The sequence below is a fragment of the Paenibacillus sp. MY03 genome (assembly GCF_002165585.1).
Taxonomy (GTDB): domain Bacteria; phylum Bacillota; class Bacilli; order Paenibacillales; family Paenibacillaceae; genus Pristimantibacillus; species Pristimantibacillus agaridevorans.
In genome coordinates this window covers 519,044-576,714 of record NZ_MXQD01000004.1, presented here as the reverse complement: position 1 = coordinate 576,714, position 57,671 = coordinate 519,044, and the positions used below count along the sequence as shown (strand labels likewise).

40 protein-coding genes and 3 pseudogenes (2 of these 43 running past the window's edge) are annotated in these 57,671 nt (G+C 46.4%); 36 read left to right on the top strand and 7 right to left on the bottom strand.

All coding sequences use genetic code 11. From position 1 onward, the window contains the following. The 18 genes from B1748_RS04965 to B1748_RS36305 form a co-directional block, all read left to right on the top strand. Nucleotides 1–541: the end of an extracellular solute-binding protein gene (locus tag B1748_RS04965; RefSeq protein ID WP_087566739.1), read on the top strand. The gene continues 2,342 nt to the left of window position 1, outside the view; the window shows 541 of its 2,883 coding nt (coding positions 2,343–2,883); its start codon lies off the left edge, out of view; its stop codon occupies nt 539–541. A 132-nt stretch (nt 542–673) separates the two neighbouring features. Then, on the top strand, nt 674–1,555 hold the full coding sequence (locus tag B1748_RS04960) for a carbohydrate ABC transporter permease (RefSeq protein ID WP_256975544.1): 882 nt from the start codon (nt 674–676) through the stop codon (nt 1,553–1,555). A 2-nt stretch (nt 1,556–1,557) separates the two neighbouring features. Continuing rightward, nucleotides 1,558–2,427 (top strand): carbohydrate ABC transporter permease, encoded by an 870-nt coding sequence (locus B1748_RS04955; protein ID WP_256975529.1) that lies wholly within the window; start codon nt 1,558–1,560, stop codon nt 2,425–2,427. Between the two features lie 13 nt (nt 2,428–2,440). Further along, the gene (locus B1748_RS04950) at nt 2,441–3,913 is read left to right on the top strand and encodes an NHL repeat-containing protein (RefSeq protein ID WP_087566737.1); all 1,473 of its coding nucleotides are present in this window, start codon (nt 2,441–2,443) and stop codon (nt 3,911–3,913) included. After that, a complete protein-coding gene (locus B1748_RS04945; protein WP_087566736.1) occupies nt 3,894–4,514 on the top strand; it encodes a Yip1 family protein in 621 nt (206 codons plus the stop codon). Before B1748_RS04950 ends, B1748_RS04945 begins: the two co-directional genes overlap by 20 nt. Before the next feature lie 23 nt (nt 4,515–4,537). Then, the gene (locus B1748_RS04940) at nt 4,538–7,114 is read left to right on the top strand and encodes a DUF5696 domain-containing protein (protein ID WP_087566735.1); all 2,577 of its coding nucleotides are present in this window, start codon (nt 4,538–4,540) and stop codon (nt 7,112–7,114) included. Nucleotides 7,115–7,116: 2 nt separating this feature from the next. Continuing rightward, the gene (locus B1748_RS04935) at nt 7,117–8,022 is read left to right on the top strand and encodes a carbohydrate ABC transporter permease (protein ID WP_087566734.1); all 906 of its coding nucleotides are present in this window, start codon (nt 7,117–7,119) and stop codon (nt 8,020–8,022) included. A gap of 12 nt (nt 8,023–8,034) precedes the next feature. After that, nucleotides 8,035–9,042: a carbohydrate ABC transporter permease gene (locus B1748_RS04930; RefSeq protein ID WP_087566733.1), complete on the top strand. Its 1,008-nt coding sequence runs from the start codon at nt 8,035–8,037 to the stop codon at nt 9,040–9,042. Between the two features lie 65 nt (nt 9,043–9,107). Next, nucleotides 9,108–10,019, top strand: coding sequence for a phytanoyl-CoA dioxygenase family protein (locus B1748_RS04925; RefSeq protein WP_087566732.1), 912 nt, complete (start codon nt 9,108–9,110; stop codon nt 10,017–10,019). Between the two features lie 428 nt (nt 10,020–10,447). Continuing rightward, entirely contained in the window at nt 10,448–10,642 is a 195-nt protein-coding gene (locus tag B1748_RS04920) for a hypothetical protein (protein WP_087566731.1), read from the top strand. Between the two features lie 379 nt (nt 10,643–11,021). Then, nucleotides 11,022–12,821, top strand: a complete 1,800-nt coding sequence (locus tag B1748_RS04915; protein ID WP_087566730.1) for a sensor histidine kinase — start codon at nt 11,022–11,024, stop codon at nt 12,819–12,821. Continuing rightward, on the top strand, nt 12,796–13,008 hold the full coding sequence (locus B1748_RS37350) for a hypothetical protein (protein ID WP_256975527.1): 213 nt from the start codon (nt 12,796–12,798) through the stop codon (nt 13,006–13,008). Before B1748_RS04915 ends, B1748_RS37350 begins: the two co-directional genes overlap by 26 nt. After that, nucleotides 12,974–14,371, top strand: coding sequence for a helix-turn-helix domain-containing protein (locus tag B1748_RS04910; RefSeq protein WP_306299315.1), 1,398 nt, complete (start codon nt 12,974–12,976; stop codon nt 14,369–14,371). The genes B1748_RS37350 and B1748_RS04910 overlap by 35 nt, the downstream gene beginning before the upstream one ends. Before the next feature lie 246 nt (nt 14,372–14,617). Next, nucleotides 14,618–15,544 carry an ABC transporter permease gene (locus B1748_RS04905; protein ID WP_087566729.1) on the top strand — a complete coding sequence of 309 codons (927 nt, stop codon included), beginning with the start codon at nt 14,618–14,620 and terminating at the stop codon, nt 15,542–15,544. A 14-nt stretch (nt 15,545–15,558) separates the two neighbouring features. Further along, on the top strand, nt 15,559–16,464 hold the full coding sequence (locus B1748_RS04900) for a carbohydrate ABC transporter permease (protein ID WP_256975526.1): 906 nt from the start codon (nt 15,559–15,561) through the stop codon (nt 16,462–16,464). A gap of 55 nt (nt 16,465–16,519) precedes the next feature. Next, nucleotides 16,520–18,082 carry an ABC transporter substrate-binding protein gene (locus B1748_RS04895; RefSeq protein WP_087566727.1) on the top strand — a complete coding sequence of 521 codons (1,563 nt, stop codon included), beginning with the start codon at nt 16,520–16,522 and terminating at the stop codon, nt 18,080–18,082. 128 nt (nt 18,083–18,210) lie between these two features. Continuing rightward, the gene (locus tag B1748_RS04890; protein WP_087566726.1) at nt 18,211–22,806 is read left to right on the top strand and encodes an S-layer homology domain-containing protein; all 4,596 of its coding nucleotides are present in this window, start codon (nt 18,211–18,213) and stop codon (nt 22,804–22,806) included. 608 nt (nt 22,807–23,414) lie between these two features. Then, entirely contained in the window at nt 23,415–23,678 is a 264-nt protein-coding gene (locus B1748_RS36305) for a hypothetical protein (protein WP_143810242.1), read from the top strand. 404 nt (nt 23,679–24,082) lie between these two features. Here the strand turns inward: B1748_RS36305 and B1748_RS04880 are convergent, their stop codons facing one another. Further along, nucleotides 24,083–25,861 carry a glycoside hydrolase family 36 protein gene (locus B1748_RS04880; protein ID WP_179215391.1) on the bottom strand — a complete coding sequence of 593 codons (1,779 nt, stop codon included), beginning with the start codon at nt 25,859–25,861 and terminating at the stop codon, nt 24,083–24,085. A 153-nt stretch (nt 25,862–26,014) separates the two neighbouring features. Here B1748_RS04880 and B1748_RS04875 point away from each other — a divergent pair, with 153 nt between their 5' ends. The 12 genes from B1748_RS04875 to B1748_RS04820 all read left to right on the top strand — a co-directional run bounded on the left by B1748_RS04875 (nt 26,015) and on the right by B1748_RS04820 (nt 44,131). Continuing rightward, nucleotides 26,015–26,875 (top strand): AraC family transcriptional regulator, encoded by an 861-nt coding sequence (locus tag B1748_RS04875; RefSeq protein ID WP_179215390.1) that lies wholly within the window; start codon nt 26,015–26,017, stop codon nt 26,873–26,875. 47 nt (nt 26,876–26,922) lie between these two features. Then, nucleotides 26,923–28,695, top strand: coding sequence for a cache domain-containing sensor histidine kinase (locus B1748_RS04870; RefSeq protein WP_087566722.1), 1,773 nt, complete (start codon nt 26,923–26,925; stop codon nt 28,693–28,695). Further along, the gene (locus B1748_RS04865; protein ID WP_087566721.1) at nt 28,670–29,731 is read left to right on the top strand and encodes a response regulator; all 1,062 of its coding nucleotides are present in this window, start codon (nt 28,670–28,672) and stop codon (nt 29,729–29,731) included. The genes B1748_RS04870 and B1748_RS04865 overlap by 26 nt, the downstream gene beginning before the upstream one ends. A 194-nt stretch (nt 29,732–29,925) precedes the next feature. Then, on the top strand, nt 29,926–31,599 hold the full coding sequence (locus tag B1748_RS04860) for a type 2 periplasmic-binding domain-containing protein (protein WP_087566720.1): 1,674 nt from the start codon (nt 29,926–29,928) through the stop codon (nt 31,597–31,599). Nucleotides 31,600–31,603: 4 nt separating this feature from the next. Then, entirely contained in the window at nt 31,604–32,491 is an 888-nt protein-coding gene (locus B1748_RS04855; RefSeq protein WP_087566719.1) for an ABC transporter permease, read from the top strand. A gap of 23 nt (nt 32,492–32,514) precedes the next feature. Next, entirely contained in the window at nt 32,515–33,405 is an 891-nt protein-coding gene (locus B1748_RS04850) for a carbohydrate ABC transporter permease (RefSeq protein ID WP_087566718.1), read from the top strand. A gap of 78 nt (nt 33,406–33,483) precedes the next feature. Next, nucleotides 33,484–35,364 carry an S-layer homology domain-containing protein gene (locus tag B1748_RS04845; protein ID WP_256975542.1) on the top strand — a complete coding sequence of 627 codons (1,881 nt, stop codon included), beginning with the start codon at nt 33,484–33,486 and terminating at the stop codon, nt 35,362–35,364. Next, nucleotides 35,354–38,776, top strand: a complete 3,423-nt coding sequence (locus B1748_RS04840) for a VPS10 domain-containing protein (protein ID WP_087566716.1) — start codon at nt 35,354–35,356, stop codon at nt 38,774–38,776. The genes B1748_RS04845 and B1748_RS04840 overlap by 11 nt, the downstream gene beginning before the upstream one ends. 104 nt (nt 38,777–38,880) lie before the next feature. Next, entirely contained in the window at nt 38,881–40,257 is a 1,377-nt protein-coding gene (locus B1748_RS04835) for a DUF4832 domain-containing protein (protein WP_087566715.1), read from the top strand. Nucleotides 40,258–40,532: 275 nt separating this feature from the next. Next, complete coding sequence (locus tag B1748_RS04830) at nt 40,533–42,602, top strand: WD40/YVTN/BNR-like repeat-containing protein (RefSeq protein WP_087566714.1); 2,070 nt, start codon at nt 40,533–40,535, stop codon at nt 42,600–42,602. A gap of 129 nt (nt 42,603–42,731) precedes the next feature. After that, entirely contained in the window at nt 42,732–42,971 is a 240-nt protein-coding gene (locus tag B1748_RS37905) for a DUF6444 domain-containing protein (RefSeq protein ID WP_087566713.1), read from the top strand. Nucleotides 42,972–43,270: 299 nt separating this feature from the next. After that, nucleotides 43,271–44,131, top strand: coding sequence for a 5'-3' exonuclease (locus tag B1748_RS04820; protein WP_087566925.1), 861 nt, complete (start codon nt 43,271–43,273; stop codon nt 44,129–44,131). A gap of 299 nt (nt 44,132–44,430) precedes the next feature. Here the strand turns inward: B1748_RS04820 and B1748_RS04815 are convergent, their stop codons facing one another. The 4 genes from B1748_RS04815 to B1748_RS04800 are packed head-to-tail and all read right to left on the bottom strand — an operon-like array spanning nt 44,431 to nt 50,916. Next, a complete protein-coding gene (locus B1748_RS04815; protein WP_087566712.1) occupies nt 44,431–45,231 on the bottom strand; it encodes a hypothetical protein in 801 nt (266 codons plus the stop codon). Next, nucleotides 45,232–47,019 carry a hypothetical protein gene (locus B1748_RS04810; protein ID WP_087566711.1) on the bottom strand — a complete coding sequence of 596 codons (1,788 nt, stop codon included), beginning with the start codon at nt 47,017–47,019 and terminating at the stop codon, nt 45,232–45,234. Continuing rightward, nucleotides 47,016–49,754, bottom strand: a complete 2,739-nt coding sequence (locus B1748_RS04805) for a hypothetical protein (RefSeq protein WP_087566710.1) — start codon at nt 49,752–49,754, stop codon at nt 47,016–47,018. Before B1748_RS04805 ends, B1748_RS04810 begins: the two co-directional genes overlap by 4 nt. Before the next feature lie 19 nt (nt 49,755–49,773). Continuing rightward, nucleotides 49,774–50,916 (bottom strand): site-specific integrase, encoded by a 1,143-nt coding sequence (locus tag B1748_RS04800; protein WP_143810239.1) that lies wholly within the window; start codon nt 50,914–50,916, stop codon nt 49,774–49,776. A 517-nt stretch (nt 50,917–51,433) separates the two neighbouring features. On the opposite strand from B1748_RS04800, the pseudogene B1748_RS04795 reads away from it, so the two are divergent. Then, nucleotides 51,434–52,090 (top strand): annotated as a pseudogene (locus B1748_RS04795) (5'-3' exonuclease); the annotation flags it as partial. Nucleotides 52,091–52,160: 70 nt separating this feature from the next. Here B1748_RS04795 and B1748_RS04790 read toward each other — a convergent pair. Both B1748_RS04790 and B1748_RS04785 read right to left on the bottom strand, forming a co-directional pair. Further along, nucleotides 52,161–52,397, bottom strand: a pseudogene (locus B1748_RS04790) (iron chelate uptake ABC transporter family permease subunit); the annotation flags it as partial. Between the two features lie 7 nt (nt 52,398–52,404). Next, nucleotides 52,405–53,037 (bottom strand): annotated as a pseudogene (locus B1748_RS04785) (ABC transporter substrate-binding protein); the annotation flags it as partial. A 119-nt stretch (nt 53,038–53,156) separates the two neighbouring features. On the opposite strand from B1748_RS04785, the gene B1748_RS04780 reads away from it, so the two are divergent. The 5 genes from B1748_RS04780 to B1748_RS04755 form a co-directional block, all read left to right on the top strand. Beyond that, entirely contained in the window at nt 53,157–53,807 is a 651-nt protein-coding gene (locus B1748_RS04780; RefSeq protein ID WP_087566705.1) for a YfbR-like 5'-deoxynucleotidase, read from the top strand. Between the two features lie 547 nt (nt 53,808–54,354). Then, entirely contained in the window at nt 54,355–54,750 is a 396-nt protein-coding gene (locus B1748_RS04770) for a helix-turn-helix domain-containing protein (RefSeq protein WP_087566703.1), read from the top strand. Between the two features lie 103 nt (nt 54,751–54,853). Then, complete coding sequence (locus tag B1748_RS04765; protein ID WP_087566702.1) at nt 54,854–55,549, top strand: YveK family protein; 696 nt, start codon at nt 54,854–54,856, stop codon at nt 55,547–55,549. Beyond that, nucleotides 55,539–56,207 carry a CpsD/CapB family tyrosine-protein kinase gene (locus tag B1748_RS04760; RefSeq protein WP_087566701.1) on the top strand — a complete coding sequence of 223 codons (669 nt, stop codon included), beginning with the start codon at nt 55,539–55,541 and terminating at the stop codon, nt 56,205–56,207. Before B1748_RS04765 ends, B1748_RS04760 begins: the two co-directional genes overlap by 11 nt. 116 nt (nt 56,208–56,323) lie before the next feature. Further along, on the top strand, nt 56,324–57,671 hold the 5' portion of the coding sequence (locus tag B1748_RS04755; protein ID WP_087566700.1) for a polysaccharide biosynthesis protein. 485 nt of this gene lie beyond the right edge of the window; only the first 1,348 of its 1,833 coding nucleotides appear in the window; it begins with the start codon at nt 56,324–56,326; its stop codon lies beyond the right edge, outside the window.

Sequence of the window (57,671 nt, the reverse complement as noted above, 5' to 3'; positions counted from 1 at the left end):
AGGCGAGATGCCGATCGGAATCGCAGACTACACGTTCTATAACCACTTAACGGTGTCGGCTCCGGAAATCCGCGGCCTATGGGACTTCGTACCAGTGCCAGGAACGCTGGAGGAGGACGGGACAATTCGCCGGGATGTAGCGAGCGGCGGTTCAGCGGTCATCATGCTGAAGGCTGCCAAGAACAAGGATGCCTCCTGGGAATTCATGAAGTGGTGGACCGATGATGAGACGCAGGCGAGGTTTGGTCGGGAAATGGAAGGTTTAATGGGTGCTGCCGCCCGTTATCCAACCGCCAATATAGAAGCAATGAAAAAGCTGCCGTGGCCGGTCAAGGATTACAATCAATTAGAAAGGCAATGGCAATGGGTGCGCGGAATTCCGGAAGTACCCGGAGGTTATTTTACCGGACGCCACCTGGACAATGCTTTCCGTAAGGTTGTGAACGATAACGCCAACGCCAGAGAGACTCTGTATGATTATGTTCGGTTAATAAATGACGAAATTACATTGAAGAGGAAAGAGTTCAAGCTTTCCGAATGATAGGGGGATAAGGTCATAGTGCCGCCTGCTGAGAGTGCAATCAAACCAACGGATCGCTCCGATCTTCCAGGCTCAGAGCTCGAGAACAGTCTAACCCCTTTAAAGGGAAGTCAGTCGCGGCTTAGAAATAAGTTGGAGCTTCTCAAGCGATACAAGCATTCGTATATCATGCTTGCACCTTACTTATTGTTGTTTGTTTTTTTTACGGTACTGCCTGTTGTTCTGTCCTTCATGTTATCGTTTACGCATTTTAATTTGCTGGAGTTTCCTACCTGGATCGGGTGGCAGAACTATGCCAGGCTGCTGCTGAGCGACGATGTATTTCTCATTGCCATCAAAAATACGTTTCTGTTTGCGGCCATTACCGGTCCGATCAGCTATATCGCCTGTTTTGTGTTCGCCTGGCTAATCAACGAGTTGTCTCCGAAGACGCGGGCCGTAATGACTTTGGTCTTTTACGCCCCGTCGATCTCTGGCAACATCTACTTCATCTGGCAGATCATCTTCTCCGGGGACAGCTATGGATATGCCAACGGTTTTTTGATGAAAACCGGCATCATTCTGGAGCCGATCCAGTGGCTGCAAGATCCGGAGTATACACTGACGATCATCATGATCGTGCAACTGTGGCTTAGTCTGGGCACGAGCTTCCTGGCGTTTATCGCTGGGCTGCAGAGCATCGACCGGACATTGTTCGAAGCGGGAGCCGTCGATGGAGTGCGCAACCGCTGGCAAGAGCTGTGGTATATTACGCTTCCTTCGATGAGGCCGCAACTGCTGTTTGGCGCTGTTATTCAGATTACAGCTTCGTTTGCTGTGGCCGATGTTGCCGTGAGCCTCGCCGGTTTCCCTAGCGTCGACTATTCCGCACATACTATCGTGACCCACTTGATGGATTACGGCTCCATCCGCTTCGAGATGGGCTACGCTTCGTCGATTGCGACAGTTTTGTTCTTCATTATGCTCGGCTCCAATCTTATTACGCAAAAGCTGTTGAGGAAAGTCGGTGAATAAAATTGAGAACGGCTATATCCTTGAGGCGGGAGAAACGGCTAAACCGTTCCTGGTATGGTGATCTCTCGCTTTTTATACTGTTGGCCTTCTTTGGGGCTTTTATGGTCGTCCCGCTCATTTATACAATCAACAATGCCTTTAAGCCGCTGGACGAGCTGTTCCTCTTTCCGCCAAGATATTTCGTAAGAAATCCGACTATGGACAATTTTTCGGATTTATTTAATCTGATGGCCAATTCGTGGGTGCCGTTTTCCAGATATATATTTAACACAGTGTTCATTACACTTGCAGGGACGATCGGACACGTTATTCTGGCGTCTGCCGCAGCTTATCCGCTGGCGAAGCATAGGTTTCCAGGCTCCGTAGTCATCTTCACGATGATTGTGTTGTCCTTAATGTTCTCTTCGCAGGTAACAGCAGTGCCGAACTATATGACGATGTCTTGGCTCGGTTGGATCGATACATATTGGGCTGTGATCATTCCGGCCTTTGCGTATCCGTTAGGGCTTTATCTGATGAAACAATTTATCGAACAAATTCCGGACGCTCTTCTGGAAGCAGCCAAGATCGACGGAGCCAGCGAATATCGCATCTACTGGCAGATTATCATGCCTCTGGTTAAGCCTGCCTGGCTAACGCTGACCATTCTGCTGTTCCAGACCCTATGGGGGACGGACGGAGGCAATTTCATCTATAGCGAGCAGTTAAAGACGATGCACTACGCTCTTGGGCAGATCATCATGGGCGGTATTGCCAGGGCAGGCGTAGGAGCGGCTGTAGGCTTGATGTTGATGATTGTGCCGATAGGGTTGTTCGTCGTTTCCCAGACAAAAATTATTCAGACGATGGCCAGTTCAGGCATGAAAGATTGAGGAGGGGGGACAGATGAAGCTCAAAAAGATATTTCTGCTGCTGCTTGTCGTCACGTTCCTCGGTCAGTTTCAGGTTTCTCTCGCTCAAGCCGAGGCACCCTATCCCGAATACAACTATTCGTATTGGGGGAAGACAGTCCCTTCGCCGGTTGCCTACTTGCCTTCCCGCATCATAGACGGCAAGAGCCTGGGGATCGGGGATTTCAAAAATCCGGAAGACATCTACACAGCGTCCGATGGCCGTATCTATTTGCTGGATTCGGGCAATGGAAGAATTGTCATTTTGGATCAGAATTGGCGCTTAATCAAGGAAATCGTCGATTTTAAGAAAGAGGGGCAAGTGGAGCGTCTTAACAATCCGCAAGGAATTACCGTGGCGGACAATGGCGACATTTACGTAGCCGATACTGACAATCGACGAGTCATCGAATTGACGAACGATGGACAGTATGTCAGAGAGATTACGACGCCCGAGAACGATGTCATCCGTGAAGGTTTTCCTTTCTTCCCGCGCAAGGTGGCTCTTGACAAAGCGAATAGAATTTATGTAATCGGCAAAGACGTCTTCGACGGACTTATTGCGTTTTCCCCGGAAGGCAAGTTCGAAAACTTCATGGGAACAAACCGTGTGCGGTTTAATCCTGCCGATTACTTCTGGAAGTCGGTCTCTACGAAAGCGCAAAGAGAGAAGATGGCCTTGTTCGTTCCGACGGAATTCACCAATATGGATATGGATCAGGACGGCTTTATCTATGCGACTAATGCTGATGCCAATTCCAGAACCCCGATCAAGAGATTGAACCCTACCGGTGTTGACGTGCTCAGACGAGAAGGCTATGACAACCCGCGGGGTGATCTCGAATTCGCATTTACGGGAAACAAGAAGGGGCCCTCCATCATGACAGACATCAAAGTTGGGTTTCATGGCATGTATCATGCGCTGGATTCGAATCGGGGACGTATCTTCACTTATGATGAAGACGGCAAGTTGTTGTATATTACCGGCCAGATAGGAGTGCAGCGAGGGACATTCAAAATTCCGACGGCGATCGAGATATCGGGCGACCGACTGATGGTGCTCGACAAGGGTGCGAATCAGTTGACCGTGTTCGAGCCGACGCAGTTCGGTCGTACAGTTAACGAGGCGGTGAAACTTCATAGTGAGGGAGACGAGATAGCTTCCGCCGAGCAATGGAGGCAAGTGCTCCGACTCAACGCCAATTATGAGATCGCCTACATTGGTATTGGCAAAGCACTTCTTCGCCAAGAGAAAAACAAAGAAGCGATGGAGTACTTCAAGCTAGGAATGAGTCGGAAATATTATTCCAAAGCGTTCCAGCGATATCGCAAGGAAGTCATGAAAGAGCAGTTCGGTACAGGGATGACGGTGCTCGTGCTGATAACGGCTGGCTTCTTTGTCTACAAATTCATAATACGTAGTGCTCGCAGAAGGAGGGAAGGGATGCATGCTGAAAGAGGTCATTAAGCATCCATTGTATACGCTGGTCCATCCCTTCGCAGGATTCTCGGATTTGAAATTCGAGAATAAGGGACGAATGAAAACAGCAGTCGTCATTCTGATTCTTCTTATGTTAGCGGCTATCCTTCAGCGACAGTACGCGGGATTTGTCGTTAATTTCAACAATCCGCGTGAATTAAATTCGATGGATGAGCTGCAGTTTATCGTACTCCCGTTTGTTCTGTGGTGCGTCTCCAATTGGTCGGTCACAACGCTGATGGACGGGGAAGGGAAGTTCACGGAAATTGTAATGGCAACGGCGTACTCGCTTCTTCCTATGGTCATCATCTATTTCCCGATGACCTGGCTCAGCAATTATATGACGCTCGAGGAAAGTGCGTTCTACCACTTCTTTAACATGTTGGCGAAGATCTGGTTTCTATGGCTGCTATTCATTGGGACGATGACGATCCATCAATATTCGGTCAGAAAAACGTTGGTCACTATGGGCTTGACCCTTGTTGCCATGGGCATCATCATCTTCCTGGGGCTTCTCTTCTTCAGTCTTGCCCAGCAAGTCATTGCGTTCGTCTATACCATCACTAGAGAACTTCAATTCAGAGTGTAAAGAGGAAGGAGGTGCGACTTGTAATGCTCAGAAGGAGACCTGTAATCTTCGGGATGGCTCTGATTGTGTGCACGGCGCTTATTCTCGCTTTCATTCGGGGAGGAGAAGGAGAGCGTTCCGCTGCGGCGGATATAGAGACAACAAGTCAGAAGGTGTACAAGAGCGTGCTGGAAGCGTCAACGGTTTCCGAGGTCCAATCCATGCCCCCGGACTGGAATCTTCCCGGCATGGAAGCTCTGGTGGAGAATGAATATTTAATGCTGTACTTCCATCCGGACACGACCGAAATCGCGATAAGAGATAAACGTGATGGCAGTGTCTGGTACTCCAACCCCGCCAATCGGAGCGAAGATAAGTTGGCATCCGCTTTTAACAAAGCCAAGCTAGGAGCGCAGATCACTTTAACCTACTACAACAGCGCGGGACAAGTCTTCAATTTCAACAATTATTCGGACAGCATCCAGAACAAGCAATTTGAAGTGGAACGGTTGAAGGATGGCGTGAAAATTGTCTATACGTTCGGCGACTCTTCTAAGGGACTGGAATCGATTCCTAGCCGTATCAGCAAGGAGCGATTCGAAACGAAAATCTTAAGCAAGCTCGACTCGAGCGACCAGCGTCAGATCACGAAAAGGTTTAAATATGTAGAAGATCAAGACGTGTATGAACGCTGGGATGCTGCTATGACGGGTTTTGCATTGTTGAAAGTGATTGAGTTGTTGGACAAAGCCGGTTATACGACGGAAGATCTGGCATTTGACAACCAGGAAAACGGTGTGTCTTCCGATGAAGCAAGCGAGAAGGTCGCATTCACCGTGCCGTTAGAATACCGACTTGACGGAGACAATCTCCTCGTCACAGTTGCCACCGAGGAGATTCGACAACCCGAAACCTTTCAACTTCATAAATTATCGGTGCTTGAATATTTTGGCGCTGCAGATCAGAGCGATCAGGGATATCTGTTCGTTCCTGACGGCTCAGGCAGCTTGATCTATCTGAATAATGGCAAGCTTGCCCAAGAGACTTATTCAGCTCCGGTATATGGCAGGAACCTTTCTACTAATTTGAAGGAAAGCGTGCAACTGGCGGAAGCGATCCGACTGCCTGTCTTCGGAATGAAGCGGAACGATCGTTCGTTTATAGCCATTATCGAACAGGGTGATGCTGTAGCAAGTATAGAGGCTGATATTGCTGGACGTCTCCATTCTTATAATACAGTTAATGGAGTGTTCACCACGATCTCCAAGGATGAAGTTACTCTGAGCGGTGGGTGGAAGGAACAGGATATTCCTGTTTTCCAATCCAGAATGAATCAGGGGAATCTGTCGATTCGGTATGGGTTTCTGAAGGGCAGCGAAGCCAATTATGCCGGCATGGCCAGGTACTACCAGACATACCTGATTCGAAATAAAGGGCTCAAACAGATTGACGGACAAGGGGATGTCCCTTTCTTTCTGGAGCTTATCGGCTCTATCCCGAAGCAAAAATCGTTACTGGGAATCCCATATCAGGCTCTGGAACCGCTAACGACATTCAGCGAAGCGCAAACGATACTGCAAGAGCTGCAAATGAAAGGTATTGACAACATCAAGCTCCGATATACCGGCTGGTTTAACGGGGGCATCCTTCATAAGGTCCCGACGAGCATCGAGCCTGATAAAAAGCTAGGCGGAGAGAAGGGGCTTCGCAATTTGGCGAAGTTTGCGGAGAATAACGGGATTTCGCTTTATCCAGACGTATCTTTTCAACGGGTTTATCGAGTTTCCACGGATTTCAAGGCGTCGCGCGACGCTGCGCGAGAAATCTCCAGAAAACCCGCTAAGCTGTATTCATATAATCCGGCTTCGTTCCTGAAAGACTCTGACCTTTCTTCTGCATATGTGCTGTCTCCGCATAAGTTGCCTGATTATGTCGAGGAGTTCGCTAACGGCTATGAATCCTATCCAATAGAAGGCTTATCGTTACGAGATCTGGGAGATGAGCTGAGTTCGGATTTCCGGAACAATCGGTTCATTGACCGGCAACAAGCAGCAGCGATTGTAGAGGAGCAAATCAAGAAACTTTCCGACCGTTCTACGGATATGCTTATATCCGGCGGGCATGCGTTTGCGCTTCCTTATGCAGACAACATAGTGAACATACCTATGACCGACAGTGGATTTAACTTGACGGATGAAAGTGTACCCTTCTTGCAGATCGTGATGCATGGATACTCTGATTATGCAGGGGAGCCGGTAAACGTAGGCGAGGACCAGAATCCTCGAATCCACTTGCTGAAGGCATTAGAGACTGGATCCTCTTTGTACTTCCAATGGATCTACCGGGATCAGTCCGAAGTGAAGGAGACGGAATTCGACCGCCTATACTCCACGAATTATCGGCTATGGATGGATGATGCGCGCGATATGTATGGAGAAGTAAACCGCGTGCTCCAAAATGTTCGTGCGCTCAGAATTACCGGTCACGAGAGACTCGGAGACGGGGTATTCCGCACGACATACGAGGATGGAACCGCCATTAGCGTTAATTATGGCAGTCAAGCTGTAACTGTCGACGGCATGACAATTGAAGCGGAAAGTTATCAAGTAGGCGGTGAGTGACGATGAGCTTGAAAAAGCTGACGATTGAACAAAAAAAGGGGATTGCCGGACTGATGTTCGTCGCTCCATGGTTTATCGGTTTTGTATTGTTTTTCGCTGTACCGCTTCTGGAATCGCTTCGATACAGCTTCAGCGTTCTGGAAGTGAGCAACGACGGATTCAAGCTTTCCTGGCAGGGGTTCAAAAATTATCATAATGCTTTTTTTGTCCATGCCACTTTCAACCGGCTTCTTGCCGAAGCTGTAACCGACATGCTTGTGAATGTACCGCTGATCTTGTTTTTCAGCCTGTTCTCAGCCACTTTGCTTAACCAGAAGTTTAGAGGGCGCTTTTTGGCACGGACGATTTTTTTCCTTCCGGTTATTTTGGCGTCGGGCGTCATCGCAAATATTGATTATAACAGCTTCACGATGCAATTAATGTCCTCGCTCACGAAGGGTGGCACGGAAAGTGGGGGATTAACGGGTCTAAAGAGCTTTGAACTTAGTCGGCTATTGCTACAGTCGGGTATAAGCGAAACGATTGTCGGTTACTTGACGGGAGCGGTCGATCGAATCTACGAGATCATCTCGGCTGCGGGTATCCAGACACTCATCTTCCTTGCCGGATTGCAGTCGATTTCTCCATCGCTGTATGAAGCTTCCAAGATTGAGGGTGCGACCGCATACGAGGCGTTTTGGAAAATCACTTTTCCGATGGTGAGCCCGTTGATCCTAACCAATGTCATATACACCGTGATTGATTCGTTTACGAACAATAAGACGACTCAGATTATTACCGATACGGCTTTCAAAGCGATGAACTTCGGTTTAAGCTCAGCGATGTCCTGGATTTATTTCACAATTATTAGCGTTATCCTCGTACTGGTTGCCACATTGGTGTCCAGAAAAGTCTTTTATAACAATTAGGGAGGGAACCGAATGAAGGACGCCACTTCCGGCAAGATTCGTCTGGAAACGCTATATGTTAGCCGGAGCGCGGTCAAGTTAATCAATGTGGAGAGGCAAAAAAGACTGCTGTGGTGGATCGTACGGACCGTACTTATTCTGGGCATATCTTTTGTCATTCTCTATCCGATCTTGCGGAGAATCTCCACTGCCTTAAAAGATCGCGCCGATATTTACAACCCAACGGTTGTATGGATTCCACAGACATGGACGCTGGACAATTTCCGGATTTCATACGAGGTTATGAACTATTTTCAGACCTTACTAGATACGTTGACGTTATCCGGTGCCATTATGATCTTTCAGACGGTAGCCTGCTTGCTGGCGGGGTTTGGGTTCGCCAGGTTGAAATTCAAAGGGAGAGAAATTCTGTTTGCCTGCGTGATCTTTACGATTGTCGTGCCTCCACAGACGGTAATGGTCCCGACATATCTGAATTTCAAAGATTTTGATGTATTTGGTTTTATGCATATTGTGCTTGGAAGCGGCATAAACCTGATTGATACCTATTGGCCCTTTATTTTGACGTCGATTACTGCAAGCGGATTAAAGACCGGATTATATATTTATATTTTTCGTCAATTTTTCAGGGGTCTACCCGTTGAGATCGAAGAGGCGGCATTGGTAGACGGCGCTAGCATATATCAGACGTTTCTCAAAATTATGGTTCCCAACGCGATACCCTCTATTGTGACCGTCATGCTTTTCTCTTTTGTATGGCAATGGAACGACAGTTACTATACTTCGTTATATTTGGTCGAGTCCAAGGTGATGTCTACACAGCTGTCCTCTCTGGCTCCTAATGTCGGCTTGTATCTTTCTAGCCAGACCGGCCACACTTCTGGACAACTTGATCCGTTTTATGCGTCTATGCTAGTGGACTCGGGCGTGTTGCTAGCCATCCTCCCTCTTATCGTCTTATACATTTTTGTTCAGCGCTATTTCGTAGAGAGCGTCGAGAGAACAGGACTGGTTGGATGATACGGCCGCCGGTGCTTATATGTTGAACCGTGGATTTTATACTTTTATTAATAGAGGAGTTGATGATGTTGGCTCTCAAAGTGTTGACACCAGCTCAAGTGGAACAATTTATGGAGCGAGGCTGGGTGCAGGTGGAGGAAGCTTATCCGAAAGAGGCAGCTCTAGAGGTACAGCAGTTCTTGTGGCGCAAGTTGGAGGAACGCAGCCAGGCCAGGCAAAACGACCCTTCAACTTGGATGGAGCCAATGATTCGGCTGAACGAGGCGTATTCCACACCGGAATTTCAGCGTTGCAATTCCCGAAAGCTTGCGGATGCTATCGAAGACATCATCGGTAAGGGGAGATGGGTGGATCGCAGCGTGTACGGGGAGACGGAGCATCAATCCAGCTTCGGGTGGTGGCCGGTCAACTTTGCGCTGGATGCCGACCGACCTTGGGATGTTCCTGTAAAAGGCTGGCACTGGGACGGCATCCATTTTCGTCATTTTATCGATAGCCCGGAACAAGGGCTTCTGTGTTTGTGTTTGTTTTCCGAGATCGGACCGCAGGGCGGTGGCACTGTCATTGCAGAAGGCTCGCATAAGGTTGTTGCCAAATTTCTGGAAAGACATCCGGAAGGTTTGGAGCTGGGGGAGGCAGGCAGGCTTCTCAGTCGCAGCCACCCTTGGCTGTCGGAGTTGATGTCTTCCAGTATGAGCCAATCAGACAAGCGGATCGAGAAGTTCATGAATCAGGTGTACGAAGACAGCGACGGGTTCCAGCTTAGGGTCGTAGAGACGACGGGTTCGCCGGGAGATGTAATATTGTGCCATCCTTTCCTGTATCATGCGCCCTCTCCGAACCATTCGGGCATACCGAGGTTCATGTGCAATAGGACGACGCCTCTTAAAGAAAAAATGAACCTTCGCAGAGCGGACCCCTCGGATTATTCCCCACTGGAAATAAGCATCAGGATAGCACTTGGTTATAGGGACTGAGCAGTATGTGAGCAAATTGTGATTGCTGATACTAGCAGTAAATAAAAAAGAGCTATGGAACTATTAATAGACTTGGTTCGGCAGTATAACCATAAACACCGATTTTCCGATTGAGTGGGAAAATCGGTGTTTATTTGTCCAGGTTAGGTTTAATCCAATTCGATGAATAATATCACTTTTGATAAAAAAGTATAGGTTTTGATATGGTTTGAAGATTTGATAACAGTTACTATGTAAGAAAAAAAGGATGTGCGTCGATGTCTATTATTCTCTCAACAAAAGTTTCCAATGCTGGTAACTTCCATGACCGACAGTAATCCCAATGATACGATCTGTACGATACGCAATGCGATTCTTGGGGGAACAAACGGATTTATGATTCATTTGGAGAAATTGGATGCAGAGTATATGACCGAGGAGTCTTTACGGTGATTTTCAATTATGCTTGCGATCTGCCTATATTTACGATGAATTATCGCAACAGTCATTCGGGGGACAAAAGCGATCAACAATTGGTCGACGAGCAAATCATGGCCGTAAAAGCCGGAGCCAACATGATCGATCTGATGGGTGATATGTTCGACCCGTCTCCCCTGGAGCTTACTCCGGTTGGCGATCCATGAGGCCATGCTTACTCAGTGAGTGATGACGATTTAGTTTTTGTCGTTCGATCGAGAATTAAAAAACCGCATGCGGCGCCGTCGCGCAGAGCGTTATTTCGTTCCATATGTTTAATTTCGACCCGGTACCGTGCAAGTGCCGGGTCATTGACGTTTCCGCATTTACACTTCCATTCGTTGATTATGTATTAAGTTTCGTTGTTGATCTATGTTTAATTGAAAGTCATTTTCAACTATACTATGAATGATATCGTCAATAACATCATGAACGTCAGCTTGTAATTTCTTTATTCTGGAATCGATTAGTGAAAGATCTTTTCATTCCATAGATGGAAAGCGGTTTCGCGAGTTGACGAAACATGAACTGTAGGAGTGTCGAGCCATGCGAATTTTCGGTTGGAGAACTTATATCCCTTTCACATATAAAATGATGATTCCTTATCTGCTGCTCGTACTGATTATGAACATCACCATTGGTTACGTCTCGTATTTTATGTTAGTAAAGTCGCGTACGGAAGTAGTGGTAACGGGTATTCGCGCTGCGCTTGAACAGACCAAAAACAATGTCGATTATAGAATGGCCGAAATTCAGCGTATGTCCGACCAACTTTTCGGCAGCGTTTCTTTCCAGAGATCTCTGCAGAAACAGGGAGACAGACTCAGCATGTATCACAACATGCTTGACGAAATCATGCCCCAGCTGGCTGCTCCGCTTAAAATGTCCGGTAGTCCAGTCAGGTTGCTGTTATATGCCAAAAATGAGGATTTGGGAGAGATTGGCGGGGGTTCTTTCTCCGAACCGATTACCGACAGCAAATATTTCCTGCTGCAGTTCTCGGCATTGCAGAATGAGGAGTGGTTTCGTTCCCTCGAGGCTGCCAACGAGGACAATCTTTGGCTGCAAGTTGGTTCGGACCGAGAGTTAAACAACATCTCGCACTTCCGCAAGCTCGTCTCTTATTCTGATTACAAGACCGTCATCGGATACATTCAATTCACTGTCGGAATAAACAGTCTCCTTGGCAACGTATCCGCATATTCGGGAGATAGCGGCATGCAAATGTATTTCTTTGACCGGACTAGCGGGCAATCGCTGTTCGGACTGGACGGGAATAGCCTTCGTCCCTTGTCCGGAGATAAGACTGCCTTGTTGGATTTGCGCGAAGATGTGGGAAATACGCCATACACGATCGAGATTCAGGTCCCGTACAGCTATCTTAATCAAGATGCGAGCCGGCTGCAATGGATCATCGGATGGATATGCGCAGCCTGTTTCGTAGCGATGGGAGCCGTCGGTTTCGCCGTCGCCGAATTATCGAGAAGCAGGATGAAACGCATCGTTTCCCAAGCTCGCGCGATTCAAGACGGCGACCTGAGCCGAAGAATAGACGTAAGGGGTAATGACGAATTCGTGATCATTTCCCTTTCTTTTAACGTCTTGGCTTCGAGCATTCAGACATTAATCAAAGATGTATACAGGCAAGGCATGCTGAAGAAACAAGCGGAGCTGGCAGCGTTGCAAGCCCAAATCAATCCCCATTTTCTTTACAATACGCTTTCGACAATCAGCAGCTTGAGCAACCTGGGCAAGACGAACCAGGTGACGGAGATGGTTAAGCGGCTGTCGTCTTTTTACAGGCTCACATTGAATGGAGGACAAGTGCTTATTCCCCTCGGGAAGGAGCTTGAACAAGTGAAAGCTTACCTGGCCATTCAGAAAGTCAAATACGATGATGCCTTTCAGGTTTATATCGAGATGGAGCCGACGCTGAAAGAGATGAAGGTTATCAAATTAATCGTTCAACCCTTTGTCGAAAATTGCTTCAAACATGCCTGGTTCGGACAAACGATTGCGATTCGCATTACGGCGGCAGCCTTCGAAGGGAAGCTCGAAATAAAGGTGATCGACACAGGAATCGGGATGAAGAAGGAACGATTGGAGCAGGTACGCAACAGTGCTGCTCAATCCAACGCATATGGTCTCAAAAACGTCGAAGAACGCATCAAGCTCAAATACGGAAACGAATTCGGCGTCACCATTCACAGCATCTACGGAGGCGGTACGACCGTGAGGCTGCTCCTCCCTCTTCGTTCGGAGAACGAAGAGGGAGGAGCAGAGGATCGTTACGAGATGAGCGATGCAGGAGGGGAGAAATATGGAGATTACAGTGCTGCTCGTTGATGACGAAGCGATTGATCTGGAATGGCTGCGCGTAAGGGTAGCAGGCGGAAATTATAATTCATTAAGGATTGCCGGAGCGGTAAGAAGCGGATTCGATGCGCTTAAAATGATGGAAATCCGAGCATATCGACGTGATCCTGACCGACATTCGCATGCCGATTATGTCCGGTATGGAATTTGCCAATAGAGCTAAGGCCTTTAACCCGGATGTTCATATCGTGTTCATAAGCGGGCATGACGACTTTGCTTATGCCAAAGACGCGATCAGACTCCATGCTTACAACTATTTGCTTAAGCCCGTAGACGACGATGAATTGGCAGAGACGATCGAAGGTTTATTCGAGAAGGTAAGGCGCGAGCGAAGCAATCAATATGCTGCTTTCGAAGCATTATCGATAGTTCAGAGGGAGCGACTGCACCGGTGGCTAAGAGGAATGTACGCAGAGGGCTCGAACGAGCAAGCGGGCGAACTTCTTGAGCGGCACTTGCATCGTGGCGTATCGATCGCGATGATTGAAGCGGATGATCTCGAACGGCATACGGAAGACCTTTCGCCGGAGCTTCGGAGGAGAATGGTCCGCGATGTCGAGGCATTCGTCAAGAATCAGGTTGACGATTCGGACCAAGGCGTCTTGTTGACCGGCAGCGACCATCGATTCACGCTCATCTCGTTCGCCAGCAGGGAGTCTTGCTACGATCAGTTGCAAGATTTGGTGCGGATATTTAATCAATCCTTCCCCTTCACGATCACAATCGGGATAGGGGCGCATGCGTATACTATGGACGAGCTGCAGGCCTCGTACCTGCAAGCGGAGACGGCTCTCGACATCAAGTGGATGCTCGGGAAGAACAAAGTGATCCGCGATATTCCTTCCAGAAACTCCATTCCGCAGACTTCTCTCGCGACCGAACCGCTTATCGACGAGATGCTGCACGCGATGCTTCAATACGATCTTGTGCGAATTGACGATTGTTTGAACAGTCTCTTCCATCAGGAGGGGATGCCGCTCCGCAGAAGCGAAGCTTATGATCTGATTCTGCGAATGACCTCCAAGCTGCACGGCGATCTGCAACGAATGGACGAGAATCTTTACGAGCTTCTGAACTGGGAATCCCATAACCCTATGATATTATTCAAATTTGATACGATTCAGGATACGATGTCGTGGCTGAGAAGGCGTTTATTTGAATTGTCCGAACTGTTGTTCGCCAAGCGTGAGAATCAAGATCGCAAGCTGATCTTGGACATTATGAGTTATGTGGAAACTTATCTGGAAAACAAAGTGACACTAAAAGGGACGGCCTCTCACTTCGGTTTTACTCCAAATTACTTAGGCCACTTATTCAAGTTGGAGACCAATATGGCTTTCAGCGATTACCTGAATGAAGTTCGCATGCGCCGCGCTTGCCGGCTGTTAGACGATCCCTATCATAAAGTATACGAAATTGCAGAGCGTATCGGCTACAAGAATGTCATCTATTTCAATCGGCAATTCAAGCAAGCGATGGGGATGACTCCGGGAGAGTACCGCAAAAATAAAAAGATTTAGCATACTATCGTGGAATTCGTATTACTTTTAGTTGTTTTGCTTAATTACGCCAAGCGCTCCCTGCTGCCTATAATTAAGAGTATCAAGAACGGGCCTTCTCTTCTATGGGAAGGTACTTTCATTAGAAAGCGAGGGAGCAAAAGTGCAAAGGATCACTGGTGAATCACTCAGTAGGAATTGAAGCTACTGAGAAGGATCGTGACCCGAAAATTTATACATATATTAGAAAGGGAGAAGGAGAGAATCATGACGAAAAGAAGGAGCTCCTTTCTAAAGGATTTCAAAAGGCATCGCTCCCTACTTTTGATGCTGACGCCAAGTACGGTGTTGTTTTTACTATTTTCCTACATCCCTATGCTCGGAATTATCATTGCATTTTCGAGATTCGATTACATGGGCGGCGTATTCGGAAGTCCATGGGTAGGCTTCGATAACTTTACCTTTTTCTTCGAATCAGGCGATGCCTGGCGAGTAACGCGCAACACGGGATTGTACAATTTGGGCTTCATTGTAGTTGGCACCTCATTTCAGATTTTGACGGCGGTCCTATTGTTCGAGGTGGGAGGCAAGTGGTTCCGTAAAATCATGCAATCGGCTTTGTTCTTGCCCTATTTCATCTCTTGGGTCATCGTTGGCGCGATTGCCTACAATTTGCTTAGCTACGATGTCGGCACGCTGAACAACATATTGGGTATGTTCGGCGTAGCGCCAATCGATATTTATAACACACCTATCTATTGGCCTTATATTCTGTTGTTCTTTAATACCTGGAAGTATCTCGGATATGGTACGGTTATGTACCTTGCTGCGATTACCAGCATAGACACAGAGATGTACGAAGCAGCTGAAATTGACGGGGCGAACGTATTCCAACGAATATGGAAGATCACGATTCCAAGCTTGTACCCTACAGTAACGATACTGGTGCTCTTAGCGATCGGCAACATGTTCCGAGGAGACTTCGGCATGTTCTACAATTTGATTGGCAACAATGGCGTCTTGTTCTCGGCAACAGATGTCATTGATACGTATGTATTCCGTGCGCTTATGAATACAAATGAGATCGGAATGTCGGCAGCGGCGGGGGTCTATCAATCGATTCTGTGCTTTGTGACGATTCTGTTCGCCAATTATGCCGTTCGCAAATACGATAAGGATCGCGCATTATTCTAGAGGGGGAGAGTGGAGTGAGAAATAAAGTCTTGCACAGGGGCATACAGAAAGATCGTATCCTGCTGGCTACCATTGGTTATATCTTGATTACTTGCCTGGCTATCTTGTGCGTCATACCGTTCATATTCGTCCTGTCATCCTCGCTGACCGACGAGAATGAGATCCTAATGAACGGATACTCATTGATCCCTCAAGTATTCTCGCTGGAAGCTTATCGAATGATCTTCGAGTATCCGGAGGAAATGCTCAGGGCTTATGGCGTAACGATTACAGTAACTGTTCTCGGAACGAGTGCCGGGTTGATCTTGACCGCGATGACAGCGTACGCGTTGAGCCGCAAAGACTTCAAGTGGCGGAACCACTTCGCCTTCTACTTTTTCTTCACAACGTTGTTTAGTGGGGGTCTTGTTCCGTGGTACTTATTGATCGTCAATTATCTGCATCTGAAGAATACGCTCGCTGTGTTGATTCTGCCGACGATGATGAATGTGTTCTATATTCTGGTAATGAGGGCGTTCATCAGCGGCATTCCCAATGAAATTAACGAATCGGCCAAAATAGACGGCGCAGGAGATTTTCGGATTTTCATAAGTCTGATATTGCCGCTATCCAAACCAGCGCTAGCTACGATCGGCCTGTTCCTTGCGCTCGGTTATTGGAATGACTGGTACATGGCATTGCTGTACATCTCCGAAGATAATTTAATGCCGCTCCAATATTATCTCTACCGTTTGCTTGGCAATCTGGAAGGTGTGCGCAAAGCAATGATGGAATCAGGCGCTATTTTAACGGTTGACATTCCAGGAGAAAACCTGAAGATGGCTATGACGGTCGTGGCCTGCGGTCCAATTCTGTTCGCTTATCCCTTCATTCAGAAATACTTTGTGAAGGGCCTGACGGTTGGTGCGGTGAAGGGATAATTTCAGGGCAACCTGATTTATCAATTATATGAATTCAATCTTAGGAGGGTGCAAGATGATTAAGGAATCAAAAAAGAGAGCTTATTGGAATTTGGTGTTAACGTGTTTGATGGTCATCAGCTTGGTGATCGCTGGCTGTAGCAGCAAAGGGAGTTCGCCCGAGAACAGTCCGATATCGAGCAGCGAGACCGCAACCGACTCAGGCGCGGAATCGAAGATCGATACTTCCGAAGAAGTAAAGCTGAAAGCCGTGTTTATAGGTGGTAAACCTGTCGACTATGAGCTGGTGTTCGAGGAAATTAATAAAAAGCTGAAAGAGAAAGTGAATGCGACGCTTGAAGCAGAATTCCTGGACTGGTCCGATTATACTCAGAAATATCCGTTGAAATTCGCGGCGGGTGAGGATTTTGACATGATTTATACCGCGAATTGGGCTTACTATGACAGCCAGGCTGCGAAAGGCGGCTTCCTAGAACTGACAGAGGAGCTATTGTCTACTTACGCTCCGCTGACTTGGGAAGCGATGCCTAGTGTGAAGTGGGATCAGGCGCGGGTAAACGGCAAAGTCTACATGATCCCTTATAACAACCAAAAGGAATTTATGAATACGCTGATCATGTACCGCGAGGACTTGCGTCAGAAATATAATCTGGCTCCCATCGACAGCATGGAGTCGCTTGCTGCGTATATGAAGGCGATTGCGGCAAATGAGAAAGGCATCGTACCGTTCAATCAGGCTGCATTGACTGCACATGAATTTGACAATTTATTTCTTCGTCAGCAAAATAATTGGAAAATATTTTCGGAATTTCCCCTAGCCTATAAAATTGATGATCCGAGCGGCCAAATCTTCAATGTTTACGAAACACAGCAATTTAAGGACATGCTTGTATACTACAAGGACCTGGCGGATAGCGGCGCTTGGTCGAGAAATGTGTTAACCGACAAACCTAACGTGGCGGATGACTTTAAAGCAGGCAAAACCGCGGTAAGAGTTTCAAATGTGACGGCTTTAGGAGGGGACATGGCTGTTGTTCGCCGTGAGAAACCCGAGTTCCAAATCGCACTCGCCGACTTGACGCCGAATAGCAAGAAAACCGCTGCGATCTCCACCCAGAACGGAATGGCTGTTCATGCCCGATCCCAAAATCCGGAACGTGCGCTCATGGTGATGGATCTGTTACAGAACGACCAAGAACTTCATGATCTGATTCTGAACGGAATTCCGGGCACCCACTTCGAACCAGTTGGCGATACGAAGCTCAGAGCGGCCGAAAGAAGCGGGAACTTTGGCGGATTCTCGAGTTGGGGATTCGTTTCGCCTCTGACCCGATTTAATGAGGAATACCCGCAGGAAGCTCAGGATATTGAGAAGAAATGGGCTGAAGAAGTCTATCACTTCGATCTGGAAACATTCGTATTCGATAAAACTTCTGTAACGAACGAAGTCGCTAACGTCGGTAATGTTATGCAACGTTACGCAGTGCCGCTGGAGTATGGTCTTGTGGAGGATTTGGAGAAGGGGCAAGCAGAGCTGGCGAAGCAGATGAAAGCTGCAGGTCTGGACAAGATTAAGGAAGAATTGCAGAAACAGATCGACGCATTCCTTTCCAAGTGATTGTTTAAAGGTATGGGGAGGGACTGGAAACGGGTAGATCGGCACCGTGCCAGTCCCTTTACCCGACAAGTGTTTTCCGGTGGATTAGGTATGGAAGAGATCTTAAACGAGAGCAGGAGGAATGAAAGATGAGAAAAAAGATGATGCCAAAGCTTGCAAAGCTCATGGTTGCTGCTGTGTTACTTCCAATTTTCGGCACAACATACTATGAACCAGCAGTCAGTGCAGCCCCCATTGTAGCAAATACCAACTGGCGTCCCATTGATACAACCATGGCTGTTGCCCCGGGAAGTGCCATGGATTTATCCTTTTTAAATCCTGAGCCGGCAGGTACGCATGGTTTCGTGAAAATTGATGCCGATGGTGATTATTATTTTGAAAATGATCCCGGTAGAAAAGTAAAGTTTTATGGGGGCAATCTGAATGGCAGCTATTCTGTTGATCCAACCAAAGAGGAAATGGTCATCATGGCAGATCGGATTGCCGCGATGGGCTATAATGTAATTCGTTATTCGTCCGTAGACCAAAATCAGGAGTGGGCACGGGGACTTATGAATCCTCTCACTTCTACCACAGTAACCTTGAATGCGAATAAGCTTGATAATTTTGATTATTTTAATGCATTGCTGAAGTCACGCGGTGTTTATATTGATATTGACATCATGGCCTTTGCAGATTTCAGAAATATACCTAGCCTGGGTGAAAGTGAATATGGCTCGACCTCATCTTCGTTCTTGGCTACACTGCTTCCAGAAGGACAAGAGATCTGGCGGTCTTTTGCCGAGCAGCTCTTTAATCATGTAAATCCGTATACCGGTCTTGCCTTGAAGGATGATCCTCAATTCATGGGCGTGTCTCCTATAAACGAAGTGATTCTTTTCAATGGCAATTACTCCAACCCGAACTTTAAAGCTTGGGTAATCGCTGATTTCAATAATTTCTTGGACAGTAAGGGAAAACCGGTAATTACAACGTTTCCGAATAATTTTTGGGAAGCGCCTTCAACAATTAAAGATGATCTTGCCGAATATTTCACAGAGAAGCAGTTTGCTACCTATGGTGAAATGAAGTCGTATCTCAAGGATACGATTGGCGTAAAGGCACCGATTGGCGGTATTAATTATATCAATGATTCTTTGGCGAATTACTATCGTACACTGGCCGATATTCATGAAACGCATCTTTATAACGGTCTTGTCGACGGCAGAGGTGCTTCTTTTGAATACAATCCGTTTACACACCCCCGCTACAGTATGATCTTTGCACCTGAATCAAGCGAGAATTACGTGTCACAGCATGGATCATTTATTTTCAAAAATTATATACCAGGTCTTTCCTTGGGACAGTTGCATAACAAACCTTTTGCCTTAACAGAATTTAATCATGAGTTTCCGAGCAAAGGCCGGGATGACATTGGCTTGATGACGGCAGCAGCTGGTGCTTACCAGGGATGGGATATGCTTAATCGGTTTCATTATGTGACTCAGGTCAGAGAGGCAATAATTGAAACCCCGCTTGGTGGAGTTACTTCCTTTGATACTTTAACTGATGTGCTTGGAACCATGTCCGAGTACCAAGGTACACTTGTATTCCGACAAGCCCACCTCACGCCTGCTGATGCTAAATTTGTAATTGTGAGAGATAAAACCTATGTGAAGACCCATGCTTCCGCTACAGAAAGTGAGTATCCCGAAAGGAATCGCATGTACATCCCGCATCTATTCAAGATGGTAACGGTCTACGCGGATAAGCCTGGCGAGCCTTACGCCATCTATAAGATTACGCCCGATCTTACAGATGAGCAAATTGCAAGAGGTGATCTTCCAGCTGCTAATAAGATTACGATTACGGAAAGTATGTCGTTGAAGGAAGTGGCGGAGACATTTATTAATGCAATTGATGATGACGGTCTTAAAACCAGTATGCTAGCTGACTTAAATAATAATAAGCTGGTTTCCGATACGGGAGAACTCCTTTTTGACCTAAACTTGAACACCTATTTTATTAATACTCCTTATGTGGTGGCCGCGGCAGGGACGTTAAATGACAACAGCTATGAACTTGGGCCTGTTACGATGTCTGCCAATATGCCTAAAGGAACCTTATCTGCAGCCTCATTAGATAACGAACCGCTGGATGAGAGTGAAAGAATGCTGATCATTTATACAACAGACGCTGCAGCAACGGGTGAATATGAAGAAACGGTTGACGGTAAGACCTATTATCATCGCGGAACGTTACCGACGCTTGCTAAGTATGGCACAGCAGATATTAAGTTGAAGACGACAAGAACACCTGGGGCATACAAAGCTTATAAGCTAGCACTTAATGGGGTCAGATTGCAGGAGATTCCCGTTTCGGTTACGGGGAACGACATTACTGTCCAACTCGATACAGACAAAGGTTTTTCTTTTGAGCTGGTCTACAATGACATTGAAGACCATTCAGCGCCAACGATTCCTATGAACTTGACGGCAACTGCGCTCTCTTCCTACGAAATTGCCCTTTCCTGGGACGCTTCATCAGACGAGACGGGCGTTTCCGGTTACAAAATTTATCGCAATGGACAGGAAATCGCTACGGTTAACGGTGATGTCCTGAATTTTAAGGATACGGGTCTGACGCTCGGCACGACATACCGGTATACAGTCAAAGCATCCGATCCGGGAAACCGTCTATCGGATGCAAGCAATGAGGCGGTTGGGACGACGAACAGCGTTCTAATGTCTGAAAACTTTGATGATGGGCATGCAAATGATTGGGCGGTTAATCATGGCTGGGGTACCTTTTCTGTCGTCACAGATGGGGAAACTAAAGTGTACATGTCGGAAAGTGCTGACAAAGGGGGAGTAAAGTCACTTGTCGGATCCGACAACTGGTCTAATTATAGCGTGGAGGCCGAGGTGAAAGTTGACACATGGAATGGCAGAATTGGACTGCTCGCCCGGTTCGTAGACAACGGAAATTACTACGCCATGAAGCACGACAACAAAAAGGTATACATCGTCAAGCTGGAGAACAATGAGGAGACGATTCTGGCATCTTCATCAGAGATGACGGCACTATCTGAAGAATCGTATCATGCATTCCGTTTTGAAGTGAACGGAAATTCGTTGCAATCTTATGTAAATGGGGAGCTTCTTGCTTCCGCGACGGACAGTTCGTTTCATGCCGGAAAGCTAGGGGTGTATACCCATTTTCAGAAGGCATATTTCGACAATGTTGTTGTCACCCAGTTACTTCCGGAGCCGGGTGGCAACGATCCGCTCATTCCTACATTAATTGAACCGTCCATTTCATCATTGGCGCTAAACAAGGGACAAAGCCATACGGTTACTGCAACTATTTACGATCAATACAACGAGCCGATGACAGGCATACATTTAAACTGGTCAAGCGATCATTCCTCGATTGCAACCATTGATGATAACGGCAAGATAACTGGCGTAAATAAAGGCGTAACCGTGATTCGCGCAGTATACGAAGACCTGAGTACGGATATTTCGCTTTCGGTTACGGATCCAATTCCATCTAACGGATCAGGTAACGGAAGTGCTGATGCGGTCGTCTTTCCTTCAACAGACAAGGAGAATCAGCTGGAGCTGACCGCCGAACAGTTGGAACAGGCGATTTCCGGCGCATCGCCCAATACGGATGGCTATCGGACGATTCATTTCGAGATCAAGCCCCAGGAGGGGGTACGGTCGAGCGTTCTGCGTATTCCGGCAACTTATTTGACAAAACACGATAAGTTGAGGATTGAGTTGTCCACTCCGTTCGGACAACTGATACTGCCAGGCAATATATTTACAAGTCGGCAGGCGGGAGCGGGTGCAAAAGAAATTATCATCACGATCGGGGAGGGCGATCTGACAGGCGCAAGCGCCGGGATGAAGGCACTTGCAGGCAACCGCCCGGTTATTGAGCTGACTGCATCGGTTGACGGCGTGCCCGTAGAGTGGAGCAATGATCACAGTCCGGTCATGATTCGGATTCCTTATCAGCCTTCCGAAGTAGAAAGCGCGCATCTGGAGAGGTTGACGATATGGCATTTGGCGGATGACGGCGCTATACAACCAATTGTAAGTGGCAGATATGATGCTGCATCGGAGTCCATCATGTTTACAACACGCCACTTCAGCCGCTATGCGGTAGTTTCCGTTACGAAGACGTTTGGTGACTTGGTCCGGTTCGATTGGGCCCGTCAAGCGATCGAAACGCTGGCTTCCAAAGGAGCCATTCAGGGGATAAGCGCGAATTCGTTCGCACCCGGACGGGAGATTACCCGGGCGGACGCGATTATACTGATCATGCGGTTGCTCGATCTGTCGGCGCAGCCATCAGCCGCAAGCTTCGCAGACGTGCCAGGCGGAGTCTATTACGAAGAAGCCGTTCATACTGCCCGCGCGCTGGGCATCGTCTTTGGCAGAGGCGATAACCGATTCGATCCGCAAGCTCATGTGTCACGTCAGGAACTGATGACGATGATCGATAAGGCAATGTCTGTTGCGAGCTTAAAGGTGAAGAAGACTGAGACCGCGAGCTTGTCGCAGTTTCACGATGCCTCTCAGCTCGCGGCATATGCACAGAACTCGGTACTGCGCTTGCTGGAAGCGGGTATTTTCCAAGGCTACAACGGCCAATTGCATCCGGCCTCGGCGGTGACGAGAGCGGAGACGGCTGTAGCGTTGTATCGGTTGTACCAATTGTTCCAATTAGTTTAGAATAGCCTGTCTAGATGAAAATGCCGCATTGCGGCTTTTTCATTGTTTGCGCGCCTGGCCAAGCTAGGCACAACTAGCCGGTGGAAGTCCGGACGAGGAAAGGCCAAGTCGCCTCGTAGCTGACAGGCAACTGATGGAGATTCTAAGATTGAAGCCCTGTGACAAAGTAACTCCGCTAGGAGTGCGATCAACCAGCATACCGTAACATGAAGTGAACCCTGCTGCATCGTCAACAAGACCCGAAACGGACAAGAGAGAGCCGAGCCTCGGTGGTTTTGGCGAAGGCTATGAAACGTTTGAAACCCTTGGAAGAGCAACACGGAAGAACTCTCCGGTGTATGAGGATCGGCATGCTGGGAAAGTTGTGCTTGTAACTAGGGAATCTGACTGTTAATCTCCAGAACTCCGCTGCCCTCATAGAAAACCTCTCACCTCATAACGACCGGCAGCATATGTTCGGTCTTCGTTTTATGAGGAAGCTCTGACGGTTGCCGTGGAAAGGTCATGCTTCCAGCAGTTGATCCGCTGAACAAGGATTACTTGAATATATATTCGTCGTCAATTTGACATCGCTGTCGGAAAGTGAAGTGCTGGAAGTTGCGGAACATATGCTTAAGAGTTTGGGAGACGCCATTGCAGCATGGAACGAATGGACAGAGAACAAACTTGTATTGAACAAGACGGTTACGGCTTCGAATTGTCTCATTGCACCAGAGGCGCAGTTCTCCAAGAGTCGCTTTCCCAAGCAATGGAGGAATCGTATTGATCCGGCTCTCCAGTACCGTCCCACACACAGACAGGATGCTCCCCATACATCGAAGAAATCAGGCAGCTGTCCACTCGCCATCAGCGTGTTCATCTTGGTTGCATAATCTTTCTCTGGAATCGGCATCAGTTTCAATTTAATTCCCGTCTTCTCATAAATCACTTGAAGGGATGGAGAATCGAGCCTCATGGGCTGAAGCGCGGCTTCCGTCAATGCAATTGTGTAGGTGACGTCTTTATCCGTTAATTTCCCGGAAGACGAATCCGCCTCGCCCGTATTTCCTGAATTTCCCGGGTTACTCGCGCTTGACGGAGGATTCGAACTGGTATTGTTGTTCGAATTGTTGCCGCGGCTGCAAGCTGCCAATACCATCGACATCGGTAGTCGGGACGAATACGGGAGAGCAATGAGCAAATCAAATAGAAGGTGTAATTAATCGAAGCGGGAACTGTCATCAACAGCTTCCCGCTTCTTCGTGGTGACGCGCTTAGAGATTACAAAAGAGTCACTTTATGATGAAAAGTAAATGTATCCGGAAGGAGGGACCTCCAACGCTAACAGTTCGCATGTACCGTCAATGGTTTGTGAATTGACCTGCTGTCCTTGACAATTATACACGGCCACGGATCGTTTACCGATGTCTTCTACGATATCAATGATTAATCGGTCAGTATGTGTTCCATTTACTATGATGATTTGTTGGGATTGCAGCCTGCTAACAAGCGTGACAACCGTATCCATATACACCGCAGCAATATATTTGCTCTCATTGCTTGCCTCAATAAGCGGATACATAAGCTCTGGATTATGAGGCATAAATCGGCCATGCATCAGGACATCGCGGTGTTCGCGCCAGAAGGCCAACCAGGATTTAAGCATGGCAAGGTGGTCAGGCGGCAATTTATCCAGACGGACAGAAATTTGCGGTACGCTGAACAAGATATTGATTAATTGCAGGGCAGCGCTTTCGACAGGCTCTTGCGCGTTCCACATGACCATATCGGAATGGACGGCGGTGTTACCGCACAACAGACGAATGTCGACCGTCGAAATACGATTTTGGACAACGTCATTCGGACAATCCGCCGCACGAAACATATTGCCGTATTTGCGCATAATCGGACTGATATAACTTTGACGGAACTCTATCATGACTTCAGGCTTGATAGCTTGAAGACGGTTGATAACTTCACTGAGTAATAAGTCCACCGCTTGCGGAACCGATACATCGTCACGTCCGGGATCATTATTGGGATTCTCCTCCGTAGGCTGGTAGAAACTATCGACGAAATCCAGCTTAAACCCATCCAAATCCCACTCTCTCATGGCTTGTTCATAAGTGTTAATGATGTAATTGCGAACTTCCGGGTATCGCGGATCGAGTATGCCTGTTCTTAAGCCATCATTGTGGGACAATAGCTTGTTCTCATATCTGCTCCAAGCGTTGCTGTTACGACCGACGAACGGAACGGAATACCACAGGATGTATTTAAGGCCAAGCGCGTGTACCCGCTTAACGTGTTCGGCCATGTCCTGTATTTTGTCGACGGCGACTTCCCAATCGCCGCAATAGGCATAACCTCTTGCATTGTCGGACGTTTGCCATCCATCATCTACGATGACGGCTTTGCAGCCCAGCTCTCGAGCCAGAAGGCATTGTTCTTCGATAGCTGCAGGAGTAAATTGTTGATGAAAGCTGTACCAGGACGAGTACATAGGTTCCAGAGCTTCTGAAGGCACTTGAATTGGCGTATTGATCTCATACGTTTCATACCATTGGCTAGCGTCTTGTATGGAATCATAATATGGAATTTCCCTTTTGTCGATCCGCAGTTGAGCTTCATAACGTGAGATCGGGGTTGTTGGCGTGTCAAAGAAGGAAAAGTAGCAGCGAAAAGTAGAGTCTTCCTCATGTATGCCTGCGTGATAACGAATCACGTTGAGCACGTCCGAGCATGCCATCGTCAATCGATTCGTTCCCTTGGCGTTAAACAAACTGACAATCGGTGCGGAGGAAGTCGACTTAGATTCGAACGTCGAACCCCAAACGGGTGGCAACCCTTTGTTCTTAGAGGCGGTCGGATGCCACAAACCTTGAATATCGACAATGGGCAATGTCCACTCGATCTTACATACGGGCGGAACGGCAGGCTTGTCCGATTCCAGGATGAGATGAATAATTTCGACGTGCTCGGATTCCCGCTCGATTCGCATGGATGAATGAAAAGGTGAATGAGTTGAACTCAAGTTCAAGCGATAAGAATGTATTCCATTTTTTATAAGTGTCATGGCCTGATCTCCTTCTATCATTGTTGAATTCAAACTTAGTATACGCCTGCAAAGTGGTTTGATAATAGGTGTATTTGTGTTATCGTTATGGATATTTGTGTGGACATTTCGTTTTGAAGAAGGTATATTTGTGTGAAGTTAGGGGGTATGGCATTGGGGTTTGCAGAATATTTTATGAGTAACCATCTGAATACGGATTTAAGACTGTACTATTGCGGCAGGGAAAATTGCCAACCATCCCATTCTTACGGTCCGGCGATGCGGGATCATTACTTGCTGCATTATATCGTCGGCGGCTCCGGGATATTTCGTACAGATGATCATCAATTCAGCTTGAATAAGGGAGACAGCTTTTGCATTGCGCCGAACAGGCCAGCGTCATACCGTGCGGACGAGCAAGATCCGTGGGTTTATTACTGGATTGGCTTTAGCGGCAAGCCGGTTGCCGATTTGCTGCCCGATACATCTTTTGTCGTGCAATCCTCTGTACATGCCCCAGAAGAATCGGAACAACTGAATGGAAAATTCGAATCGTTGATGTTGAAAGTTTCGGAAGTCGACGATGCTGCTTCCGAAGCCCATATTTACGGTTTATTATGGCAACTGCTGTCCATGTATAGCCACAATAGCGAATCATACCGCTTGTCTTCGAGCAAGGAACCATCAGGGCATAGCAAAGCAGCATATGTTAAGGCTGCAGTCGCCTTTATCAAAGAAAATTACCACAGACCGCTTACCGTTTCGTTAATCGCCCGTTATGTCGGTTTGGAAAGATCGTACTTTACGAAGCTTTTTAGCAGCCATGTGGGGATATCGCCGTATGAGTTTTTGCAGCGTTTTCGATTGGAGAAAGCGGCGTTACTGCTAAACGGTACTCTTCTGCCCGTGCAAACCATTGCCAACAGTATCGGCTTCGAAGACGTCTCTCATTTCGGCAAGTCTTTTACCAGGCATTTCGGAATTCCCCCGACATCCTATCGACGAAATATGGCATTAAATCAAACAAAATCTTGAGATGAGTGCGACCTTTGAGAATTGTATTCTGATTGTGGAGGCAAGCAATGGACGATCATATGAGGAGGAAATGGATAAGCCTGATTTGGCCAAATACTTTAAAGGGCAGGTTAGCCATCCTGTTATTCATTGCCGCCTTCCTTCCGATTGTACTTACCGGATATATCTCTTACTATTGGATGTACAAAGTTCAGGTTGATAAGGTGGAAAAGGATATCCAACAAGTCGTGGCCGGCGAGCGGGCAGCGCTTGAGAAAATTTTGGCGAATCTTGAGAATACTTCGCAACTTCTTTCCAATAACGGGGGAATCGGGCAGAATGTCGTTGATTTTATGGGACTTACGAATGAATATGAAAAAACGAAGATGACGATGGACATCAACAGGTGGATGAATAATATCAGTTACTCGAACCCCTCGTTAGGCGTCATGTTATTTTATTTGCCTGATCGTGAGCAGAAGATTTGGTTTTCGAACACCGTGGTAGATGACCAGCTATTACTGAATAACCTCCCTGTATTATTCCCGGCTAACCGTCTTATGTATTATGGGCCGCATCCATCCATTTCGGCGGACTCGGAAGGGGAGTTGGTTGTGTCGCTCGCTCGACGTTTGGAGGATGTACAAAAAGATGTCGTTGTTTATATTTATTTGGAATCCAAGCTGGACAGTTTTCATTCCGTCCTTTCCCAGCAGCGTTTTGGGATGAATATATCCCATTTGATCACCACACCGGACGGTCGTATCATATATAATACATTGCCAGCACAATATCGTGCAGAAGTTACGGATAAAGGAAAGATTTCAAGCCCCCCAGGTTATCGAGTGTTTTCTTCGGAAAATCGTCGAGGATGGAGTATTCATGCGCTGGTGCCGTTGCCGGAATACCAACGGGAAATCAATAAATGGCTGATACAGTTCATTCTGGTGTCCTCATTGTCCATTGTGGTAACGGTTACGTTGGCATGGTTGATCTGGAAAATGGTGAGTCGTCCTTTGAAGCAGATTAATAAGGAGATTACGTCGATGGGACATCATCAATTTGGCGGAAGCGCTTTTCGTACCAATTTGCAAGAGTTTGATGTACTGATTCGGAATTTTCACGAAATGCGTGCCAGGATATGGGAACTCATCCGAGAGGTCGAGATGAAGGAGAAGCGAAGGGGGCAGCTTGAAGTCGAGAAGTTGCTGGTGCAGATCAATCCTCATTTTTTGCATAATACTTTAAATACGATCCAGTCGCTCGCAAGGATACACGGACAAGCGGACATTGCCCGGTTGGTCGCTATCTTCACCCGTGTGCTTCATTATAATCTTGGTAAAACCAGCATTATTGTGAAGGTAAAGGATGAACTGAATGCCTTGCAGGACTATGTGAATCTGCAGAAGATTCGATACGACCATGAATTTATAGTGGAGATTCATGCTGACGAGGATACATTAGAAGTCCCTCTGCCAAGGTTCGTCCTCCAGCCTCTCGTTGAGAATGCTTTGTACCACGGGTTGAGTCATGATGAAGGACGAATCATGGTGACGGTGGAAACTTCCTCCAATCAAGGCATCCTGCTTCGCGTGCAGGACGATGGAGAGGGGATGACGGAGGAGCAGTTGGAACGGTTGATGGATGATGAACAAGCTTCAAGAAAAGCGGGTCTTGGCATCGGCCTTCGTTATGTGAAGAAGATGGTGGAGCTTTATTACGGGGATAAAGGGAGGATCGATATCCAAAGTCGACTTGGAGTCGGGACAGTCATCACCTTGCATCTGACAGAAATAATAGAAGGGAGTAAGCTGGATGATCAAGACACTAATCGTGGATGACGAGAGCTTGGTGAGGAAGGGACTGCTTGTGGCGTTGCCTTGGACCGCCTTCGGCTTCGATATTGTGGGCGAGGCGCAAAATGCGGAAAAGGCCCTTCAATTTCTAAGCGAGAATGCCGTGGATATCTTGTTCACCGACATTACTATGCCGGGTAAGTCGGGGCTTGAACTTATGCAAGAAGTCCGAGAAGCATACCCGCATCTGAGCGTGGTGGTGCTCACATGTCACCAGGATTTCGACTATATTCAGGAAGCGCTGCGACTTGGCGCGATCGATTACATCGTGAAGACACAATTGGAAAGCCACGATGTCAATGAGCTGCTGGCACGTATCGCAACAAGGATTCGAAGCGAGAATTCCGTAACTACGGGGCAAGGCAAGGTGGAAGCATCAGGTGCTCCTTCTGTCGAGAGACGGATGGAGGAGATTGAGCAAAGCTGGTCCAGCCTGATCTGGATGTTACAACCGGAGCCCGCCAAGCAGCTCTGCAAGCAAATTCAAGAGGTCAACGACTCATTCCACAAACAAAGAGAGTTAGTCAAGGGATTATGCGCCCAATGGCAGGCGCGTCTCCCTTGGCTGGAAGGGATGGAGGAGGTATCATTAATCGCACAAGCGGAGCATACAAACTCGTTGCTAATGCGGATGACTCAGCTTCAGCAATCGGTTATTGTTAGACTGCGAAGCTCACTTTATTCGGAAGAAGTGCTGCAGTCCATCATAAAGGCGATCGATTATATCCACGATCATATCGGCGACAAGCTTCAACAAGCGGATTTGAGTCGCACTTTTAATATGAGCCGGAGCTATTTCAGCCGATGCTTTAAGGAGATTGTCGGAATTCCCTTCGTCAATTACGTGCAGGAGTTGAGTATTCGCCAAGCGGAACACTTGTTAACGACGACGAACCACCCCATTTACTGGATTGCGGAGAAGTGCGGATTTTCGGACGAAAAGTATTTTAGCAGAATGTTTCGGGAGAAAAGGGGAATGCTCCCCACGGAATACAGAATTCTTCTCAGACCAGACCCTTAATGCACCTTGGCTGCTTCGAGGTGTTTTTTTGTGCGCAAAAACGTCGCTAAATGTTCCGGGGCGGCGTGATCGGAAAAAATATCGTATAATCCGGACACATCAATCTCTCCTGTCCCTGATGTTGGCCATGCTAAGATTGTATCAGGCTCGTTGAAGGGCCTATTAAGACGACCACATGATAAGGGGATGAAAGAATGTTAAACACAAAACGATGGACGATTCTCAGTTTGACTCTGGCACTTATTCTATTGTTTATTACGGCATGCTCCGGTAATGGACAAGGTAACAAACCACAGAATACCGGTGAGGCCACATCCAAGCCTGAGACGTCTGCTTCGGAGCAGCAGGCAGATCCCTTCGAGCCGCTCGCCGAAACCGCAACGTTGAACCTGGTGAAGAAAATTCGCGTCGGCGATACCGAGCTTGGCGATGTTGCAGGCGAGACGCTGACGCAAAACCGGTTTACCAAACAAATCGAGGATGAGTTGAATGTGAAATTGAACTGGCTATGGAGTCAGAAGGATCAGGCTTATATCGACAAGATCAAGCTGATGATTGCCAGCAACGACCTGCCTGATATATTCTACGTCGATTATGCCACTTATCTGAAGCTTGTGAAGGATGGAATGATCGAGGAGATAACCGAGGAGTACAATAACTTAGCCAGTCCAGAACTGCGAGAAACTCTGGGTACAGATGGCGGGAAAATGCTGGAGCAGCTGACCATCGATGGGAAACTTTATGGGATTGGTACGATGGGCAATGTGGACAATGCAGCTTCGGTTGCTTGGCTTCGCAAGGATTGGATCGATGAGTTGGGACTTAAGGAACCGTCGAATGTAGCGGAATTGAAGACGGTTGTGGAAGCGTTTAACAAGCATAAAGGCACAACGGGAATTGTTGGCCAAGAGGATTCCGGTATGGCGGAAAATATGTTCGGCTTTGCGAACCTTACCTATGCACTGGGCGGCAGACCGTTCCTGTGGGTCAAGGACGATGCGGGCAAACTCGCGTATGGTTCCGTACAGCCGAGCATGAAGGATGCGCTTGCAGGCTTGCGGCATATGTACGCTCAAGGTTTGCTGGACAAAGAATTTGCAACAACAAAAAACGATCAATTCGGTCAGAAGGTAGCAAGCGGCAAGACGGGAGCGTTCTTCTCCGCGTGGTGGGCGGGCTGGTTCCCAATTACTGATAACTTGAATGCGGATCCGAAAGCGGATTGGCGCGCCTATGCAATTAAAGACGAGCAAGGACAATATTACGGTGGGCAGGAACCGCCGGCTCGTGAAATTGCAGTTGTGCGCAAAGGCTATGAGCATCCCGAGCTGCTGGTGAAAATATGGAATTATCAGAGGGGATTCGGCAAAGAATTGGACGACCCTTATGCGGATATCAAAGCCGAAGGCAAGAAGGGTATGACATGGAACGGCTGGGTGCTGGATCAGCCGTTGTGGAAAGCCGATTTGGGTGTCCTCATGCATAAAAATCTGATAAAGGCGCTGGATGGAAAACCGGTGGAGGAATTGACCGGTATGGATGAAGAAGATGTACAGAATGTTCTCAAACTTGCGGAGAAAATTAATCAGAATGATCCGGAGGTCAGAGGAGAAGCAATTGCCCGAATCCACGGGATGGGCGCGCTTGCCAACGAGCCGAACAATAACCGTCTGTATAATGAATTCTATGGTTCGACGCCGACAATGGAGAAGCGGTGGGTCAATCTTCGCAAGCTGGAACTGGATGCGTTCTTGCAGATCATCATTGGCAACCAGCCGGTCGACTATTTCGATGAATTCGTCAAGAAATGGATGGATCAGGGCGGAAAGATGATTACGGATGAAGTGAACGAAATCATGGGGTCGTAGCTTTATGAATATGAAAGCATCTGTACATTATCACATTATGCTAATACCGGGCATCGTATTGCTCCTTATGTTCAGCGTCTATCCGATGTTCGGCATTATAATGGCCTTCCAGGACTTCAATCCGATGAAAGGGTTCTGGCAATCCAGCTTTGTAGGACTGGAAAACTTTAAATATATGTTCCAGATTCCGGACAGCAAAGAGGTGTTGCGTAATACGTTGGTGATCGCAATCAGCAAAATCATCGCGAATTTGTTCGTTTCCGTCTGTTTCGCTCTGTTGTTGCACGAATTGCGCATCCGGATATTGAAAAGAGCCATTCAGACCATTGTCTACTTGCCTCACTTCATTTCCTGGGTGCTGCTGGGCGGGATCCTGGCTCAGTTGTTATCACTGGACGGGGTTTTTAATCAAACACTTCAATTTTTGGGCATCGACCCGGTTATGTTTCTGGGGAGTAATAGTTGGTTTCGTTGGATCGTTGTAGGCAGCGATGTGTGGAAAGAATTCGGTTTTTCGGCAATTATATTTTTGGCGGCTTTGACGAATATTAATCCATCCTTGTACGAGGCGGCGGACATTGATGGAGCAAGTCGCTGGCAGAAGCTGAAATTCATTACATTGCCAGGTATCGCAACGATGATTGTATTGGTTGCAACACTGGCTTTGCAAAATATTTTAAATGCAGGCTTTGAACAGATTCTCAATTTGTATAATCCTTTAGTTTACAGAACTGGCGATATTATCGACACCTATGTGTACCGCATTGGTTTACTGGAAACACAGTATGAATTGGCTACAGCGGTAGGGTTGATGAAATCGATTGTCAGCATCGTATTAATCATTATTTCGTATGTGCTGGCTTCCAGATACGCGAACTATCGCATTTTTTAAACATAGAGGGAGAGAGGTACATCATGGTATATGGGAGTGGAATACAGAGAAAAGCAGGAGACATTCTGATTGTCGGAATATTACTGCTTGTGACAGCTGCCAGTTTGTTCCCCATCCTGCATCTTATTGCTCTTTCCTTCAGCGATAAGACGGCGGCGACCAGCGGTTTCGTGACGATCTTCCCGATCGGCTTTACGTTGACAGCTTATCAGGCAGTTTTCGATGACGCGTTGTTCTTCACAACCTTCGGCGTTTCCGTTCAGCGCGTACTGTTAGGCGGTATCGTACAATTTATCATTACTGTTCTTATGGCCTACCCGTTATCCCGAAGCACGAAGCAGTTCAGGTCGAGAAACGTTTATGTTTGGTTTACTATCTTTACAATGTTATTCAGCGGCGGCTTGATTCCGTTGTATATGACGATCAAGAGCTACGGTATTTTGGATTCTATATGGTCCTTGGTGCTTCCCGGAGCAGTTCCTGTATTCAGTGTGATCCTGCTCATGAACTTCTTCCGGGGCTTGCCCAAAGAATTGGATGAAGCTATGGAAATAGATGGTGCGGGGCCGTGGTATACACTATTTCGTATGTATTTGCCACTATCACTCCCGGCTTTGGCGACAGTAACCTTATTCTCGATCGTCGGGCATTGGAACGCATTTTTCGATGGCTTGATTTTCATCCATAATCCCGACAAACAACCTCTTCAAACGTATTTGAGTCAAATTGTTGTTCAAGTGAATCTCGATCGGACGATTATGACAGAGGAAGAGATCAAGAAACTTCTTGAGTTGTCGAACAAGACGGTAAACTCAGCCAAAATATTCGTAAGCATGATTCCGGTGCTCTTGTTGTATCCTTTCCTGCAAAAATATTTTATTACGGGAATCACCCTGGGTTCCGTGAAGGAATAGTAGGAAATGTGAGTCGAGCCGGTAATTAGTCGCATTACTAAAAATCTCAACATACGAGGAGGTTGTAGTGTGAATTCGATGAGCAAAAGATTACGTATTCTGACGGTCGCCGTTATTGCTGCGTTGCTCTGCTCATTGGCTTCGGGGGCGGCTGCGGCAGAATCTGTCGTACTGCCGCCAGTAAGCCAAAGTGTTATATCCGTAGCGGTGAAGGCTGAAGATGTGGAGCATCTGTACAGTACACAGATCAGTTTGAGCTTCGATGAGGAAGTGCTAGAGCTAGCATCGGCTGAACCGGCGTTCTTTGCGGCGGATGAGTCCCGGGTAGTGCGGGGCAACGGAGCGGAATGGATGAACGCCAGCAACACTGTTGTCGGCTTTCATCAATATGAAGTGAAGGACGGAGTATTGCATTATGCAGCGACTCAAGTTGGAGCGGGTGTTGCGACAGCAGGTATAACGAATGTCGTTGTGCTGAACTTCAACGTGCTGAAGAACGAAGAGACAGCGTTGACGCTGCTGGATGCACAGTATATAGCTAGCCGCGATGGAGTGCTGACGCCATTAACCGGAGCGAGCAGTCATATCACGCAATGGCATGAATCCCCGGGATCAGGCTGGGTTCCCCCCGTTTCTGGAGTGGATACAGAAGTAGACGCGTTCTTGCGGACATTAGATTCTATCAGGAATGATCATTCGTTGTCCGAGGAGGAGCAGCGGCGGATGATCGAGGATAAGTTGATCGTTTTCATTCGGGAGCAAGCCCGTGTTGTCATTCCGGAGCGACGCGCGGTTGTAACGGATGCAACGCTGGAAGCAGAGCTGCAACTCGCAGATATAGACAGTGTTATGCAGACGTTGCAGCAAACGCTGGAGCGGCTTGAGAAACAATACAAACAGACGTTTGACCTAAGCGAATTAATCGATGAACTGGTCATTGTTCTGCCGAGCGCAGATTCGTCACGAAAGTCGGTCGTGACGCTGTCGGCCGCATTGCTGGACAAAGTAAGGGCGAAGGGACTGTCGCTGGCGATTGGGATGGCGGAAGCGGAATTTTTGCTCCATCCGGATACGATCTTGGAGGACGCAAAAATGATTACGCTGTCGGCGGAACGTAAGACAGCCCATGGTCAGGATGCTGTCGAATTGCAAGTATGGACCGACGATCAGCGGATCGCTGCTTTCAATCCGCAGCATCCGATTGAAGTGAGATTGCCTTACAAGCCTCAATCCGGAACGGACAGGGAGAAAGTGACGGTATACCGGATAAACGGTAGCGAAGAGCAGCCGCTCGCAAGCAGCCGCTACAATGTGGAGACCGGCAAAGCCGTGTTTGACACTTCCCATTTCAGTACTTTTGCAGTCAAGCCGTCATCGGTTACTTTCGGAGACATCGAGCGGCATTGGGGACAGCACATCATTGAAGTGCTGGCGGGCAAAGGCATTATTCATGGCAAGTCCATCAAAAGCTTTGATCCGGACGCCTCGATTACGCGCGCAGAATTCGCAGCGCTGGTGGCCAGAACCTTCGGGCTTGACGCCGATACAGCCGACAAGCCGGCTGTGTCATTCGCCGATGTGCGCGAAGGCGATTGGTTCTACCCTGTCATTGCCGCTGTGTATGAGGCAGGTATTGTGAAAGGGACAACGCCGACTGCATTCGAGCCGAACAAGTTAATCACACGGGAGCAGATGGCGGTTATGATTGCCGCTGCTGCCAAGGCGGGCAATATTCGATTGCATGAATCCCACCCATTTGCGGCGCCGGATGCAGCTCATATTTCTCCTTACGCACGTGAGAGCATGCACGCGCTTGTAAAGACCGGCGTCATGAAAGGCGACGAGAAGAAACAATTAAAGCCTCAAGATCCGGCGACGCGAGCGGAGGCAGCAGCGCTTCTGTACGCCATTCGCGGGCTGAAATACGAGTCTTCCGGAGGTGACGAGCATGCGCAATAAAATTGCCATTCTATTTCTTGCATTTGCCCTGCTGCTCTCTCCCGTCAGCGCATATGCGTTGGAATGGGAGCAACTGCCATGGGCAACCAAGGATAATTTGGATAAAGAACAACTCGGTGGCGAGGTAAGCCAATGGATTCAAACGATCGTCATGGACTCAGAGGACGGCCAATTCATGTTGGCAGGCACCGATGTCGGCGGCATTCTGCGAAGTTATGATGGTGGTGAGACATGGGCACAGGCAAGCTTGGGATTGGAATCACGCGGTGTGACCGGAGCGGCCATCGATCCGTTTAACAGCAATCGAGCTATTATCGTAGGAGCGAATGATCCATTTTATCCGAAGAACGGTCTGTATCTAACGACGGACAAAGCCCAGACTTGGCAATCGGTATTGCCGATCAATATGAGCGGTTATCGTGACGTTAGATCGCAATTGGCTTATGATGAGAGCAGCTTTAGCGAGTCTCTGGGGTATACAACGACCGCTTATTGGCTGCGCCGGGCAGGCGACGATCGCGGGGGATCAACTGATCCGGGGTTGTACAAGACGACGGATGGCGGCGTTACCTGGACGCTCGTTAGGGAGACGGATGAGTATGGGAATGCTTATCTGAAGGTTCATCCGGTTACCGGCGATGTTTTCATCGGGGCGCGTCAAGGCGTGTTCAAAAGTTCGGACGGGGGGATGACTTTCGAAGAGGTAGCTTCCCCGCCAGAAGGAATGGAGATCTCCGGCATCGATCTGGTTAAGGAGGACGAAGTCGTGCGCCTTTACTACAATCTAAACGGAGGGGGTATCTTCGTCTCGGATAATTCGGGTGAAGGAGATGTGACCTTTGAGAAGGTTGCCAGCACAGGGCTGCCACCGACAGGCGATATTACGGAATTCAAAGGCCATATGGGGATCAAAGTGAGCCCCGTCAATCCTGATCGCATGGCTATGATGGTAGCGAACGCCCCTTGGACGGGAGACAAATATTACTCGAATGACGGCGGTATCACTTGGCATAAAGGGATTCATGACCGACTGGGCGGCATGGCTCCGTACAACGGCCGCGATGACAATCTGATCACCTTTCATCCGAAGGATGAAAACATCATATGGGCATCCGGCGGCGACTGGTTAAACGTCAGTACGGACGGAGGGGCTACATACCGATGGGCGAACGACGGGAACAATGGGGTGATGACAGGCGATCTATTCAACTTCAATGTGACAAATCCCGATCTGCTTTATGTCGGTTCGCAGGATTATGCAGGTGCTCTCACGGAGAATGGCGGCGTGACCTGGAAGTATGCGAATGCCCAGGGATATGAATGGGGCGGCTTGGTATATGGGGCGTATGCGGCATCGCCGCAAGTGCTATTTGGAGGTGGCAAGGAAGGAGCAGGCAAGACGCTGCATGTCAGCCGGGACGGTGGCGATACCTTTACCGAATTCCCTGAGGTAGTTCTGAACGGATTTCCCGTCTCATACGGTGATCCGCGCAATGAGCTGGTCATGTTCAGCTACGAATATTTCAGCACGGATGGTGGTTATACCTGGTATAAAATGGATGGTGCGCAAGGCGTATTCACACATAATTATGATCCCGACGGGGACCAGGAGCTGATCGGCGCTTCAACATCCGCAATTGTGATCTCGAAAGATCATGGCGAGACGTGGGAGAAGATTACATCCTTCTCCGGGTCTATTCAAGATATCGCCTACGATTGGCAGAATAAGCTGTATTATATCGCGGCTCGGGACGAATTATGGGTGTATGATGTAAATGAGTCTGAGTTGAGGAATATCTCGGAGACTATTCCGGCAGATCAAAACGGTAATAAAAGGTTCTCTTCCGTAGCCGTTGATCCGGTGGAACCGCAAATTGTATATGCAGTAGGGCCTGCAAATGTGTATAATTCGACCACGGCAGTCAAACGCTCCGTAGATGCGGGTGCAAGCTGGCAGGTGTTAACGCGCAATCTGGAAGATGGCGAAGCGCAATCGATCATTACGTCCGGTCTCGACGGCGGGCGTGAAGCCACTGCAGTGCGCGTTCATCCTGTGACGCGATACGCTTATGTCGGGACGGGATGCTTCGGTATGTGGAAGATTGCGCCGCCCGATCACGCAGAAGACGACTATGGCAAGCCAGCCTTGCTTGGCTACGCAGGCAACGGCGAGACGACGCTGCGCTGGTTCGGCAATGGCCGAACGGATCTGTTAAAGCTCGCGCAATTTGCGCAAGCATATGCCGATCCCGGGATCACTAGCGTGGATCTCTACGATCTGGACGGCGACCGCAGTGTTAACAGTGTCGACTTATCTCTGGTGACCGACCATGTATTCAAGGATTCAGCCAACATGTCGGATGTATTCGAAATTTATCGGCAAGGTGAGGGCGAGTCGGACTTTAAGCTACTGACTTCAACCTCGAACACAACCTATACAGATACCGATGTTGAGAATAACCATTCCTACAGATATAAGGTTGTGAATACGCGGACCGGCAAAGACTCAAAGCGGATCACGTTACTCCCGGGCGACGTGGAGCCGGCATTCATGTCCGCGACGAAGAGCGCAAGTTATGTCGAGCTGAATTGGCAGGAACAATCGGGCGTTTATCATATATATCGCAGCGAGGCGGCGGACGGAGAATATGTCCGTATAGCCGATAGTTTGACGAAGCCGTATTACAGGGACAGCGATATGGCGCCGGGAACCGCCTATTATTACTATGTCACTTCAGAGGGAGCAAGTGGTGAAGGCAAACCTTCTGCGATCAAGCAGACGCTTACTTATATTCCGGATCCGCCGCGCCCGCCCAAACCGCCTGTAACGTTCCCGCAAGGTCATCCGTATACGCAAACCTTCGATAACGGAGTACCTGAGAAATGGGCGATTTTTAATCAGATGAAGGTGGAAGACGGCAAACTTGCTGCGAGCTGGGGCGCCTGGGGCGGAACGGCGATTTACGAAGGTGATTCATATACAGGCGATTATGAGTTCCTAATCGATATATACGCCATAGGGAACGATTCGTCTCACCACGCGCAAATTTTGTTCAATTACGCAGATATGGACAATTATTATTTTCTGGATGTGAGTAAAGGCGGAACAGACGGAGCTCGTCTGCTTCGCAAAGAAGGGAACGATATTCACCTGCTAGGAGAGTATAGTGGCCCGAATGTATTCGGCGACGGCTTCGTACAGGTATATATCAAGTACGAGAAAGGCGGCTTTATTACGGTCAAAGCAACGAAGAATGAAACGGAGACCACGTTGTTTGATCGGCTGGAGGATACGGCTGACGGAGAACGCCTTGCTGGCGGCTATATCGGCGTCAGAACGGAGTGGAGTGCCGATCAATTCGATAATCTCGTTATCACTCCGCTTACGAATGTGCCTGTTCCGGTGGAATAACGACTGAAAGAAATGTCGATCACGATGCAGCATTTCAGGTCAACCGGTCGTAACTTTTTGCTACCGGTTGATCTGTTTGTTATTCGCAGAAAGGTGGAATAAGTATGGCAATCACGATACTGGAACAGTATTGGGATACAGAGAAAACGATGAACAATCCGCATAAAGGTTGGTACATTCATTATTTCGACAATGGTCTTAAGCGTTATGGAGACCGCTTTAATGATACGGACGATTTCCGCGATTTTCCGGGACTCGACCATATTTATTTACGGTTAGCCTGGAGTTATTTGGAGCCGGAAGAAGGCAAATTTGACTGGGCGATCATCGACGAGGTGATCGATCGATGGGTGGCAAGAGGGTGCCGCATCGCCTTTCGCATCACATGCAAGGAAACAGGGGCCGATCAATGTTATGCGACGCCGAAATGGGTGATGGAGGCTGGAGCAGCAGGAACCTACTTTCCGACGGGAGACGGCGGGCAGGTATGGGAACCGGATTACGGCAACAGCGTCTTTCTTGATAAGCTGGATGCTTTCCATCGCGCGTTCGCGCAACGTTATGACGCCATGACCTGGATGGCGTATGTGGACATCGGCAGCTACGGAGACTGGGGAGAAGGCCATACAGTATTTGGCAGCAACCTTGATTGGCCGGAAGAGATCATATATCGCCATCTGGATCTTCACTGCAAACATTACAAGCAAACCCAGTTAGTGATTAGCGACGATATTGTCGGCAATCGACGTCGCGGGGACGGATCGAGAGAACGGTTGCTGCAAGCCATCCAGGAACGTGGCATTACGCTCCGAGACGACGGTATTTCGGTGAAATTTTTTGCTGAGAGGTTCGGGAAGAGCACGCTTCGAAACCCGGAATTTTTCGAGAAGTTCTGGCGAGAGAAACCGATCGTACTGGAACTGGAACATTATCAAACGACTGTTGATACGAATACATGGCTGGAAGGCGAGCCGTTTCTAGAGGCCGTGAAGGAAGCTCATGCCACCTATGCCGGACATCACGGCTATACGCGTCCTTGGCTGACGGAGAATCTGGAGCTGGCCAACAAGATGGGAAACCTGCTGGGCTACTGGTATTTTATTAAAAGTATCGATGTCGAAGAGACATGGATTCATGGTAAGGCGAACGAATTGAAAATCGTATGGGAAAACCATGGTCTGGCACCGGCATATCAACAATACAATCTTTATCTATCCATGCTGAGGATGGGGGAAACTGAGCAGCGGTGGGAAACGCGTCTATGGGAGTCGGATAATCGAGACTGGATGCCGAGTTGCATTAATGGGGAGACTTACCGGGTTTCTTTGCCACAATCATTACCGCAGGGTGATTACAAGTTGGGGGTAAAGCTGGTACACGACGAAGGCTGTGGAGCGAGCCGTCCTGTAGAGCTCGGCATGAGGGACGGAATCAAGGATGAAGAGGGGTATTATGAATTGACGGAAATAAGTATTGTATAGATACGACTCGAAGCTATCCATGTGGGGCGTTTTTTTCGTTAAGTCGCTTAAGCGATTTGTGTGCGGGATGGTGGAATAATGTTGTTTTGCATAAGACTACAACCGACTAATCACAAAATTCGTATAATCTCGACAAATGTAATCGACTCCAATTTAGAGATGAAGCGATTATTATGAAGATGAGTCTTATGGAACTTATTTTGATCCATAAGCGATATGAAACGGGGAGGTACAGATACTGTTAGGAATCCAATAATGAAGGAGGAGATTCTTTTATGTGGAAACGGCGAATAGGCACTACAATAGCCATGCTGTCATTGAGTTTTATGATGGTAACTTCCATAACCGCTGAACAATGGATTCAAATGCCTTTGGTAACACAACTACAGATTAACGGAGGGAATACAGGAGGCGAAGGCGGACAATGGCCGCAGGCGATTGCAATCTCCAAGTCGGATCCTGACTTCTTAATTATGGGTACGGATGTTGGAGGCCTATATCGGAGCTTGGATGGAGGTAACAACTGGGAGCCTACGAACAAAGGATACACCCCCCGCGGCAATTCCGGGCTTTCCATAGATCCAAAAAATGCTAATGTCGTCATAGCTGTCGGGGCTAATAGTGGGCCTGGTGACCATCACGGATTGTATTACTCCGGTGACAAAGGAAAGTCTTGGACTCATGTGTTGAGTGCGAATATTAGTGGCTACCGAGATTTCCGGGATCAAATAGCCTTCGACACTTCCAGTTATGATCCTGCATCCGGATTTACGAAAACCATCTACTGGTCCAGGATTGGAACCGAGCAACAAGGTTGGGGCACCCCAACCATCCATTCTAGAATTTACAAATCGACGAATGGCGGGTGGTACTGGTATGAGCTGGAAAACACGGACAATTATGCTGATGGCATTATCAAGGTCCATCCAACATCAGGTGTGGTGTATAGCGGGAACAAGAACGGCTTCCATCGTTCAACGAATGGCGGTACTTCCTTCAGTACAGTATTGCCCGGGAGTGTCCTTGCAATGGATGTAGTCGATTCGCAGCCGAACAATGTGTGGATTACCCTTGCCGACGGACTTTATTTGTCGACGAACAGTGGGGGCAGCTTTGCTAAGATAACCTCGTCTAACTTTCCAGCCAAGCCTTACAGCTTGAAGGTTAGTCCTGCCAATACACAGAAAATGGTTATTGTCTCTGATCAGGGAGCTTACAATCAAGTGCGATATTACACTACAAATGGAGGTTCATCGTGGACTGCGAGTACTTACAACAATACAGGCAGCTTCCTGCCGTTCAATAACAGACAGGGTGTCTTTGCCTGGCATCCGACAAATTCAAACACCGTTTTTTCATTTGGGGGAGACTGGATTACGAAGAGCACCGATTCAGGTGCGACTTACATTTGGAATAACAAAGGAAATACCGGCGTATATGTACGTGGTCTGCTTAATTTTAACGTTCAAAATCCCAATTTGCTGTTTGTCGGTTCCCAGGATTACAACAGCGCGTTGACTACGAACGGAGGTCCTTCATGGACCTACGTCAATCTGTATCAACAGGGTTGGGGCGGCTTTGTGTTCGGCGCTTATGCGGCTACGAGCTCAGTATTGTACGGGGGTTCGCCGGAGAACGGCAAGACTTACCTACGCATTACCCGGGACGGTGGCTCCAATGTGACCCGTACCAATTATGAGTTTGGCGGTCTGGAGGTGTCATATGGAGATCCAACTGACAGCAATATCCTGTTTGCATTCGATCATCGAAGTACGGATGGCGGATTGACATGGTCGCGAATGACGACGGCCAAAGGGGTATTTACACATAACCGCTCCAATAACCATTTGTATGGAGGAAATAATAATACCGTAGTCCGATCAACGGACAAAGGAGCATCTTGGTCCACGCTGGTCACCTTGTCGGATACAGTGAGGGACGTTGCAGCAGATCACCTCAATAATATATTGTATATCTCCACCTTAAACAAGCTGTATAAGTACAATATGACTACCAATGTAACCACCGATATCACGAGCAATCTATCCGTTGATCAGAAAGGTAACCGAGTCGTCAAGTCAGTCGCAGTAGATCCGGTTGATCCGAATATTATTTATACAGCGGGATCTGCGGATTGGTACATGACGGATGCATCCGTACAGCGTTCTGAGGATGGCGGGAGTACCTGGGAGGTATTGACGCTGAGTGACCGTTTCTCTAATTACTGGGTAGGCATGGATGGTGGTCGTGAAGCTACTTCTGTCCGTGTTCATCCTACTACCAGGATTGCCTATTTTGCAACGGGCTGTTTTGGACTTTGGAAGATGGGACCACCGGGCAGCTAACATATACCGTATATGACTGCATCTACCCTAGTGGAGATGCAGGTTACTAGTTAGGTCCCCTTTTCAAATTTTGATTACTTGGTTAGTAGATACCGAGGACAAAAAAAGAAAAGGGGATTTCACTTGTATATGACTCCCGAACAAATCATGGAAATGAGTAAAGGAGATCCGGGCGACATCGCAGCCTTAATTACGGCCCTAATCGAAAGAATCGACAGCCTCGAAAATAGAGTCAAAGAGCTCGAACGACAGCTGAACCAAAACAGCCAAAATAGCAGCAAGCGGCCATCAAGTGACGGTTTCCGCAAACCCATAAGCCTTCGGAAAGCAGGCGGGAAAACGGGAGCATCGGCTCTACGTTGCAAATAGTGGAACTGCCTGACACCATCGTTACGCATCCGTTATTGCAACACACACGGTGCTCTTCTCGCTCAAGGATATTGCCTGCCAAGGGTACGAGAGACACCAAGTCTTCGATCTCCCACAGACTCGCCTTGTCGTCACTGAATATCGAACGGAGAAGAAATGCTGCCCTCACTGTCATGCTCTGGAGCAATTTCATACATTTTAATGTTTTCCATCGAGTGTCTTGATATTGATCTTATGTTTATATTGCTCTATGATTTAAATATAAATGATGAATCAAACAAATGGGGCCGAGGAAATTTATGAATGAAAATAAGATTCTAATTGTAGACGGAATGGCACTGCTATTTAGAGCATATTTTGCTCAATCGTATAGTTCCAGGCGTATTGATGATGGAACGCCTACAAACGCAATCTACGGCTTTCTACAGTACCTGTTTGATGCGGTAAATACGTTTAATCCATCTCATGTTATTTGTTGTTGGGATATGGGAAGTAAAACTTTCAGAAGCGACCTTTATTCGGGCTACAAAGCTAATCGACCAGAGGCGCCGGAAGATTTAATTCCTCAGTTTTCTTTAGTTAAGGACATTGTAGCAGCTCTGAGGATTCCAAATGTCGGGCTTGAAGGGTATGAAGCTGACGACTGTATTGGAACGGTTGCCAATAAGATTAGTGATTTTGGACATGTTTATATTCTCACTGGTGATCATGACATGCTTCAATTGGTTACAGAGAGGATTCATGTCGTAATAATGAAAAAGGGCAGAAATAATTATGCTCTTTACGATTTAGATTTCCTCAAAGTCGAAAAAGGCATACACCCATTCCAAGTAGTTGATATGAAGGGTCTTACTGGTGATACAAGTGATAATTATCCAGGTGTTAAGGGAATCGGAGAAAAAACAGCATTAAAGCTGTTAATCGAGTATGAAACAATCGATGGTATTTTGGGCAACCTGGATAACCTGCCTAAAAGCGTTAAAATGAAGATTGAAGCGGATCTTGAAATGCTACATCTTTCGAGAACTCTAGCCAGAATTAATACGGATGTTCCAATTGAGTGTTCATTAGATAACTGTTTGTGGACTGTTAATCAAGAGTCGGCATCGGAACTTTTTGAAAAGTACCGTCTTACGTCATTGTTAAAAATGATCGGTTAGCTTCAACTTTAGTGAATAGGCTATTAAGAATGAAAAATAAGAAAAAACACAAAAAAGGCCGTTGAAGTTTCGCGGTTTTCTTTGTGTTTTCTAAGTTTTATATCAAATATAATCAGTTGTTTATTATATGTCTATCCCTTAAAGCCATTCACACGGAGATTGATGTGAATTTCAATAATTGAGCCTGTAGATTGGGGACGAATTGGGGCATCATCCCCAATCGTCCTACGCCGTCCGAATAGAACGGAAAGCGGTCGGGTAATTGTACGTCAATGAAAAACGTATAAAATGAGGTTGATTCATTCAAAATCATAAACCTCACTATATCCTCTAGTACCGGCTTCCTTCTTTTGAACAAATTGCTGTAATGATGATACATTCGATTGTGCATTAATTCTTTCGTTATCAAACTTAGAGAAAAATGAACTCGGGTCACCAGAAAAGGCTACTTTTAATGCAGTCTCTACATGCTTCATTCGCCCTTTCCCTATGTTAAGTTGATCTTTTAAAGGAGTATCACTTGAAGCACTTAGCTCAAAAAATTGATAAAGTAATTCTTGAAGTGCATCATTTTTCTTTTTGAGATCGAGTTTCTCTCTCTTAAGAGTTAATATATTATTCTGAATGTCACTTATCTTACCCTCTAATTTATTGATTAATTGAAGATTTGACTTCAATTGTTCTTCTAAAGGCTTTAATTGCAATTTTAGTAAGGGTAAGTTCGTTTTGTTAGATTCAACTAAATAATCGGTGTTTGGAATAATCGATTGACGTTTGCTGGGTTTCGAAGCTGTTTTGGAAAGAAGCTTATTCGTTTCATCAATCAACTGTCGCCCTTGATATTGTGGCTTTCTCCAGAAGTCATCGCTGAGTTTGGTATTTTTAAACATTTTCTTATCCGACAGTTCGCCAGTAGAGGAGTCAACCAATTGATAATATAGGTCTTCAGTGAATATAGTATGATTTTGATTAAAAAGCTCTAATGCAAAATCTCTTACACTACTATATTCGATTTCACCGTTAATTTTGGTTTCCTCTAGATATAAAGATATTATTTTTTGAATAACTTCTATACCGTAAACCCTTATTTTATTTGCCAACTAATTCACCTGACTTTGTTCTACATTATATAGAAATGAAGCTCGTTTGAAGATTTCATCATCTAACTTTTTTTGCGTTGAAAGAATGTTTTCAGCTATTTCCGGATTAAGTTCCTCATCTTTAAAAATGAATCGGTTCAAGTCTTTTAGAAAAGCAAAAAGACCTGCAATATTATGGTCGCACTCAGATAAAAAGGCTTTTAATTCATCAGACCGCTCTTCAAGTTCTTCTACAGTTAGTCTCCAATACTTACAATGATAACAGTGAGTTTTGCAGAGTTGCTTTTCGTCCGTACAGTACCCAATCTTCAGTGGTTTCCTGAACTGGGTTGTAGGCGGTTTAAGTATGAATTTTTTCTTGAATGCTGAGTCAATTCGCGCTGTAACTATGAAACTATCCTTATTATTGGTATCTTCTGCGCTAAAGACTTTAGAGCCTAGTTTAAAATATTGCATCAACTTTCTTGTTTCAATTTCAATCCAATATTCCTGGTGGTTTTGATAACTAGCCTGTGTACTTAAGAGTAAGTGCCCGCCGAAGCGAGCAATTTCTGGCTTACTCCATCCTTGAGCAAGCATATTGATAAAAGCAATATGTCTTGAATCAATAGGTCTGACCCTAACAATATCAGCATCATTATTACTGTCATCTTTAATGGATTTTTTACCAATCGGTGGAATATGAGTGTAGCTTAAGCCATATTTAGGTTTTACAACATTTTTATAAAACCTCTCGAGCAAGTTCTGTAAGTCAGTAGAGAGGAAAGAATCATTAGACCTCTTACGTTTATGGCTGCTTTCGCCTGACGGTAATGTTAAATCATATACCTCACGCGAGATAAAGGTTTTTCTGCTCGTATGATTGAATTTATCGATTAAAGAATTATATTCCTGAATTAAATCCTTGATTTCTGTAGGGACTAGGATTCTATCAACAATTTGCTTGCGCCTCACATTTCGTTTATAAAACTTTTCTCCTTTGATTCTAGGGAGTTTCAAGTAGTATTTTTTATTATCTGTAATTAAACAACTAGGTTCAATACTACAAAATTCAAAAGGTCTTAGAGGTATAATCGTTGTGATTTTCCACCAAAGAAGAATAGGGAAATAGTGAAGGTATTCTATTTTCTTTGATTCTGTAACGCTAAAATAATCTTCAAGAATGCTAGAAAACCTAAGAATGTCCAGCCCGCTGGGGATTGTTCTCGACTTGCTCTCTAACTTCAAATTACTTTTGAGCCCGTACAGGGCTTCGGAAAATAATTCAACTGAGGTAATACTATTATAGAAAGATAAGAAGTTGAGGACGCTGGATACAATTTGGTTTTTTACGATATCAGCCAAAAGTAGACTTTTAATATTTTCTACATAGGATTGAACTTTGCTAGCAGAGAACAAGTTGGTAAGAATAATTGAATCTTTAACATGAAGGAAATAAGTCTGAACAGTCGCCGCTGTAAGCTGATCATTTATTAACCGGTCGAGAGTCCAGCATTTTAATACATTCTTGATCTCACCTTTTTTGCTGTGTTTTATGAAATCCAATTCGTTAATAAAAGAAAAGTCGATGTCCTCTGAGTTACCGCGTATAGGATTAAATAACTCCCAATAATCATCAGCTAACTCAATATGTTTATGTTGTTTATTCTCGTGTAATGAACGTTCATTTAATTCTTGAATGAGAATTCTAGCTTCTTCTAACGATTTCTGCTGATCGAAGATGTCTGTTGTTTCAATATCAATATCGAATTCAATAGTTTGTACTGCTGCTAACTTTGTAAGGTTCATCGGTTTACCTCATCAATTTTTTTGTTTACTGTTTGATAATTGCGTAGTAACTCTATTGTTTTTAGTTTATTATTGAGACCAGAAGCGAACATTGCGATTTCAGATTTCCCATACTTAGCTTGAGCGTGTTTTAATAAATCTAAGTCTATTTCAAGCCAGTTTGCCAAACGAGTTAGTTCGGCTTCGGGAAGTTGTTCTGAGAGTGCATCTTCGATAGATTTGATTTTTCTGAAAATACGTTCGATTAATGAAGATATTGCATAGAAATGAGGAATAGAAAGTGGACATTCACTACAATTTCTCGCTGGAAACTTACACTGCGACGCAGACACAATGCACCGTAAGTGTTTTTCTTTACTTGGCATCTGGTGCGTCACAATTTTGTAGTAAAGAGAGTGAATTTCTTCTGAAGACAAGTTTCTAATCAACTCCTCAATAATGTCTTTGTATTCAACGTGGTTCTCAATAAAATCTCTCGATGCCCGGATGTTATAATCATGTATTGCGTTTAAGAATCCTGCAGTTTCTTCTAGCTTGTAAATACTCCCTAGATTATTTTTAATCTCCTTAATCCGTTCAGTCTGTTTTGATTCCAAAACTGAAGCTCCAAATAATAGGGATGAAAAAACATCTGGAATATGGCCGAACATATCTCTGTCAAATAAATGTTGGGCTATCGCATCCATACGTTCTTGGGGAACCTGAATATAAATATCCAACGTTTCAAAATCAGCGTGACTTCTTAATATACGGAGATATTCAGAATCCTGATCATTTCCATAGAAAGTCTGTACAGATTGAATTAAACTGATAACGGTTCGGTTCATTGCCCTATTAGAAAATTTGAAATTATCGTTGTCACTGCATCTCAGGAAAAATTCCCTGAGTACTTTTGACTTAAGCATCTTTTCATTTTCATAACAAATTCCGGATATAATTGTAGTCGCCTCATCATTAAGTGCAGCTGTTCTTAATTCACATATAGCAGCTGCTGTTGCCAAAGAGTGTTCTACATCTGAGGAGCAGAAAAAGTGTCTTTCGACTTGAGTTTTAGATACGATTAAGGGTGCACACTTTAATCTGAAAATAATTTTCTTAACGTCATCTTCACTCAAGTCATTTTCTATTAGCCATTCTAGATCTTTAATTCCCGTTCCAGCTAAACTTATTCTTGGTATAGTAAGACAATCGCTGTGGCGCCAAGTATTATTTAAGTGTAAGAGCATATATAACCATATGGAATCGTAACCGCTATATTGTTTCAGCTGTTTATTTTCTACTACCACGAGTGCTTGTGAAACAGCTTTTTTCTTGTGTATTTCTAGGTCTGTCGTGAACTTGAAGAAAGTTTCATACTCCTCAAAGCTGTATACTTTTTTTTCTCTATTTTCACGCGGGAGTTTACGCGGGTTAATTAAGGCTTCAAACTGAAAAGGGCTTTTGGATTGTCTTAGTAGAAACAACTTATTTACAAATTGTAGAAATTGAAAAATTTCCTCGCGTGCTTTTCTTACAATTTGTAAGTTATTGAGCAATAATAAATTAAGTTCTTTGGCAGTGTATTCATAAATTTCTTTGTCTGTGAATTTGATTAACGCTTCTGCAATACGAATTAAGAACCACAATTCACCATTAATATCATAACGTCTTAGCCTTGAACGCAGATACTCTAAAACGTACTCATCCAATAGTTGATTTGTTATTTTACATTGAACCGGAAATTCCAATTTATTTATTTCAATACGACGAAGATATTCTTTAAATGGATCACTATAACTAGCCTCAAGTTGTATGGAATTCTGGATGCTGATAAATTTATGATACTCAGCAACATCTTCTTTATGATAAAGATATTTACCAAGTTGCTCATCCTGATTACCTTGCTTTTTGAGAATGCCTGAAAGGAGGGAGGAGAATTCTATTTTTCTAATTTTCTTTGTTACAGATAAATTATTATGGTTAATGTCTGGATATTTGGTTACTATCTGCGGAAAAGTTAAATAGTCGCCCTTCAGATGTTCAAATTCTCGCTGTTGCACTAGAACTAAGGAAGTGACCTGTTCTTTTTCAAATAACAAAGCGCGACCTATATTTATCGAAGGGACAAGTAACTTCTCCTTAATTATATTTTTAAAATGGTGATCCGATAATTGTAAAACTTCTTGTGCCTCTGAATAGGAACAATACTTCTCTTTGTCGTAACGAATACCAGTTCTTTTAGGTTTAAATGCATGGTGTACTTCCAGGAGAACTGATTTTTTAACAAATCTTCCACCACGATGAGTTTCGCAAAAGCTAAAAATTTGTATTTGCGGTCTATATTGAAGCCAAGATGAAAATGAGGTATTTTCTTGTTGTCCAACTAGTTCTTGAGCATGCCTGAGATTAACGTAGTCACATTGTAGAATATCTAAATCTTTTCGCTTAAAGAAGTAACGTTGGTTTGCAACCCCATAATAATTTTCTGGCAACTCAAGTATTTTAAAAAAATCGGCTTCTAGAGTAAACTGTGAATTTAATTGATTCTGTGTTTCAAGAAATTTGTAAAATGAATGTACAGACAAGCCTAACATTTTGAATACATCTAGGCATGCAAGGTAATTACTATCGAATTCAGCTTTCTCATTGAAGAAGGCTTCTACTGATTCTTCGCAGATACAGGTTTGGAGTGGTTTTTTAGAAACTAGTTTAAACTTCCCCACTTCTATAAGCCGATTGGCCTTCTTTTTACTCATGCCATATCTCCGATTTAGTTCAGCTAGTGTGATCAAACCCCTCATCCTTTTTCTTCATTTGTTCAACAAATTCTTTGCATGCTTCAGCTTCTACTACAGCTTTTGAGAGTAACTGGATCGAACGCTCCGCTTTCTTTTTACCGGTTAATTCATCTAGATATTCAGCGACAGAGTTATCGTCAGCATCGCCACGAAAATTAGCAGTTTCACGTACATTCATACCGAGGTCATCTAAACAAATATTTGTATAAACACCTCGTAATGTATGAGTGTTGAAGGGCCTGGAAGTTAAGAAGGAATAATCCTCATATCGTTCCTGAGAAATAAGTATATTTAAGTATTTTTTAACAACGCTCTTGAACAATTTTTCGTAGCCCTTACCTGTTAAAGGTCTTCCTGTACGATTAACAAATAATGCATCTTTAACAAGAAGGTTCGTCTTTTTTGCAAAGTCTTTTAGACAAACTAGGTGCTCTTGATAAAGATCAATTAAGTATTCACTTGGTAATAAATTCTGTGGCCGTGGCTTCTTAACTCCTTCTTTTGCAGTATTTTTTTTATGTGCGAATAGGTGAACTTGCCGATCCTCGATTTTAATATTTAGTGATTTCCCAATTTGTTCTATACTACCAGTTGTTAAGTTGACAATCTCTCCTCTTCGCAAACCACCAAATCCTCCACAAGCCAGACCTAATGCTATGGTTTTACCCCATTTCATGCTTTTAGCGGTATCGATAAACTCAACTAGAATTTTTTGCCTATTTTCCCCGAAATCCCGGAGATCTTTTTCTACTGGTCTCTTTTGTTCGTTACCTCTTTTCCTAGTAAATGGTGATACTTCGATTAACCGACCTTTTTCATTTCTATAGGTTTCTATGACGAAATCCTGGGTAATTACCCCTTGATTCTGTAGAAACGAATAAAATTTAGTTAGGATATACTCCTTTCTATCGACGGTATCTTTCCTAACTCTTTGACCTTTTCTATTTGTCTGGTTATCTTGATAATCAAGGAATAGCGAACCATGGATAAGATTAAGTCCCAATAATCCTTTATCCTTAAGGCCTAGGAAATCCTCATCATATGAAATTGATCTGTCTCGAACATAATTTAAGAATTGACAAACTAAACTAGCTGCTTGTCTTTCACGTTCTATAGACATTTCAGAATCTCGATACTGTTGTAAAAATCTGGTTACTGGATGAGGGATTTCAAGTCCATTGCTATTAATTGTTGCTATTGTGTAAACTCTATGGCTGCCTTGGTTAGTTTGATTGTGGATAAATTGTTTTGTTATTTTATTAATGACATTGATCCTCCTTATATTTCGTGAGAAATAGAAAAAACGCATGAGGAAAAAAGACGGTCTCTTTCGAGTGCCGTTCTAATTTTCTTCATGCGTCGTGTGACCTGAAGCCGTACCGCTAAAGTCTCCCAGGGGAAAAACCTTGACCGTAGCTACTGCCATATGTAATTTTTTATAAAATAAGTCCTCGAACTTCGTTCTGCGGTGTGCTATCTCGCACCGAGGCTTAAACCTCTATCTATTATACACCATTCTTCTAGCTTATCAATATATTATCCCAACCAATCTAGAAGTGGGAAGAATAATGTAGCAAAAAGGCTTATAATAAAAGACATTATTTAAGAAAATCACTAAGAAGAATAAAAATCCCGGTAGAGGGGTACATAACGACGGATACAAATCGAATCGGCCTGCCGCACCCGAGGATCTGATCCCGCAATTCGATCTTGTCAAAGAGGTCGTTGCAAGCTTCGGCGTACCCAATGTCGGCATCGAAGGCTACGAAGCCGATGACTGCATCGGCACGCTGGCTTCGCGCTTTAAGCAACACGCGGACGTTGTTGTCGTGACCGGCGACCATGATTTGCTGCAATTGGTGGATGAACGGGTATCCATCGCCATCATGAAGAAGGGCATCGGCAATTACCTGGTATATTCGCCTGCGGTGCTGTTGGAGGAGCGTGGATTGACGCCGCTGCAGGTCATTGATATCAAAGGGCTCATGGGCGATACAAGCGACAATTATCCCGGCGTTCGCGGCATTGGCGAAAAGACGGCGCTTAAGCTTATTCAGGAACATGGGTCCATTGATGGACTGCTAGCTAATTTGGAAGCCGTTTCGAAGACGATCCGCGCGAAGATCGAAGCCGATCTCGAGATGCTGCATCTATCCCGACAGTTGGCGACGATTCGCTGCGATGCTCCGCTGGATACGCAGATCGACAGCTGCGGCTGGCAATATGACCGCCAGCTCGTTCTTAGCAAATTCGAGGAGCTGGAGTTCAAAAGCCTGGTCGCTTTGATTAGCTAGACAACACAGATCCAAAGCAGAGGGCTATAAACAAACAGCTCGTAGAGGTCTCCCTTTACGAGCTGTTTGTTTATAGCCTTTTTGTATGTGACCGAAACATTAAAAATAGAAAATAAGGCGCACCAATTAAGGTAATTAGTAGGCCAGATGGGATTTCGACGGGAGCAAGTATCGTTCGACCGATAGCGTCGGCCAATACAAGAAACAGAGCCCCGAGCAAGCTTGATAATACGATAGATTGCCGTGTGTTATGCCCGATTATGCTTCTTACCATATGAGGGCGGCTAAGCCGCCCCCGAATAAACCCATGATTCTCATTTCGTTATAGCTGCAACAACGCGGTCAACCAATACTTTGGAGGAGAGGAGACCGCCGAAGGTCCATGTGTCTCCGCCTATGCCGTAAGTCCGATTTTCCTTGACGAAATTCAAACCGTTCCATACTTTATTATCCTTAACCGAGTCTCCGAAAACATTATCATCCTCCTGAACGATGTAGATGAAATTGGAGTCGCTGACAGCGGGCAGAGATTCAAAGGTGGTGTCTGTAAATCCATATTTCTCGAATTTCTCCGATTTCCAATCGCTGGTTAACCCGATACGATCGAGTGTTTGAACGACTGTAGACGTATCCGTAAACATCCTCAACGTAGCGGCATTCTGGCTGGTGAAGGCTTGGGTAATGACGTAATTGAATTTGTCTTTGCCGGCTGCCGCAAGTTTTTCCTTAGCCGCCGCATAATGAGCATCAAGGTCTGCGAGTACTTTATCGGCTTCCGCCGATTTGCCTACTGCAGCAGCAATGGTTTTAAAATCGTTGACCATCCCGGTACAGGCGTCCCCTTCGTTTGGATAGGGATCAAATTCAATCGTAGGCGCAATATCATTAAGCTGATTGTAGATTGCATCGTTATTGTCTGTATTCGAGATAATAAGATCCGGCTTTAATTGTTTTTACGAAAGTGGCGATCAGCTTTCATCCCGAGATAACAGTAGAACATTATACTGACAAAGAGCTCATGATAAACAAATATACGCAGCCTAGACAAGGCAAGGAGGTTTCCCAGATGGGGATTCATCAATATTTTTGGTCGCTTAACGAGTTAGAGAGAATCTACAGATGCCCGGGCAAGTTTAAATTCGAGGAACACAGCGTCGCGGCCCATTCGTGGAAGGTCGTTCAATACGCCAAAACGCTTGCGGACATCGAGGAAAGAAACGGCGTTACCGTCGATTGGAAGAAGCTGTACGAAATTACGAGCAGTCACGATTACGGTGAAATATTTATCGGCGATATCAAGACGCCAGTCAAACACGCGTCAAGAGAGCTCAGAGCGTTGATTCAGCAAGTAGAGGAAGGGATGGTTGATCGTTTCATCGAAGAACATATTCCCGAGGAATTTAAGCCGATCTTCCGCAGACAGTTGCAGGAAGGGAAGGACGATTCGACGGAAGGTTTGATTCTGGAGGTGGCAGACAAGCTCGACCAGGTCTACGAGGCGTTTGCGGAGCTTAAGCGCGGCAATACCGAGAAGGAATTTATCGAGATGTACCGTCATGCGTTAATCAAGATCAGTCATATCCGACTGCACTGCGTCGATTATTTTTTGGATCAAATATTGCCGGACATGGTGAACGACGAGATCGTCTCTCGGGTCGACATTCGCAGCATTACGGACGAAGCGCTTGGCGGCAGGCGGAACGGGATGGAGCAATGAAGGCTACTATGTTGGATCCGAACTAAAGCTGGTTACTCAAGCCTCCTTGGCGGACGAGCAGCCAGCTTTTTTGGCGTGAAAAATGCGACGTTGGCGGGGATAAGAGGACCAATGTGTATGAAAAACCGAGCACAATGTGACGTTGGCGGGGATATGAGGACCAATATGTATGAAAAACCGAGTACAATGTGACGTTGGCGGAGATATGAGGACCAATGTGTATGAAAAACCGAGCACAATGCGATGTTGATGCGTCTAGAACACTGGATCACTACGGTATCGAAGCAAACGTTAATGGGCCACGCCACGAATTAAAGGCGGAGGCCCTTTTTATCAGCATCAGGGCTGCAAAGAGCGCCAAAGTTAAGTTGTTCACTATAACGAATGATTATGAATCTTTTTTCATGAAAAGCCTATCATGTCGGGTATTGACCTGTTCTCTTTAAAGAACTACAATAAAGGAAATGTACGTTATAACGACTTCCCGATAACCGTTACGTTTGCTAAGGCCATCGATACGGATCTAATCTGATTGAAGGAGACGACTATGATTGGGGAACGGATCAAATCGCTAAGGGAAAAGAAAGGATATTCGATCACGAAACTCGCGGATCTGGCGGGCGTATCGAAATCGTATTTGAGCTACATCGAACGCAACGTGCAAAACAATCCTTCCCTTCAGGTGCTGGCCAAAATCGCCTATCATCTGGACACCAATATGGAATATCTGCTCGGCGAAGAGCTTGCTCCCAAAGTATCCGTGGAGGATGTGCTCGACGAGGAATGGCATTCGATATTGCGTGACGCGGTCGACGAGGGGATGAGCTCCGGGGATTTCCGCGCGCTGAAGGACCTGGTGAGATCGCATAAGTGGAAGGACGAGGGGCTCGTGCCCGGCAAAAAGAAAACGTCGAACATTATCATTCTCCACATCGATCACTAAAAGTTCACAAAATTTTGAAGTTCAACCGTATTGACACGTTCTATATAAAGAACTACACTTGGGTTAGTGTTCTATATAACTAACGATATGAGTGGGTGTATGAATGGAAACCAGGGAAATCGACTTGAGAATTGTATTTCAGACGATAAAAAAGAGGTTATGGTTAATCGCGCTTATTACCGGCTTGCTCACAGTACTTGGCATTCTGTACAATTCCAGGCCGGAGCCGCAAGTCTTCGTATCGTCCACTCGCGTGATCATCTCCGCCAACAGCGAAATGATGACGACTGTCAGAGCGCTCGTACGCGAGCCGATCGTTCTGAACGGAGTCATCAACGAGCTCCAGCTTAATGCTACGCCGGGACAGCTCAGAAGCCAGATTCGCGTTGACAGCGTAGACTCCTCTCTGATTACGGTTATCAGCGTGCTCGACAGTCATCCCGAACGGGCGGCAGATGTCGCGAATGCGATCGTCGATCATTACCGGGAGGTAGCGATGGATACGCTTGGCGTTCATAACATCAGGCTGCTGACCGCCGCCGAGCCCAATCCCGTTCCGATAAATACGACAAGCAATACGATTGTGTATATCGCCTTCATCGTCGGCCTGATTCTAAGCATAACGTTGGCCTTCTTGCTGGAGTCGCTGGACGATTCCGTCCGTACGGAACAGGATGTGGAGACGAGGCTGGGACTGAATATGCTGGGGCTGGTATCGGGGATCAAATCTCGTTCCGTAACTCAGCAGATCAGGAAGCCGAAGTCCGCGATAATAAGGAGTGAGAGTATTGGTCCGTGAGAAAGCGAAAATCGCCAAAAAAATCGTTAACCGCAGTCTGATGACCTTTTTGCATCCGGGGCACCGAGTCTCCGAGCAATTCCGTTCCATCCGCAACAATATCCAATTCGCCTCGGAGGGCAAGAGCATTCGCACTCTGATCGTTACTTCCCCCTCGGAGGGAGACGGAAAGTCGACTGCCGCCGTTAATTTGGCCATCAGCATGACGCAAAGAGGGGAACGTGTTCTTCTTATCGATGCGAGCTTTCGAAATCCCATTCTGCACAAGCTGTTCGGCATCCAGATGTCTCCCGGCTTGTCCAGCGTGCTTGGCAACCAGCTGACGTTAAAGGAAGCGGCTCAACCGACCGAGATTGAAGGTCTGGATCTGCTTACGAGCGGCGTTCAGCATACCTATTCCACCGATATGCTGGATTCTTATCGCATGAAGGAAGTGTTGGAGGCTGCAGCTTCCCTGTACGACCGGGTCGTTATTGATTGTCCGGCCGTGCTCTCGGCCCCTGATACCAATGCGCTCGTAAACAAGTGTGACGGAGTTGTTCTTCTTCTCCGTTTTGGAAGGACATCCAAAGCCAAGGCGCTGGAAGCGAAGCAGGCGTTGACATTCGCCGGAGCGAACATTATTGGAGCGATCCTGAATAAAAGAAGCGTTAGATGATCCCGATCGGATAACGCTTTTTTTGCGGCGAGGCTTAAGAAAAAAGCGTTGACTCATGTCAATATGTTCTTAATAAAGAACAACTGGTGGTTGAAACAAGAAAGGTGAGGATGAAGATGACGTATCGACGAAGGCTGTCGCTGCTCGTTCTGCTGGATTCGGCCATTGTTGCCGCTGCCGTATGGTTAGGCCGTTTGCTCCTGGAGCCTGCATATGAGAATGGAGGGACGCCCTACTTATTCGTCGCGGCGGCGCTTCTGGCTGCTCATCACGGCTTCTTTACGGTCTACAAGCTCTACAAAAAAGCTTGGGAGTACGCAAGCATTGGCGAGCTTCTCATTATTCTTAGAGCGGTCACGCTGTCGGTTGCCGTCGTCGGGCTAGCGGGACTTGCGGCCTACCAACAGGCGGAGTGGCGGCTGCTGATCGCGATATGGCTTATCCATCTCATGCTCGTCTGCGGATCAAGGCTGCTATGGAGAATTGTCAGGGGCGGATTTAACCGGCATAGCGGCAAACGCAGGCGGACGCTGATCGTCGGAGCGGGTTCGGCAGGCACGATGCTCGTCAGGCAGCTTCTGGGCAACTCCGGAACCGAGCTGTATCCGGTCGCTTTCGTCGATGACGATCCGCACAAGCTGAATCTGGATATTATGGGCATTCCGGTATGCGGCAGCGTGAAAGAAATCGTGTCGAAGGCGAAGGCGTTCGAGATCGACAACATCGTTATCGCGATACCGTCGCTTAGCAAGAAGGGATTGTACGACATCTATACGGAATGCGCGAAGACATCGGCGAAGACGCAGACGATTCCCATGCTGGAGGATCTGGCAACAGGACGCATCTCCGTAACGCAATTCCGCGACGTGCAAGTCGAGGATCTGCTCGGACGCGAGCCCGTAGAACTCGACATCGACAGCATCTCCGGTTATGTAACGGGCAAGGTGGTGCTGGTGACGGGGGCCGGCGGATCGATCGGGTCTGAGGTGTGCAGGCAAATTTCGCGGTTCCTGCCGGAGAAGCTGGTGCTTCTGGGCCATGGCGAAAACAGCATCTACGCGGTAGAGCTGGAGCTCAAGGAGATGTTCAAGGATTCGAAAATCAAGTTTTATACGGAAATAGCAGACCTTCAGGATGCGGATAAAATGATGTCGGTCATGCTGCACCATCGTCCACAGGTTGTCTACCATGCGGCGGCTCACAAACATGTGCCTCTGATGGAGCGGAATCCGGAGGAAGCGTTCAAGAACAACGTGCTGGGCACGCTGAACACGGCAAAGGCGGCAGGCAAAGCCCGCGTCGAGACTTTCGTTATGATCTCCACCGACAAAGCCGTCAATCCTACCAGCGTCATGGGAGCCACCAAGCGGCTTGCCGAGATGATCATCCAGCATATGGACCGCGTCAGCTCGACGAAATTTGTCGCGGTACGGTTCGGCAACGTGCTTGGCAGCAGGGGCAGCG

Coding starts and splice junctions, on each gene's coding strand:
- B1748_RS04950 (WP_087566737.1), top strand. CDS start 2,441: ATGAAGCTCAAAAAGATATTTCTGCTGCTGCTTGTCGTCACGTTCCTC.
- B1748_RS04945 (WP_087566736.1), top strand. CDS start 3,894: ATGCTGAAAGAGGTCATTAAGCATCCATTGTATACGCTGGTCCATCCC.
- B1748_RS04940 (WP_087566735.1), top strand. CDS start 4,538: ATGCTCAGAAGGAGACCTGTAATCTTCGGGATGGCTCTGATTGTGTGC.
- B1748_RS04935 (WP_087566734.1), top strand. CDS start 7,117: ATGAGCTTGAAAAAGCTGACGATTGAACAAAAAAAGGGGATTGCCGGA.
- B1748_RS04930 (WP_087566733.1), top strand. CDS start 8,035: ATGAAGGACGCCACTTCCGGCAAGATTCGTCTGGAAACGCTATATGTT.
- B1748_RS04925 (WP_087566732.1), top strand. CDS start 9,108: ATGTTGGCTCTCAAAGTGTTGACACCAGCTCAAGTGGAACAATTTATG.
- B1748_RS04915 (WP_087566730.1), top strand. CDS start 11,022: ATGCGAATTTTCGGTTGGAGAACTTATATCCCTTTCACATATAAAATG.
- B1748_RS37350 (WP_256975527.1), top strand. CDS start 12,796: ATGGAGATTACAGTGCTGCTCGTTGATGACGAAGCGATTGATCTGGAA.
- B1748_RS04910 (WP_306299315.1), top strand. CDS start 12,974: ATGCCGATTATGTCCGGTATGGAATTTGCCAATAGAGCTAAGGCCTTT.
- B1748_RS04905 (WP_087566729.1), top strand. CDS start 14,618: ATGACGAAAAGAAGGAGCTCCTTTCTAAAGGATTTCAAAAGGCATCGC.
- B1748_RS04895 (WP_087566727.1), top strand. CDS start 16,520: ATGATTAAGGAATCAAAAAAGAGAGCTTATTGGAATTTGGTGTTAACG.
- B1748_RS04890 (WP_087566726.1), top strand. CDS start 18,211: ATGAGAAAAAAGATGATGCCAAAGCTTGCAAAGCTCATGGTTGCTGCT.
- B1748_RS36305 (WP_143810242.1), top strand. CDS start 23,415: ATGCTTAAGAGTTTGGGAGACGCCATTGCAGCATGGAACGAATGGACA.
- B1748_RS04880 (WP_179215391.1), bottom strand. CDS start 25,861: ATGACACTTATAAAAAATGGAATACATTCTTATCGCTTGAACTTGAGT.
- B1748_RS04870 (WP_087566722.1), top strand. CDS start 26,923: ATGGACGATCATATGAGGAGGAAATGGATAAGCCTGATTTGGCCAAAT.
- B1748_RS04865 (WP_087566721.1), top strand. CDS start 28,670: ATGATCAAGACACTAATCGTGGATGACGAGAGCTTGGTGAGGAAGGGA.
- B1748_RS04860 (WP_087566720.1), top strand. CDS start 29,926: ATGTTAAACACAAAACGATGGACGATTCTCAGTTTGACTCTGGCACTT.
- B1748_RS04855 (WP_087566719.1), top strand. CDS start 31,604: ATGAATATGAAAGCATCTGTACATTATCACATTATGCTAATACCGGGC.
- B1748_RS04850 (WP_087566718.1), top strand. CDS start 32,515: ATGGTATATGGGAGTGGAATACAGAGAAAAGCAGGAGACATTCTGATT.
- B1748_RS04845 (WP_256975542.1), top strand. CDS start 33,484: ATGAGCAAAAGATTACGTATTCTGACGGTCGCCGTTATTGCTGCGTTG.
- B1748_RS04840 (WP_087566716.1), top strand. CDS start 35,354: ATGCGCAATAAAATTGCCATTCTATTTCTTGCATTTGCCCTGCTGCTC.
- B1748_RS04835 (WP_087566715.1), top strand. CDS start 38,881: ATGGCAATCACGATACTGGAACAGTATTGGGATACAGAGAAAACGATG.
- B1748_RS04830 (WP_087566714.1), top strand. CDS start 40,533: ATGTGGAAACGGCGAATAGGCACTACAATAGCCATGCTGTCATTGAGT.
- B1748_RS37905 (WP_087566713.1), top strand. CDS start 42,732: ATGACTCCCGAACAAATCATGGAAATGAGTAAAGGAGATCCGGGCGAC.
- B1748_RS04820 (WP_087566925.1), top strand. CDS start 43,271: ATGAATGAAAATAAGATTCTAATTGTAGACGGAATGGCACTGCTATTT.
- B1748_RS04810 (WP_087566711.1), bottom strand. CDS start 47,019: ATGAACCTTACAAAGTTAGCAGCAGTACAAACTATTGAATTCGATATT.
- B1748_RS04805 (WP_087566710.1), bottom strand. CDS start 49,754: ATGAGTAAAAAGAAGGCCAATCGGCTTATAGAAGTGGGGAAGTTTAAA.
- B1748_RS04800 (WP_143810239.1), bottom strand. CDS start 50,916: ATGTCTATAGAACGTGAAAGACAAGCAGCTAGTTTAGTTTGTCAATTC.
- B1748_RS04780 (WP_087566705.1), top strand. CDS start 53,157: ATGGGGATTCATCAATATTTTTGGTCGCTTAACGAGTTAGAGAGAATC.
- B1748_RS04770 (WP_087566703.1), top strand. CDS start 54,355: ATGATTGGGGAACGGATCAAATCGCTAAGGGAAAAGAAAGGATATTCG.
- B1748_RS04765 (WP_087566702.1), top strand. CDS start 54,854: ATGGAAACCAGGGAAATCGACTTGAGAATTGTATTTCAGACGATAAAA.